Raw genomic sequence first — 57,671 nt, 5'->3', positions numbered from 1 at the left:
TTTTGGGGTACTTTATTTTACCGGAAGTGAGCTTTTGATGCAGTTTGGCAGTGTAGCTTCTATAAACGTAATGATTACCTGGTTAATGTGTTTATGTTTAATCCCGATTATTTTCAGCTACTTACCAGCGCCCAAACTTAAAGCACAAAACCACGTTGAAGAAGGCTTTTTGCATAAATTGTTAGTCAAAACCGATACGCTAGTGCAGCACAAAAGTGGACTGATTTACATCGGAACAATTATCATCTCCATCATTGCTTTTATTGGCGTGATGAAAATTAATGTGAATGGCTATGTGGTTGATGACCTGCCCAAAAACTCTGAAATTTTAACCGATTTAAAGTTTTTCGAGAAAAATTTCGAGGGTATTTTACCTTTGGAAGTAAGCGTAGATACCAAGAAAAAGAATGGGGTCTTCAACTTAACCAATCTGAAAAGAATGGAAAAACTGGAAAAAATGATTTCTTCCTATCCGGAGTTTTCGCGTTCCATTTCGGTTAATATGGGCTTAAAGTATGCTACTCAAGCCTTTTATAATAACGATTCTACGTTTTTTCGTTTACCAGATAATTTAGAAAAGAACTTTATCCTGGCCTACATCGCCAATGGCGGCAAGGGAAATGCAAGTTTGTTAACCAACTTTATCAGCAAGGGCAATCAAAGTACAAGGATCAGTTTTCAAATGGCTGATGTTGGCTCAAAACGTTTAGACGCCATTATGGCTGAATTAAAACCGCGGATCGACAGTATTTTGCCTCCGTCTAAATTTGATGTAGAACTTACGGGATCGAGCATTATTTTTTCTAAAGGGACGGATTATATGTTAAAACATTTGGTAGAAAGTATTGCACTCGCCATCGTATTGATCTCCCTTTTAAGGTTGGCACAGTTTAAGAGTTTGGGCATTATGTTTATTTCGCTGTTGCCCAACATTGTTCCTTTAATTATTACCGCAGGAATTATGGGTTATTTTGGAATTTCCTTAAAACCCTCAACCATATTAATTTTTACGATAGCCTTTGGTTTAGCTTCCGACCAGACCATTTATTTCTTAACCCGCTATCAACAGGAATTAAATCTGACCAATTTTAGTGTACCTAAAGTGATTACCGATACCATTACAGAAACAGGCGTGAGCATGACGCACATCGCTTTAATCTTATTCTTCGGCTTCGGAATTTTTACGGCATCTACTTTCGGAGGAACGGTAGTGCTTGGACTGCTCCTATCCATAACCTTATTAGTAGCTTTAATTTTCAATTTAACTTTATTACCAGCGCTGGTATTATGGTTAGATAAAAAGAAAGTAAGGAAACTGGTATCTGATGAAGAATCGGCGAAAAATATTGGTGAGTTTGACCATTAATCAGTTGGGAGTTTTCAGTTGGCCGTTTGGAGTTCTGAACACCTAAACCTGAAACAAAATAAATATCATTCTATAGCCTTGGGTTTAAACTCAAGGCTATTTTTATAAAATCACCAAGCCCACATTCCAACCTAACCAACCTGTATATCTCGAATTATTAAAAGAGAAATCTTTATGTTTTTCCTGCAACAATCCAAATTCACCAATTTTGGTGTTTTGTTCGGTATAATACACATTAACCGATGGACCGCCCTGTATGGCCAGCCATTTATTTATCCTGATATTTATTGGCAGCTCAAATTTGTTCAGCAGGTTGAGGTAATCCCAGCTCCCTTGATATACATATTGGCTACTTATTTCAGGATTTAGAGAAACGCTTTTAAACAATTTCATTTCCTTTCCAAAACCCAGTCCACCGGTATATATTTTTTCAGCTGATTTTTTGTTCGTGCCAAACATTAACATATTGTATAAACGTTTGCTGCCACCTTTATAAGCCACATTAAAATTAGTGCTTTCATTGATGCTGAAACTAAATTTATGATAACCTTTTAATGCAATATTGATCAGCCCGATTGAATAGCCATCATTTTCATTTGAAACATTTAATATCCCAATTTGGGCGCCTTTTAGGTTTTTGGCATAATTAATTGCGCCAATCTGCAATCCACTAGCCGTTTGTCCGGTAAAATTGGTAAGCACCGCCAGATTTATCCCACTGCTTTCTTTGTTGATATTGGCAATCCCTCCCACCTGTATTCCGCTTGTTCTACCAGCTACTATGTTACCACCAATTCCAATCTGAACACCCTTCGTCTCTTTATTAACCAGATTTAACGCACCTGTTTGCCAACCCTTTAAGGTTCCACCTATTGTATTAAGTCCTAATGAAAGTTGAATACCTTTCACATCTTGATTAACATGATTATAAATTCCACCTACTTGAAAACCCTCGAAACTCTTACCTACCCGGTTATAAGCCAAGGCAACCTGGGCCGCACGAACATCGCCGATTACATCATTAAAAAAACCAGCAATCTGCACTCCGCGAACATTTCCACCAACCAGATTGAAACCTCCGGCAAACTGAAAATACTGCACATTACTTTTGTTAATATTAAAAACAAAACCAATTTCTCCTCCATCTACCCCTGCACTATAAGCGCCAATAACATTAAGCGAAAATTTATTCACCACCTGACCGCTCAATGAGCCATGAGAATTTAAACCCGGAATAAGCGAAAATTGAAACGGAGCTTTTGAAATAAAACCACCAATATTAATCGATTGGATTTTTTGTTGTGCGGTAACCAAAGTATTACCAAGCCAGGTATTTTCTACATCGCCCAAATTGCCACTGATAAACCTTTCGTCTGGACTTTCCTTTCTGTTGGTAATATTTACCTCTGCAAGGAAATGGGTAACCGTAGATTTGTAATTTTCTTTGCTTACCGTTAACGATATAGGCTGCGTAATATTTTTTAACCGCATCGAAAAATAACCGTTCACATCCGATATTTCAGAAACCAACAAGTTTCGTTCGTAAATACTGGCATCCTGGATTGGTTTATTGGTCTGTTTATCTACCACCTGACCCGTAATAGTATATAGCTCAGGGGTACCGACCGATTCGTTAATCAACAAAATCAGTTCGAGCGGTGCATACCTGATAATCACAAAATTACCTGATTGGCGGTATTCGAACCTATGATTTAATATTTTATCCAGTGTTTCGGCAATATTCAGGTTGTTTTCGTGGATACTGATCAAACTGTCAACCGGCAATATATTGCTGTTGTAAGAAAACCTGAATCCACCCTTCTCTTCTATCATCGCCAATACTGAACTTAGTTTTTGCTGCTCGATATTGAGTGAGATATTTCTGGATAAATTCGATTGTGCTTTTATTGAGCGACTAAAAAAAAGAAAAAAAATAACAGTTATCGTGAGCGTACGCATTGGTTTTTATTTAAGTTTAATTATCCCCTGCCCATACTCCACTTTTATTTTAAAAGTTTCAGCAATCACATTCAAGGTTTCTTTAAGCGATTCGTTTTTAAAGGTTGTACTAATTGGAAGCGCCTTTAATGCAGGATTTACAATAACAATATTGGATTTAAACTTTTGATTAAGTACGGCAACTAATTCGTTAAGCGGTGTGCCATCACAAACCAATTCATTCGAATAATAATAATTATATAATTTGCCCTGATTTTCTCCTTTAGATAAATGCCGCTGATTTTGACTTACTTCTACTTTCTCTCCAGCAGTTAAACGCACACTATCATTTCGATTGTTCACCTTAACGATTCCACTTTCTACAATTACCACAACAGCTTTCCCATCGCTTTTCACATTAAATGCAGTGCCTACAACAGTTACCTGAACATCGTTAACACTAATGATAAATGGTTTCGACTTGTCGGCGCTGACTTTAAAAAAAGCTTCGCCCCTTAGTTTAACATCGCGGGTTTTATTAAAGAACCCGCCTATAAAAAATATAGAAGATTGTTTATTCAGTATAGCGGTAGATCCGTCAGGCAATACCTGCGTTAAAGTATTTTCGCCACTATTAACATTTATTTTATTGCCGATTAAATTATTGTAGAAAAATAAGCCGGCACTAAAAAATATAAATACCACAGCTACCCATCGTAAAATAAATGTATAGCTGATCGTTTTTTTTTCGGTTTCTAAACGGGCATTTAACCGATCTAAAGCCTGACGCTCGTCAATTTCGGGATCAATCTGCAGTTTGCTTTTCTCTAGTATCATCCTGAAATCTTCTAGCTGTTTCAAGTGATCGGGATTTGATGCTGCCCATGCTTCAACCCGCTCGCTTTCGGGCGCAGTAGCTTCCCCAAGCAAGTATTTTACTAGCAAATCATCGTTAATATGTGTATAGTTTTTATCCATAAGCTTATTTCAATAAGATAAAAATGAGGACCAAAAAATCTACTACCCTAAGGCGCAAAATCTTTAAGGCCTTCCCCATTTGGTTTTCTACGGTTTTGATAGAAATATTCAGGGTATCGGCAATTTCCTGATATTTCATCTGGTCGAACCTGCTCAACTGAAATATATTTCTGCATTTTTCGGGCAGTTCATTTATTGCCGAATGAATATTCCTTTGCAGTTCTGTTGCCATGATTTCTGTATTTAAGTTTCCAGTATCGTTTTTCACAGCATCGGCATAATGAACGTTAAAATTCGATCTCACTTTTTGATGTTTCAAATAATTTAGACTTTCGTTATGCACCGAACGATAAAGAAATGGTTTTAAAAACCCATCCGTTTTAAGTTGCTCTCTTTTCGTCCAGATGCGTACAAACACATTCTGAACAATTTCTTCGGCATCATCTTTTTCTTTAATTATCGCAAAAGCATAGGCATGCAGGCTTTTGAAATGTTTTAAAAACACTTCGTCGAAAGCCTGTTTATTACCGCTTTTAATTAATCCGATAAGATTGGTGTCGTTACTTTCCAAGCCCGTTAATGATGTTTCTATTTTTATATTAACCACAGATGGACACTGATAAACACGGATGCAGATTAGTCATTACATAACTCAGCGAAAGCGTCTTCGACTACGCTGAGACTGACCAACGCTTTGTTTAAGCCAACATTTTTTTTAGACAAAACGCTGTGTCTATCCTTTTTATCTGTAGTTATGATTAACTCTATGTTGTTAAAATTGATTTCAATTTACGCCTAATTATAATTTCTTTTAAAAAGCCTGGTATAATTTTATCTAACATCACCAAAAAACGGTTAGCTAAACCAGGTATAATTTCTTTTTTCCCTTTCAACATCCCATCCATTGCTGTTTTTGCAACATAATCGGCCTCTAAGATGGTGGCCTTGGCGAAACCTTTTAACTCATTATTCATTACCAATAATTCCGGTTTGGTATTAATACCGCCAGGACTAAGTAAACTAATATGCACATTTGTGCCGTTCAATTCGAGCTGCAAACAACGGGTAAAATAACCGATAAAAGATTTGGTTGCCCCATAAACCTGTTTTTTTGGAACGATAAAATGTCCGCCCAAACTGCCAACATTTAAAATATAGCTGGCCTTACTTTTATCGATATGGTTTAAAAATAACCGCGTAAGCAAAACCGTATTGGTAATGTTGAGCTCGATCTGTGTTCTGTAAAAATCGACATTTTTATCTTCAAACCAACTCCAGTTCCCTAAACCAGCATTATTGATCAAAACATTTACATCGATCTTATTCGCCATTAGTTTTTCGAAAATTTCGCTTGCGGATGTATTGTTGGTCAAATCTATTTCGATACAGAACACCGCACTGTTAAAGTTTACACGCAGGTAATTTGCTAAATGTTCCAGTCCACTATCAGGTAGCGAAACCAATACCAAACCTAAACCACGTTTGGCTGATTCGATAGCGAAAGATTTCCCCAAACCTTCACTTGCTCCTGTAATTAATACGCTTAGTTCTTTCATGTATTAGTTGTTTTTAGCCACAGATTTACACAGATGAACACGGATTTGGATGCAAAGCCTCAAAATCCTATCTGTGTGCATCCTCTTTATCTGTGGTTAATGCATTTAATTAGATTTAAAGTGACTAATGGTTTTACCTAAACCTATTGCAAAAGGCGTTATGCGATAATTTAGTTCGGCAATGGCTTTATTGCTCGAATATTGCTGATTACATTTCAACCTATCGGCAAACTCTGGCAGAAAAAATGGGGTGAGGTTAAAAAGTTTCGATTTTAAAGACTCCAGCAAACTGTAAGCTTTAATAATGCCGACCGGGATTTTATACAAACTTCTTTTTTCACCTGTGATCTGCCTTAAAGTGCCGAAAAATCCGTTAAAAGAAACATCAACACCGCCCAAAATATACCGTTCGCCATTCCTGCCATTCTGCATGGCTGCAATATGCCCATCTACCACATCATCTACAAAAGCATAGTTGGCAATTGCGTTTCCATCGCCAGGAATAAAATGCCATGTGCCCTTTATATAACCTGTAACCATTTTACTCACCGTATTACTATCCGTAATTGGCCCATCGCCATATACTCTTGATGGGTTTACTATTACCACTTCCAATCCCTTTTTTACAAATTCTTTCACCTCTAATTCAGCGAGGTATTTTGTGCGTTCATAGCTGATCGGGAAGCCGACTGCCCTTGGGTCGTTTTCTGAAACCGGCAGATTTAATGTTGGTCCCCACACCCCGCAAGTTGAGGTATGTACAACTTTTTCTACACCCAATTTTAATGCACAGCTGAGCACATTTCTTGTCCCGATTACATTCACATCGTAAAAATCCTGCTCATTCCGGCACCACATTTTGGCCATGGCTGCAGTATGGTAAACCTGATAACAATCTTTCATTGCGTTTTCTAAACTTTCAGGATCCAAAACATCGCCTTTTACAAACTGGATATTTCGGTGCTGAATAAGAAAGGGATGCTTAACATTTCTGCAAAGTGCCACTACATCGTAGCCCATTTCTGCAAGGGTAAAGCTTAACTTCCGGCCGATAAAACCTGATGCACCCGTAACCAAAACCCTCAGGTATTTATTTGCAACTGTTTCCATATTAAACCCTTTCCATTCTGATGGTGTACAAGGAGTGATTGACAACTACCAGTTTACATATTCCGTTTTCGAAATGGTAGTCGTTATAATTCCCATCGGGAAGATTGATCCGGTACTGATGTGCCCCGTTTTTCTGAACGGGAATAAAACACTGAAAGTTATCAGAGTAAATTTCGGGGATATTAACAGGCTCTTTGGTATACAAGAGCATCATATTATAACTGATGGGCTGATTTATTGTACTGATTTTATCGCCTGTTTTAAGCTGATAAACATTATTTACCCAACTTGTTTTCTTAGCCTCTTTTGCATTGCCATTTACAACCCGATTTACATTTGAGCTAAGGAGTTTGCCATTTTTAAAATGTGCTACATCTTCTGTTTCCACATCAATTTTGAAAACGAAACGGGTTTGTACTTTCGAAGTTATTTTGAGATAAACATTATCGCCATCGTCTTTCTGCTGGAAATACATCTGGCCGATTACTTCGCCATTACGCTTGATGTTAAATTTACTTTGCTGTGCAAAAGCCGATGAAAATGAACAGATAAAAAAGAGCAGCGAAGCAACACTTTTTGGATGGACTGGGTTTTTGGAAGAGAATGTTTTATAGGTTTTGGGAGCAAAATATTTCTTGCAGAGCCAAATAATTAATGCAGGAATCATAGTTATCTCTATTTGTTATTTAGAGCTAATACAATTCACAATAGATTTACCCCTACGTGGATTTTATTTTTTTTCATGGCCTTGGGTTTAAACCCAAAGGCTATGAGGGTAAGGTTTATTCGGATGCAGGCTTTTGATCCTCTTCATCTACCGGAACTTCGACCGTTGGATCGGTAATGATTTCGGCATTACCATCATTATCCTTTTTGGCAAATAAAATGGGATATAACAGCCACAGCGCACCAATAATAACCAGCACCCCTGCCAGCATCTGTAAATAGATACTTCCTTTTACCTCATTTGCATCCAAAATTTTATAAGCGATAAAAGAAAGTATGCCAGCTATGAGGATGAAAACGGCTTTTTGCAATTTTAAGAGCTTAATCATGGGTTCTTTCTTTTTAGTGTTACAATATGGATTAAAACAAAAATAAGCCCAATTAGTTCGAGCAAGCCGCAGAAATAAAAAGCATAAAGTACAAAATCCCGGTCTGAGGGGTTTATTACCGCAACAATTGGCAAGGCAATTACGGCAACAATCATCAGTGTAAGCCCGATATTAAATAATTTCACGTTAAAAGTATTTACATCAAAACTACCAAAATTCAGTCAATTCTGTTAACTTTGCAACCTTTAATTTTTTGAGGTACTTGATTGATGTATAGCGAATTTAAACAATTGGAACTTGCCAAAATAGGGCAAGAAATACTGGATTTTTGGAAAAAGGAAAATATCTTTGAAAAAAGTATTTCTTCCCGCCCGAAATCTAATCCGTTTACTTTTTACGAAGGCCCACCGTCTGCCAATGGCATGCCGGGAATCCATCACGTAATGGCCCGTGCAATTAAGGATATTTTTTGCCGCTATAAAACAATTAAGGGTTACCAGGTGAAAAGAAAAGCTGGCTGGGATACGCATGGCCTACCTGTTGAACTTGGAACTGAAAAGGAATTAGGAATTACTAAAGAGGATATTGGTAAAACTATTTCTATTGAAGACTATAACGAAGCTTGTAAAAAAACAGTAATGCGCTACACTGATGTGTGGAACGACTTGACTGAAAAAATGGGCTATTGGGTAGATATGGATGATCCATACATTACCTATAAGTCGAAATACATGGAATCGGTGTGGTGGCTTTTGAAGCAGATTTACGATAAAGGATTAATCTACAAAGGTTATACAATCCAACCTTATTCTCCAAAAGCCGGAACAGGATTGAGTTCGCATGAGGTAAATCAGCCTGGCGCTTACCGGGATGTTACAGACACAACGATTGTTGCTCAATTTAAAGCAATAGCGGATACGTTACCTTCGTTTTTACAAGCATTTGGAGATATTTACCTGATGGCGTGGACCACTACTCCATGGACTTTACCATCAAACACTGCTTTAACAGTTGGACCAAAAATCGACTATGTTTTAATCAAAACGTTTAACCAATATACCTTTTTGCCAACAAATGTAATTTTGGCAAAAAATCTGGTTGGCAAACAATTCAGTAAAATTTTCTTTGAAAGCAATGAAGCTGAAGATTTTACAAATTTTAAAGCTGGCGATAAAAAAATCCCCTATCAAATACTTGCCGAGTGCAAAGGAAGTGAGTTGGTTGGAATTAGATATGAACAACTATTAACTTATGCATTGCCATACCAAAATCCTGAAAATGCATTTAGAGTAATCTCTGGAGATTTCGTAACTACAGAAGATGGTACCGGTATTGTTCATACTGCCCCTACTTTTGGTGCGGATGATGCTAAAGTAGCTAAAGAAGCCATTCCGGAAGTACCACCTATGTTGGTATTAGACGAGAATGACACCCCCGTTCCATTAGTAGATTTACAGGGGAAATTTACCAAACATGTTGGCCCTTTTGCAGGCAAATATGTAAAGAACGAATATTACAATGCTGGCGAAGCACCTGAAAAATCGGTTGATGTAGAAATTGCTATTTTATTAAAAGAAGAGAACAAAGCTTTTAAAGTAGAAAAATATGTTCACAGTTACCCACACAGCTGGAGAACTGATGAGCCACTTTTATATTATCCTCTAGATTCATGGTTTATTAAAGTTACAGATGTTAAAGACAGAATGTTCGACCTTAATGAAACCATTAACTGGAAACCAAAATCGACTGGCGAGGGTCGTTTTGGAAACTGGCTAAAAAACGCTAACGACTGGAATTTGTCACGCTCGAGATATTGGGGAATTCCTTTGCCCATCTGGAGAACTGAAGATAAAAAAGAAGAAGTATTAATTGGCTCTGTTGAAGAACTTTACAATGCCATCGAAAAATCGATAGCGGCCGGGTTACAGAAAGAAAATCCTTTTAAGGGATTCGAAATCGGAAACATGTCTGAAGAGAACTATGATTTGATCGACTTACATAAAAATGTGGTCGACAAAATTATTTTGGTATCTCCATCAGGCAAACCAATGAGCCGCGAAAGTGATTTAATTGATGTTTGGTTCGACTCTGGTGCTATGCCTTATGCGCAGTGGCACTACCCTTTTGAAAACAAAGAAACAATTGATGGAAATGAAGATTTCCCTGCAGATTTTATTGCCGAAGGTGTAGACCAAACGCGTGGCTGGTTTTATACACTACATGCGATCTCTACGTTGGTTTTCGATAAAGTAGCGTACAAGAATGTGGTTTCCAATGGACTTGTACTAGACAAAAACGGACAAAAAATGTCTAAACGTTTGGGCAATGCCGCTGATCCATTCCAAACCATTAACGAGTATGGTGCTGACGCAACGCGTTGGTACATGATTTCTAATGCAAATCCTTGGGATAACCTAAAATTTGACATTGACGGAATTGCTGAAGTGCGCCGTAAATTCTTCGGAACGCTTTACAATACCTATGCTTTTTTTGCCCTGTATGCCAATATCGATAAATTCGAGATCGACAAAAACAACCTGAGCAAAGTTGAAGACAGAACGGAATTAGACCGTTGGATTTTATCGTTATTGCAAACCTTAATTAACGAAGTTGATGAAAGTTACAACACTTACGAACCAACGAAAGCTACCCGCGCTATTCAGGCTTTTGTTGATGAACATTTGAGTAACTGGTACATCAGGTTAAGTCGCCGCCGTTTCTGGAAAGGCGAAATGACCGATGATAAACGTGCGGCTTACGAAACATTATATACCTGTTTAGAAACCTTGGCACAGTTGATGAGTCCTGTTGCGCCTTTCTTTGCCGATTGGTTATACAGAAACTTAACTGTAACTGATGCCCATGCAGAGCAGTCGGTACATTTAACTTTATGGAAAGAAGCTGATCAAAGTTTGATTGATACCGATTTGAACGAGCGTATGGTTTATGCCCAGGATATTTCATCGATGGTTTTATCATTGCGTAAAAAATCGGGCATTAATGTGCGTCAACCACTTGAGAAAATCTTAATTCCATCTTTAAGTGGCGATTTCGAACAAAAAATATCAAAGGTTGCAGATTATATCCTTTCTGAAACGAATGTAAAACATATCGAATTCATTACCGATACACATGGTATCGTGAAGAAAAAGCTGAAACCGAACTTCAAATCGTTAGGTAAAAAAGTTGGAAAAGATATGAGCCTGGTTAAAGAGGCTTTAGAAAATTCGAATCAAGATGATATCCAACGTTTAGAAAACGATGGTTTCATTATCGTAGTTGGAAGCAACGGAGAAGAATTTACCATCAATTTAAATGATGATGTGGAAGTTTTTGCAGAAGATATTCCGGGATGGCAGGTAACCAACCTGGGCAGTTTAACTGTGGCTTTGGACGTTACCATCTCAGAAGAGCTGAAACAAGAAGGTATTTCGCGCGAGCTGGTTAACCGTATCCAGAATTTGCGAAAAGAATTAAACTTTGAAGTAACAGATAGGATTAAAGTTTCGTTACAAAATGATAACTTGGTAGCCAGCGCAGTTGCTAAAAACAAGGATTACATTTGCGCAGAAATATTGGCCGATGAATTTGAATTAACAGGTACTGTAAATAATGCAAACAAAATCGTTATCGACGATGTTGAGTTAAGCATTTCAGTAACTAAAATATAAATCCATATATTAGAAAATTAGAAAAAGAACATGGAAAACAGCAACAAAACACGCTACTCAGACAGTGAATTACAAGAATTTAAAGAATTAATTCAAGATAAATTACGCATGGCGAAAGAGGAACTTAACTCTTTAACCACTTCTTTGAGTAATCCAAACGCAAACGGAACAGAAGATACTTCAGGTGCATACAAAACATTAGAAGACGGTTCTGCAACAATGGAAAAAGAGCAGATCAATCAATTGGCTGCCCGTCAGAAAAAATTTATAGACAACCTGGAGAATGCATTAGTGCGTATCGAGAACAAAACTTATGGTATTTGCCGCGAAACCGGAAAATTAATCCAAAAAGAACGTTTACGCGCCGTTCCTCATGCAACTTTAAGCATGGAAGCTAAATTAAAGCAGAGTTAATGAAAGGCTATACAAAACCTTTAATTGTTATCTTTTTAGTTTTACTGGCCGATCAGCTGGTGAAAACGTGGGTTAAAACACACATGTACCTTGGCCAGGAATTCCATATTATTGGCAAATGGTTTATCATCCATTTTACCGAAAATAATGGGATGGCCTTTGGGATGGAGTTTGGCGGTGAATTTGGCAAATTAGCCTTATCACTTTTCCGTATTGCCGCTGTTGCTGGAATTGGTTATGGCTTACATTACCTAATTAAACATAAATATCACCGCGGTTTAATTCTAAATGTTGCGCTGATTTTTTCAGGTGCACTGGGAAATATTATTGATTCTGTATTTTACGGAAAGATTTATGGCTACGAAAGCTGGTTTCACGGTCGCGTGGTAGATATGTTCTACTTCCCGATTGCAGAAGGCCACTTCCCTAGCTGGGTACCAATTTGGGGAGGCGAAGAGTTTGTTTTCTTCAGACCTGTTTTTAACCTCGCAGATGCAGCCATTTCAGTTGGCGTGATACTGATCCTCATCTTCCAGAAAAACTACTTTAAAGAAGATGTAAAGGACGATGTGAGCATTAACAGTGAGATTGTAGAAGATTAAATAAAGTCATTGTCATTCTGAGCCTGTCGAAGAACGGCATCATACTTTTATAAAACAAAGCCCATTTCTTAACTGAGATGGGCTTGTGTTTTTTTATAAATTCGTCATTGCGAGGCACGAAGCAATCTTAATGCGTTAAGTTAGGTTGTGGCGATCGTTATAGGATTGCTTCGTAGCTCGCAATTGTATAGGTTTAGTAATTCGGTAACAGAATCACTGCCCAAGTTCGTTCCCGCTATCCTTTCTGCCAATGCAGCTTGTGCTTTGCTTCAGTTTCTTCATAAAAAATGAGGGCAGAATTATAACACATTGGCATTCATGCTATCGGGTTTAGTAACTTTGGGCACTTCAAGAAACAAAGGTTAAAACTTATAGCCCACAACAAATGATCAACTTCCTCAATATATCTTATCTCCAATCTGGCAATGAAAAACAAGTAAAAGCTTATCATACTTTAACAGATAATCGAGTCCTAGAAAAGCTAACCGCTTACCATCCAATACTTGTTGGTACCATCCCAATCAATATCGATATCGAAAACAGCGATTTGGATATTATCTGCGAAGTTGCTGATAAAAATGAATTTATCGACAAATTAAATGCACTGTTTGGATCTGAAAAAGACTTCACCATTCATGAAAACCCTACATTCGAAGCGATTAAAGCTAATTTTATCATCGATGGTTTCGAGATAGAAGTATTCGGACAAAACACGCCTACCATACAACAAAATGCATATCGGCATATGCTGATTGAGCACAGATTACTCTTAGCCAAGGGCGAAAAATTTAGGCAAGACATTATTGATCTCAAAAAACAAGGTTATAAAACTGAACCTGCCTTCGCAAAATTATTAAAACTTGAAGGAGATGCTTACCAAGAATTATTGAAATTGCAATCATAGAACAATGCGAAGGACATTAATAGAAAAGTCGTCATCTCGACTGAAGCACAGCGAAATGGAGAGATCTATAGTTCCCATTTAAGAAAGATCCTTCATTTCATTCAGGATGACAACCATCACTACAGTATTCCAATTTTTTAAAATATATTTGGTATACAAAAACCAAATATATCATGAAACTTTACTATGCCATTTTACTACTAGTTATTATTAGCAGTTCAACATTTGCGCAAAAAAGCCTCTTTAACGGAAAAAGTCTAAACGGTTGGCATGTAGATGTACCCGCCATGGACAAAAAGCCAGATACTGTTAATCCATTTATTGTACGCAACGGGATGCTGGTAAGTTTAGGTACGCCGGGCGGGCATTTAATAACCGATAAAATTTATAAAAATTACCAGTTAACAGTACAATACCGCTTTGCTGGTAAACCAGGCAATTGTGGCGTTTTAGTTCATGCATCAACACCAAGGGCACTGTATGGTATGTTTCCGAAGTCGCTGGAAGTGCAGATGCAACATAAAGATGCTGGCGATTTCTGGTGTATCGAAGAAGATATAACAGTGCCTGATATGGTTACCAGACGTGGGCCTCAAGAAAACTGGGGTGTAAATGGAAATAAACTCCGCCGGATTAAAAATTTAACAGACAGCAGTGAAAAACCGCTTGGCGAATGGAATACCATGGTTATTCAATGTTTGAATAACGAAGTTAAAGTTTGGGTAAACGGCACACTGGTAAATTATGGTACAAATTGCACAGCAAGTAGCGGGCAGATTGCTTTACAAGCAGAAGGGAGTGAAGTAGAATTTAAACAATTGGATTTAAAACCAATTAAAGCGCTTTCAAAATAAGAAAAGTGTTTAGCTCAATCCTTAAAGCACAAACAGATCAGATAACCTACAAAATAAGCGAGCAGATCGTAAACACTAAAAGAAGTGCCCAATACAGTACTCATTAATTTGTTGTTTTCCCAACCAAACCAGGTAACATAATTTGCCTTTTGGAGGAACTCGATTACGAAAGAAAAAATTAAGACACCTAATGCTAACTGCTTATTATTGGTTTTAAGGAAAATCCTAAAGAATGCGTAAATCAGGATAATAACCAATACATCTCCACCAAAAGGCCTGATAAAAGCATCATGAAGGTATTTGCCAATTAAGATTTCTACGATGAGAATCGCGAGAAAAATAAAGAGAAATTTTAAGCTGAACGTTAATTTCATTTTTCAGGCATAAAAAAGAAGTCAAGTTTTTATAGCACATTGCCATTAAAACTTGACCTCTTTATCTTGATTTTTTATAAATATTTAAGTCCCTTTAGGGGATTTAGGGCTTAGATACCTAATAATAATCTAGCCGGATCTTCTAACAATTGTTTCACACGAACCAAGAAACCAACCGACTCACGTCCATCAATAATTCTGTGATCGTAAGATAAAGCAACATACATCATCGGACGGATTACCACTTCACCTTTTTCTGCTACCGGACGCTCAACAATGTTGTGCATACCTAAAATAGCCGATTGTGGCGCATTGATAATTGGGGTCGACATCATTGAACCAAATACACCACCGTTAGTAATGGTGAATGTTCCACCAGTCATTTCTTCGATGGTTAATTTGCTATCACGTGCTTTTAAAGCCAATTCTAATACCGATTTTTCAATCTGAGCTAAAGTCATGCTCTCTGCATTACGGATTACCGGAACCACTAAACCTTTTGGTGCAGAAACGGCAATCGAAATATCAGCAAAATCATTGTAAACCAATTCTTCACCTTCAATACGGCCATTAACTGCAGGGAAATCTTTTAAAGCTTCGGTAACAGCTTTAGTAAAAAAGCTCATGAAACCTAAACCAACGCCAAATTTTTCTTTAAACTGATCTTTATATTTTCCGCGTAAATCCATAATTGGCTTCATATTAACCTCGTTAAAAGTGGTTAACATTGCGGTTTCATTTTTAACAGCAACTAAACGTTTTGCAACGGTTCTACGTAGTGGAGACATTTTCTCACGACGTTCGCCACGGCTACCTGCAGGAGCAGCAGCTACAACCGGAGCACTTGCTTTTGGTGCTTCTGCTTTTTTACCCGCCTCAGCTTTAACAGCATCGTCTTTAGTAATACGACCATCTACACCGGTACCTTTTACAGCAGCAGCATCGATTCCTTTTTCTGCAAGAATTTTACCGGCAGCAGGAGAAGGAGTTCCTGTAGCATAACTTTCGCCTGATTTTTCGGCAACTGGAGCCGCAGTTTTATCTTCAGCAACAACAGCCTTTTCTTCAGCTTTCGGTGCATCAGCTTTCGCTGGAGCTGCACCACCATCTTCAATTTTACAAACTACTGCACCAATGGCTAAAGTATCGCCTTCGGCCGCTATGGTTTTTAAAGTTCCAGCTTGTTCTGCAGTTAATTCGAATGTTGCTTTATCCGATTCTAATTCGGCAATAACTTCATCCATTTCAACAACATCGCCATCGTTTTTTATCCAACGTGATAAAACAACTTCGGTTATCGACTCACCAACAGGTGGAACTTTTATCTCTAAACTCATTTTTGTAATGTTATGTTTTCTATTGTTAAAGGTTCAATGTTGTAAAGCTGAAATGTTCAGGCTGCTTAACCTTATACCTCAAACCTTACGCCTTAAACCTCATTTAATCTATCTGAACTAATTTTTTTGTTGCTTTTTTAGCGATATTCTTTACATCATCCGTTACCGAAATCTCTAAAGCTTTTGCTAAAATATAAGCCTGTTGATTAGCATGTTGTTTTGCAAAACCTGTTGCGGTACTGCTGCTTTCTCTTCTCGAAATTACATCAATGCCTTTTAAAGCTGTTTTGTATAACCTGCGGAACAAATATGGCCATGCGCCCATGTTCTCTGGTTCTTCTTGTACCCAGAAAACTTCTTTAGCATTTTTATATTTCTTCTGGATGGCTTCCATCTGATCAACCGGAGTTGGATACAGTTGCTCTACACGAACCAAGGCTACATGTTTCAATTTATCAGCCTGTTGTTTCTCCAATAACTCGTAGTAAATTTTACCGCTACAGAAAACAATACGTGTTACATCTGCAACTTTAACATTTACATCGTCTATTACTTCTTTAAAACCACCTTCGGTAAATTCTTCTAATTTAGAAACACAAGCAGGGTGGCGCAATAAACTTTTAGGTGTAAATACAACTAAAGGTTTACGGAAATCGCGTTTAAACTGACGGCGTAAAACGTGGAAGAAGTTTGCCGGAGTAGTACAGTTGGTTACCTGCATGTTATAGTCGGCACAAAGCTCCATAAAACGCTCTATACGTGCTGATGAGTGCTCTGGTCCCTGACCTTCGTAACCATGGGGCAATAACATTACTAAACCATTTTCGCGTTGCCATTTGGTTTCGGCACTTGCAATATACTGATCGACAACAATTTGTGCACCGTTAAAGAAATCGCCAAATTGTGCTTCCCAAATGGTTAAAGCATTCGGATTTGCCATGGCATAACCATATTCGAAACCTAAAACGCCATATTCTGATAAGTGTGAATTGTAAATATCGAAAGCCGCTTGTTGGTCTGAAATATTCGCCAATGGTACATATTCTTCCTCACTATCTTCAAGCGTTAATACCGCATGACGGTGAGAGAACGTTCCTCTTTCTACATCCTGACCGCTTAAACGAACGCGTTTACCTTCTGACAACAAAGTACCATAAGCCAACTGCTCACCCATTGCCCAGTCGAAAACATTGGTTTCGTTAACCATTTTGCCACGTTCAGCAAATAGTTTTTCGATTTTTTTGAAGAACTTTTTATTAGATGGCAAAGCCGTAATGCGCTTACCAATTTCCAATAAAGTAGATTTTTTAACTGCAGTAACCGGAGAAGATTCGAAATCTTTAGGTGTAGCCATACGCAAATCTGCCCATGCACCACCAAATTTAACTTCGGCATTGCCTGCAACAAATTCTTTAGCTTCGTTTAAGCGTTCCTGCAAAATGCCACGGAAATCTTTTTCCATTTCTTTTGCCAAACCTGCTTCTAACTTACCCTCTTTGGTTAACTGATCAATATAAATTTCCCTTGGATTAGGGTGTTTTTCGATTGTTTTGTACAATAATGGCTGGGTGAATTTAGGCTCATCAGATTCATTGTGTCCAAAACGACGGTAGCAAAGAATATCAATAAAAACATCGTTTTTATATTTTTGACGATATTCCATTGCGAGGTTGATTGCATAAACCAAAGCCTCAGGATCATCACCATTTACATGAAAAACCGGAGATAAAGTTACTTTAGCAATATCGGTACAATAGGTACTGGTACGGGCATCTTTATAATTAGTGGTAAAACCAATCTGGTTATTAATTACCAGGTGAATGGTTCCGCCAGTTTTATAACCTTCAAGGCCTGCCATCTGAATTACTTCGTAAACAATCCCCTGGCCCGCAACTGATGCATCACCATGAATCAAAATTGGTGCTAAACGGCTGTTATCGCCACCATATTTGAAATCGATTTTCGAGCGGCTCATGCCTTCTACCACACCATCAACGGTTTCTAAGTGTGATGGGTTAGGACATAAACTTAAGTGAACACTTTTGCCCGAAACGGTAGCTACATCTGTAGAATAACCTAAGTGGTATTTTACGTCACCGCCAAATGGCGTATCTGGATTGTAGCTTTTACCTTCAAACTCAGCAAAAATATCTTTATATGTTTTTTGCATGATATTGGCCAACACGTTTAAACGACCGCGGTGGGCCATACCAATTACAAATTCTTCAATACCTAATTCAGCACCTTTTTCGATTACTGAATCTAAAGCGGGGATTAAAGCTTCTGCGCCTTCTAACGAGAAACGTTTTTGGCCCAAAAATTTTGTACCCAAGAAATTTTCGAAACTTACCGCTTCGTTTAATTTCCGGAGAATGCGTTTTTTCTCATCGATTGAGAAATTAGGGGTATTACGTGCACTTTCCATTTTTTGCTGAATCCAGTTCAACACTTCAGGTGTACGTAAAAACTTAAATTCGGCTCCGATAGAACCTGCGTATGTTTGTTTTAAAAAAGCTACAATGTCTTTCAATTTTGCCGCACCAATGCCAATCTCAACACCCGAGTTGAAAACGGTTTCTAAATCAGCATCCGATAATCCAAAATTTGCAAGATCTAATGTTGGTAAATGTTTACGCCTTTCGCGAACCGGATTGGTGTGCGTAAATAAGTGACCGCGGCTACGATAGCCATCAATCAGATTTAAAACATTAACCTCTTTTAAAAATTGTTCAGGAGTTTCTGCTGTTACTGCAGGCGCTTCCGATCCTCTTCCAAAATCGAAACCTTCAAAAAATTTCTGCCAACCAAATTCAACAGACTCAGGATCTTGTTGATAGGATTGATATAAAGACTCTATATATTCGGCGTTTGCGCCATTAAGATAAGATAATTTATCCATTATTAACTATTTACTATAAGCATTACAAAATTAGAATTTTACCTTATATAAATGGCAAAAATCTCGATTAAAATGAGAATTATTGAATGAGAAAATTATTGAATGAGCGAATGACAAAAATACCGCCTGTATTAATCGATAAAATTTCAATTCCATCATTCAATACCCAATCATTCAGTCGTTACAACTATGATGCCCAAGTTAAGGAGTAATTGCCTTTTGGGTCGAGGTTTTTGATATTTTTATCAAGATCGAAAACACTTTTTGATTTCTGATCGTTACCTACACCAGCTACATTGGCCCAGTTCCCCCAGTTGCTTGCAGGGTTATAATCAATCAGTTTTTCTTCAAAATAGGCTGCGCCAAAAATCCAGCTTACTTCTAAATTATTGATCAGATATAAGGCAGCGGTTTGTCTGGCGATATTCGAGATGAAACCGGTTTGATTTAACTCCGTCATCACCGCATCTACCACGGCAAAACCTGTTTGTGCATTCTTCCATTTACTAAAATTGTCTTGCTCATTCACAATATCAACCAACCCCTGACTGCCAAATCCATCCGGACTAAAAAAAGTATTGCCATATTTTTTGAACATGAAACGGAAATAATCTCTCCAAAGCAGGCCTAATAAAATATGGTTGAACATGGCTTTTGTATTGGGCACACCCTCCATCTTTTTAATTTCCCAGTATACTTTTCGTGGCGATAAACTACCCATGGCCAGCCATGCCGATAGTTTCGATGCCAGAATTAAATTCTTGGTTGTTGCAGCTTGCTGCATAGCCACAATCACTTTTTGAAGATGAGTTAAACCCTCAGCCTCGCCACCAACAAATTCAAAATCAGAACGTTGGTCTTTTTGCTGTGGCAACAGATTAAGCTCTTCTAATGAAGATAATGTTCCCCAGTCAATCACTTCGGCTACATTAATCCGATCGGGTGCCGAAAAACAGGGCTTGATAATCGAATCGCGTTCAATTTTCTTTTTAAACTGATTAAAAGCGTCGGGAATATCTTTAATGGGAAAAGGCAAATCTTCCTTATTATATAAGGTATGGCCGATAAAATGTTTGAGGTTGATGCGTAATTTCCAAAGTGCATTTTCCACCAAAGTTGAAACATGCGTTTCTTCGCGTGCCACTTCACGGTGGTGGTAAACTTCAGTAATCTCATATTCCTGAACGAGTTGAGGAATAATATCTTCAGGGTTGCCTTCGGCGATAAGCAAGTTACCGCCAATCTGTTTTAAAGAATTGCGTAATCCTAAAACACTTTCTAAAATAAATTGCGCTCTAATATTACCTGTTTTTAACGTACCGTATTTTGTTTCGCCAAAAGAACGGCGATCGAGAATGTAAACAGGCAAAATCGAATCAGACTTAGCAATCGCCTCGACCAGCATTTCATTGTCATGCAAGCGAAGATCATTTCTAAACCAGACTAAAATTTTTTTGGACATCTTTTATCGAAAAGGGTGTAAGAACGCGTTTACAAATTTATCTTATTTTTCCTCTTCATCAAACCCCTAAATAATTCTTTACAAATAGGTAACAAAAGAATTAAAACTGAATTAATATCGTTTTAAATGAAGCCATAAAAACCCTTTTGTATCTTTAGTGTTTTAAAAATATGGCAAAAAAGATTCTGATTACCGGAGCGACAGGACTTGTGGGTACTGAGCTGAAAAAACATTTGCTAAGTAAAGGTTACGGGGTGAATACACTTTCGCGAAAGAAAGACAATGATCCGAATAATTTTGTGTGGGATGTTTACAAAGGAACTATTGATGCTGATTGTTTGAATGGTGTAGATGCCATTATTCATTTAGCGGGAGAACCCGTGGCCGATAAAAAATGGACCGATGAACGCAAAAAACAGATCATCGATAGCCGCGTAAAATCAACAGAATTACTTTTTAAAACGATTAAATCGAAACCCGACAACCAGCTAAAATCGTTTATTTCTGCATCGGCAGTTGGTTTTTATGGCGATTGTGGTGATGAAATTTTAACAGAAGAAAGCCCAAACGGTTATGGATTTTTAGCTGAATGCTGTAAACTTTGGGAAGATGCCGTAGACCAAGGCAAAAAGCTAAGCCTTAGGATTGTAAAACTCCGTACCGGAATCGTTTTAAGTAACCATGGCGGCGCCTTACCACAACTCGATAAACCAGTTAAGTTGTTTGCCGGAGCAGCATTAGGAACAGGTAAACAATGGACTCCCTGGCTGCATATTGATGATATGGTAGAAATGTACATCGAAGCCATCGAAAATCTTAAAATGGAGAATTGTTATAATGCCTGTGCTCCTTTTCCAGTCACGAATAAAGCGCTAACCAAAGCCATTGCTAAACAGCTGCATCGTCCTGTTTGGCCGATCAAGGTTCCGAAAAAGGCATTAGAATTGTTATTGGGCGAGCGTGTTGAAGCTGTTTTAATGAGCAATAATACCTCGGCACAAAAAATTTTAGATGCAGGATTCAAATTTAAATTCACCCATTTGGAGGATGCTTTGAAGGATCTGTACAAATAGGTTTAACCGATTAACTGGCCCGTCACCCTGAACCGAGCCTTAGCGAGCTCACCGAAGGTAATTTATTTCAGGGTCTTTCCAGGATAGATGCTGAAACAAGTTCAGCATGACGTAATTAATTAATTTCTAATTCCCATCAATGACTTCAATATCAATCATTTGGTTTCGCCGCGATTTACGTTTAACAGATAATGCTGCTTTATACCACGCTTTAAAAAGCGATTACCCTGTGTTGCCACTTTTTATTTTCGACAAAAATATACTGGATAAACTACCAAAAGATGATGCCCGCGTAACTTTTATTTATCAATCCATTGAAGATTTAAAGAAAGAACTTCAGCAATATGGATCAGATTTACTGGTAAAATATGGTAGTCCCGAAAAAATATGGCCTGAAATTTTAAAGGAATATGATGTTAAGAGCGTATATACCAATCATGACTATGAACCTTATGCCCGCGAACGTGATGATAACATGGCCGAATTTTTAACCAGCGAAAAAATAGCCTTCAAAACATATAAGGATCAGGTTATTTTTGAAAAAAACGAAATCCTAAAAGCGGATAAAACACCTTACACAGTTTTTACCCCTTTTTACAAACAATGGCATGCAAAGCTGAACGATTTTTATGTAAAAGCTTATCCCACTAAAAAATACTTCAAAAACTTATTGCAAAGCAAACATCTGCCCTGTCCAGGTTTAAATGATATGGGCTTTGAAAAGAGTAAGCTGGATTTTCCGAAAATCAGTTATAAAAGCAAACTCGACGATTATGCAAAAGAACGCGATTTCCCTGCGCTTGATGGCACCACACATATCGGTCTGCATTTACGTTTCGGAACCTTAAGCATTCGGAAAGCAGTTAAAGATGCTTTGGAAGCAAAATCGGACGTCTGGCTTTCAGAATTGGCCTGGCGAGAATTTTATATGACTATCCTTTGGCATTTCCCCTACTCGGCCTCCGATTCGTTTAAAAAACAATACGATAAAATTAAATGGCGCAACAACGAAGATGAATTTAAAGCCTGGTGCGAAGGCAATACCGGCTATCCTATTGTAGATGCCGGTATGAGACAGCTTAACCAAACTGGCTGGATGCACAACCGCGTGCGCATGGTTGTAGCAAGTTTTTTAACCAAACATTTACTCATCGACTGGCGCTGGGGAGAAACATATTTTGCCGAAAAATTATTGGATTATGAAATGGCAAGCAATGTGGGCGGCTGGCAATGGGCCGCCGGATCAGGAAATGATGCGGCGCCTTACTTCAGGGTATTTAATCCAGAACTACAGACTAAAAAATTCGACCCTAAACTTGAATACATTAAAAAGTGGGTACCAGAATTTGGGACAAAAAAATATGCCCAACCTATAGTTGAGCATACATTTGCAAGAGAAAGGGTTTTAAAAGTTTTTAAAGAGGCTTTATCTAATTCGTAACCTTTACAATTTCAATATCAAAATCTAAAGGAGATACCCCATTAGCTAAATCAGCAGGAATAATCAAACGAAGCTTTCCGCCAGCTGTTACTTTTCCCGGTAATATTAATTGCCAGCCTTTATATAAATTACTTAAAACATCAGAAAAAGTTCCATCGGTACTCGTTTGCAAAACTGTTCCATCTAAATAGCGAACCGTGTAGTTAGCAACTATTGTAGAGTTCACATTAATTACATCAGTTCCTGTTCCAGGGGTAGTAATACTATAGCGTGCTCTAGAAGGATCTTTAATCAGTGTTAAATTATTGTTGGCAATAAATTTATTGATCTCAAATTCGTCTATTTCATGTCTTTTCGCTCCGGCATATATCCCTAAATCAACAAGGATATTTTCATTTGATCCAATATTTAAAAAACTTACGCCGTTCCTTCCAAAAGCCATGCTAGAAGGCATAATTAATGTTGCTTTGCCTCCTCTTTTTAATTTGGTTAACACTTCTCTAATTGGCGTAAATACATATGATACACTATTGATCGTAAATCGGTCTGTATAACCCAAAAAGGTACCTGGAATCATTAAGTCAGATGTTTGATTTAGCACCTGCCCAGATAAGGTTTTAAAGATATATGAATAATAAACCGAATCTTGGTTTGCAACACTTGCACCAGAACCTACGTCGGTGAGATTGTAATAATAGCCTTTTGTATCTTTAGTGAATGTAAGATTATTCTTTTTAAGATAAGCCTGGATAGCGGCATCATCTACACTTTCAATAGACTCATATTCCTTTTTACATGAGCTGAAGATTGTAGTAGCCAGTAAAAGTGCGAATAGGCTAAGTTTAGTAAATTTGTTCATTTATTATTGTACGTCTGTAAGTGTTATAGTAAAATCGAGTATTGAATTTGCCGGAACCAAAGCTGAAGGTGATTGTGTCCCATAAGCGTAATAAGAAGGTATTATCAATCTGATCTTACCACCTTTTTGTATTTTTTGAATCCCAAATTGCCATCCTACAATAACGTTTCCAAGTAGAAACGAAATTGGGGTTCCTTTGGTACTGTCGAAAATAGTTCCGTTTAGTAACTTTCCTTCATAATCAGAAGTGATTTTTGTAGATGCCGTATACACTACACTTCCTGTTCCAGGTGCTAAGATCTGATAAAATATTCCACTGGCATCTTTCGTAGCCGAGATATTATTAGTCTTAACAAAAGCGCTTATTGCAGCAGTATCGGCCTTAAACTGTGGTGTAGGATCGTAATCATCAACCGGCACATTTTTCTTACAAGCTGCCAGGCACCCTGCAAGGCAGATCATGAGTATAAAATATCTAAACTTAACCATCATCCGCAAAAATAAGCTTTTAATACGGATGCTACAATTTTTAACCTATTTTAACAATTTTAAGGCACTTAAAGATAAAAGCAGAAAGGCTAAAGAAGCATAATCGAAAATTGTAATAACAATCTGCTTTAAATTTATTCCCTCGACTTTAGTCTTTGCTCTTTCAGCTTTAGTTGTTACAGTTATTGTGTATTAGACAGCTGTATGGTAAAATCTAATACAGAATTACCAGGGATAGGACCTACCGAACTGCTTCCATAGCCCAAACCCGGGGGAACGATCAACCTGATTTCTCCACCTTTTTGTATTTTGGGGATGCCGATTCTCCAACCTGAAATTAGTTCGGCAAGATTGAAGATCTGCTCTTTGCCATCGCCATTATCAAATACAGTTCCGTCTAACAACCTGCCTTCGTATTTAATGGTTATTTTGGTGTTATTTGGATAAGTGAACGAACCCGAGCCAGGTTTAATGATCTGATAGTATAAACCAGAATCGTCTCTAACTGCATTAATATTATTTTGTTTGATGAAATCGGTCATCTGTTTTTCAGGGTCTTCATCCTTTTTACAAGATGAAACTGCAGCCATACATAAAAAGAGTATGGCAAGGAATCTTAATTTAATCATGCGCGAAAATAGGATTTTAATAGCATAAAGCTAATGGGTTATGATTTTTTCAACTTCTGTCATGCTGAGGTACGAAGTATCTGCAGCCGATGAAAGAGATGCTTCGTGCCTCAGCATGACAGCATATTATGAACTCCTCCTAGAAAAGAATACGTTTTAATTAAGCCTAAAAATTATCAGATTCAATAAAACAAAAAAAGGGTTTAAGGTTAGGTTATGCACCCAATCCTTAAACCCTCCGCCTTTCATCCTTCTACCTTAAAAAATATATTTATTTGCTTCAATAAGCTGTTGCGCAACTCTTTGACGGGCATCTTTAACATTAAACGGTTCCACTTTTGTAAAACGGCGTAAACCAACCAACATCATACGTTGCTCATCACCTTCAGCAAAAGCCCAAAGTGCTTCTTTACCTGCCTTGGCAATACCATCCACTGCTTCTACCAAATAAATGCGTAGTAAATCCAATTGGCCTGCTGATGCTTCTTCACCACGGGTATTAACCAATTTTTCTGTACGCAATAAAGCCGATTCAAGCACATAAACATAACTGGCCATGTCGGCAATGTTCATTAAAATTTCCTGTTCTTTGCTTAAGGTCATCATCAATTTTTGAACCGCAGCACCAGCCACCATTAATGTTGCTTTTTTCAAATTCGACAAGACCTTTTTCTCTGCAGCAAATAAAGTGGTATCCTCTTCGCCAAAATCAGGGATGCTCATCAATTCAGCGGCAACTGCTGTAGCTGGCGTCATTAAATCCAATTCGCCTTTCATGGCGCGTTTTAGCATCATATCAACAGTCAACAAGCGGTTAATTTCGTTTGTACCTTCAAAAATCCGGTTGATACGTGCATCACGGTAAGCCCTATCCATTGGCGCATCGGCACTAAAGCCCATTCCACCATAAATCTGTACACCTTCATCTACGGTATAATCTAGTGCCTCTGAGCCCCATACTTTTAAAATGGCACACTCTACCGCAAATTGCTCAACAGATTTCAGTCTGGCTTTGCCAGATTCCATTCCACCTGCAACCAGTTGATCGTAAGTATCATCAATATTCTGTCCGGCACGATAATTTGCTGAATCAACAGCATAAAGTTTGGCAGCAATTTCTGCAATTTTAAAACGGATTGCACCATATTTAGAAATCGGGCGACCAAACTGGATCCGTTCGTTCGAATAATTAATCGCTGTATTTAAAGTTGCTTTTGAAGCTCCGATAGCTGCAGCCGATAATTTGATACGGCCAATATTTAAAATGTTAACCGCGATTTTGAAACCGTTTTCTCTATCGCTCAACATATTCTCAACCGGTACCGGGCAATCGTTAAAGAAAACCTGACGGGTTGAAGAACCTTTAATACCCATTTTATGCTCTTCGGGATTCATAGTGATGCCACCGAATTCCTTCTCCACAATAAATGCAGTTAAGTTTTTATCATCGTCAATTTTAGCGAAAACAATAAAAATATCGGCAAAACCACCATTGGTAATCCACATTTTTTGCCCAGTAATGATATAATGTTTACCATCGGCACTCAGTGTAGCCTTAGTTTTACCAGAGTTTGCATCCGAACCTGAGTTTGGCTCAGTTAAACAATAAGCAGCTTTCCATTCGCCCGAGCCAAGCTTAGGAATATACTTTGCCTTTTGCGCATCGTTACCATAATATAAAATCGGTAATGTACCAATTCCGGTATGTGCAGAAAGTGCAACAGCGAAAGAGTGCCCTGCACCTACCACATCTGCAACCAGCATAGAAGTGTTAAAGTTTTTACCAAAACCTCCGTATTCTTCCGGTACCGAAACGCCAAGAATCCCCAGTTCGCCTGCCTTGGTTAAAAGTGTTGGCATCAACTCAGGGTCTTCCTGTTTATCAATTTTATCTAAATTGGGATAAACCTCAGCCGCCAGAAAATCGCGACAGGTCTGTGCAATCATCTGCTGCTCTTCATCAAATTCTTCAGGGATAAATATTTCCTGATAAGTGGTATCCTTAATTAAGAATTCACCGCCTTTAATTGTCTTTTTTTCAGTTGTTTCCATTTTAATAGTATCTAGTAATGAGTATCTAGTATCAAGACAAAGCTTAACACTAGATATCACTAAATTTTAATATTGGGCAGCTATTATCAGGTATCAAAACTGTGCTTAGAAACTTGATATCGCTTATTATTTTTTTCTATTATTTCTTTTATTCAATCTGGACACTTTATACTCAAACCTTAATGCTTACACTTTGATACTTCTATCCAAAGCATAAACCATTTTTTGAATCTCAGTAATTTTCTCAATCAAATCTGTTGATAATTCATTATCTAGTAATTCAAGTCGGTTTGAAATAATCAATTGTGTTTCTAGCTCAAAAGCTGAACCTTGGCTTATGTTCAAAAAATATTTGAATTGAGCACCACTTCCTCTACCAGAACCCTCAGCTATATTTGAAGGAATTGATACCGAACATCTTTTCATTTGTGAAATCAAGCCAAATCTTTCTTCATTCGGCAAGAGTGATGTCGATTTATAAATTTTAACTGCGAGTTCTATAGATTTCTGCCAAACCTTTAATTCTTTAAAATTATGCATATGTTTTAGTATTAAATTATGAATACAAATATGTTTGGGATGATTTTATAAACTGGTATACACCTATTATTCAATCTCGATACTTGATACTCATATCTTGATACTATATTCCTACAACATCTCAAATATCCCTGCTGCACCTTGTCCGGTTCCTACGCACATGGTTACCATTCCATATTTCTTGTTTTGTCTTTTTAGTTCATTCATAATCTGTACGGTAAGTTTTGCTCCGGTACAGCCCAGCGGATGCCCTAATGCAATTGCACCACCATTTACGTTAATTACGTCGGGATTTAAATCCAATGTTCTGGTTACGGCTAATGATTGTGAGGCAAAAGCTTCGTTCAGTTCGATTAAATCGATATCCTCCTTTTTCAAACCTGCCTGTTTCAACGCTTTTGGAATAGCTTCAATTGGACCAATCCCCATAATGCGCGGCGGAACTCCCGCGATACCGTAGCTTACCAATCTGGCAATCGGTTCCGCATTTAATTCTTTCATTTTCTTTTCAGAAACCACCAAAACAAAAGCTGCTCCATCAGATGTTTGCGATGAATTACCCGCGGTTACACTTCCAACAGCGTCGAATACGGGTTTCAGTTTCGCCAGCTTATCTAAGGTAGTATCTGCACGTGGCCCCTCATCGGTATCAACCACGTAAGAACGGGTTTTCTTTTTAAGGTTGGCATCGAGGTAATTTTCGTTTACTGTGATTGGCAGAATACCGTCTTTTAAATGGCCGTTTTTTATAGCGTGAATGGCTTTTTCATGAGATTTTAAGGAAAAAGCATCCTGATCTTCACGGCTTACATTGTATTCTTTAGCTACTGCTTCGGCTGTTAAGCCCATACCCCAATACCAGTCTGGATTGTTTTTTGCAACTTCTGCATTGGGTACAAGCTTCCACCCTCCAAAAGGCATTCCGCTCATCACCTCTACACCACCTGCAATAATACAATCGGCCATGCCGGCTTTAATTTTAGCAACTGCTGTGGCAATGGTATCTAAACCCGATGCACAATAGCGGTTTACCGTAACTCCCGGAACTTTATCGGTATCCAGGCCCATCAGCGAAATCATACGACCAATATTTAAGCCTTGCTCTGCCTCTGGTGTAGCATTACCTACTATTACATCATCAATCTGTTCGTTATCTAAATTCGGAACCGATGCCACTAAAGCCCTGATTACTTCTGCGGCTAAATCATCAGCTCTTGTAAAACGGAATACGCCACGGGGTGCTTTGCCCACTGCTGTACGATATCCGGCTATAATATATGCTTCCATTTTTTAGTATCTAGTAGCCAGAATCAAGTATCAAGACTTAATCCTCGCATTATTTTATTTATTAATTAATGTAAGTAAAACTGTATTCGTCATTCGTATCTTGATACTTGATACTTGATACTCATAACTAAATATTTAACTCACTAATTCCTCAACGGTTTCCCCTTAGTAATAATACTCTGAATCCGCTCTAGCGATTTCCTTTCGCCTGCAAGTGATAAAAATGCTTCTCTTTCCAGATCCAATAAATATTGCTCGGTTACTTCTGTTGGAGCCGATAAATCACCACCGCACATTACATAACCTAATTTTTCAGATATTTTTTTATCGTGCTCGGAAATGAAATGACCTGCATACATGCTATTGGCACCAGCATAAACAATTCCTAAACCTTGTTTGCCTAAAACTTTGATATCGTTCCGTTGCACGGGTTTAGTATATCCAGCATCAGCCAATTCTATTGCTTTAGCTTTTGCATCGGCCAATAAGCGGTTTCGGTTCATCGAGATCGAGAATTTATCTTTTTGCAGATAACCCAATTCGTAAGCCTCGTAACCCGAAGTAGAAACTTTTGCCATTCCGATAGTTAAGAAACGGTCTTTCAAGGCATTCTGCACAATCTGATCATCTTTATACTCATCAGAAGCACGCAAAGCAAATTCTTTTGTTCCGCCACCCCCAGGGATTACGCCAACACCAAACTCAACCAAACCCATATAAGTTTCGGCTGAAAGCTGAACATGATCGGCATGTAAACTAAACTCACAACCACCACCAAGAGTTAGATTATGCGGGGCAACCACAACCGGAATAGAAGAATAACGGATGCGCATCGAAGTATTCTGGAACATTCTGATCGCCATGTTCAATTCATCCCACTCCTGCTCTACCGCCATCATAAAAATCATACCCACATTTGCACCAGCGGAGAAATTTGCACCATCATTGCCGATTACCAAACCACGGTAATCTTTTTCGGCCATATCAATCGCTTTGTTAATACCTGAAATCACATCACCGCCAATGGTATTCATTTTGGTGTGGAATTCTACATTCAGAATGCCATCGCCCAGATCAATAATCGAAACACCTGAGTTTTTCCAAAGGGTTTTATTTTCGCGAAGGTTATCCAAGATGATGAACTCATCGGTTCCCGGTAAGGCTTTATAACTTTTAGAAGGAATATCATAATATTTTTTAACGCCGTTTTCTACTTTATAGAATGAAGTATTTCCGGCATCGAGCATTTCATGCACCCAAGCCGCAGCTTTATTGCCATATTGCTCCATCCCTTCGATGGCTTCTTTTACGCCAACAGCATCCCAAAGTTCGAAGGGACCAAGTTCCCAACCGAAACCTGCACGCATGGCATCATCGATACGGTAGAGTTCGTCAGAAATTTCTGGAATCCGATCTGATACATATTCAAATAAACCAAATGAAGAATGGCGGAACAACTCGCCTGCCTTATCTTTTCCTTTGGCAAAAATCTTCATGCGCTCACGAAGATTTTCAACCGGCTTGGTCATTTCTAAGGTAGCCGATTTTACTTTTTGCTGCGGTTTATATTCTAGGTTTTTTAAATCCAATGCAAGGATTTCGGTTTTACCCTCAGCATTTTTTGTCTTTTTATAAAAACCCTGTTGGGTTTTATCGCCAAGCCATTTGTTCTCTTCCATTTTTTGCACATATGCTGGGAGTTTAAACAAATCATGCGCTTTATCATCCGGACAATTATCGTAAAGTCCTTTTGCTACTTTGATCATGGTATCTAAACCAACCACATCCGATGTACGGAAAGTAGCCGATTTTGGTCTACCCAATGCTGGTCCGGTAAATTTGTCAACCTCTTCTACAGTCAGATCAAGTTTTTCAACTAAATGCAAAAGTGCCATGATGGAATAAACACCTACACGATTGGCAATAAAAGCTGGCGTATCTTTACATAAAACGGTTGTTTTTCCTAAAAATTTATCGCCATAATGCATCAGGAAATCAACAATTTCAGGTTGCGTGTGTGGCGTAGGAATAACCTCCAACAATTTTAAATAGCGGGGCGGATTAAAGAAGTGTGTGCCGCAGAAATGTGATTTAAAATCATCGCTTCTTCCCTCAGCCATTAAATGGATCGGAATACCTGAAGTATTCGAGGTAATCAATGTACCTGGCTTGCGGAACTGCTCTACCTGTTCGAAAACTTTTTTCTTGATATCAAGATTTTCGACTACAACTTCAATTACCCAATCGTAACCGGCAATTTTCGACATATCATCGTCGAAATTCCCAGTTTTGATCTTATTTAATGCTTTTTTGCTATAAACTGGAGATGGGTTTGTTTTTACGGCCGTTTGCAAAGCTGTATTAACAATCCGGTTTTTTACAACTGGGTTATCCGGTGTTAACCCTTTTGCCTGTTCTTCTGGACTTAGCTCTTTAGGGGCAATATCTAACAGCAAAACCTCTACACCAATGTTGGCGAAGTGGCATGCAATACGCGATCCCATAATACCCGAACCCAAAACTGCAACTTTATTAATGCTTCGTTTCATTATCTATTTGCTTTTCATTAGTCTGATAGGCGCTATTTATGTACAACCTACCAAACAGATTTGATTGTTATATTTGTTAATCAACAGTATAGGCCACTGTGATATCATTTAGTTTTATCAATAGATTAATAAAAGTCTCCTTCTCCTTTTTAGAGAAATGCTCATCGAGATATTCATTAAATTTGCGAACAACACCTTTGGCCAATTGTTTTTTCTCTTTACCGAAATCAGTTAGAAAAACCTTTACTGATCGTTTATCGCCTGCAGATGTTTCACGGTAAATGAGGCTGGCCTCTTCCATATTATTTAACATACGGGATAAACTGGTTGCTTTAACCCCAAGTAAGCCAGCTAAATTTGAAACCGCAGTTCCCTCGGCATCATCTATATTAATAAGCATGTAACCAATGGCCTGGGTAATCCCAAAACTAGATGCCATTTGATTGTACTTATTAAACATATTTTGCCAGGCAAACTTAACATGGTAATCTATGGTTTGTTGTTGTTTCATTTTTGCTAATTTATTATGCTTGCATAACAAAGCTAATGAATGTATTTTGTTAATGCAATAGAGATTTGGTTTTTTTTTGCGTTTTTATTTGTAGATTAGATTAACACTAATGCACACAAAATGATGACCAGAATAAAAATTGCACTGATAATTTCGGCAATAGCATGTACTATAAATATCACAAAAGCGCAGGTATCTTGTTTCGCACAATCTTACTTGAATGATAATGATTTTCGAAAATTCAAAGGCACTACAACCCTCTTTACTTTAAGATATGACGATTATCAAAATATTGAGAAATATCGCGAGGCGATCGAAAAATCATGGACCATAACTCCATTCTTGATTATAAAACCAAACGAATTAGCTCAATATCAAAACAACTCTGCATATTCTTTTTTTTATTTTGACAGTTACACCGATCAACCAGATTCTCTTAACTCTGTAAATGTAGTGTATGCCCTTAAGCTCGGCGCTGAAAAAAGGACTAGAAAAAATATGTCAATTATAGCAACTGTAAATCTATACCCGGATTTATTTACGCTTAAATATTTAGAAGATATAGGCTATAGCTTTACGTCTGCGTCCGATAAACGTAAGCTTTTTATTAATAATCTTTATAAGCATGCTATATTTTATAACTGGTCGCCGGGTATGTTAACCACCTATTTAAAGTTATTGAATAGTGCATTACTATCAAGAAATGAATTTGATATTGAATTTGAAACCGCTGATAAATTAAATCTCAGCAAACTAAAAAATGAGCCACTTTATATTCCTGATTATGTTAAAGATAGTTTCAACCAGGAGTTCAATCAGAATTCAATCTTAAATGAAGTAGGCGAAAGCAACAACGAGAAATACCAGTATCTAGTTAAGTTTGTTCCTACAAAGCAGCTTGATGAGTTAATACTAAAAAAAGATTCAGATATAAAATATCTTGTTTACACGCAAAATTCCTTTGATAAAATCATTACCATTTATGATAGCAAGAACAATAAGGTTATTTATCAAAAATACACTCCAAAATCTTATGGTTTCAGAAACAGTGATTTAAGCAGTATACAAAAAAATATAAACTAAAAAGTCCCGATTTTCATCGGGACTTTTTAAATGTTATTAAAAACAGACTAGTAAAGGGTAAACTCTACACGACGGTTTTGTTGACGACCTGCCGCTGTTTTGTTTGTAGCAATTGGCTGACCCATGCCATAACCTGTAGCTTCAATACGTGATGCATTTGCACCTTGAGAAACTAAATAAGCTTTTACAGATTCTGCTCTGTCTTTCGATAAACGCAAGTTTAATTCTTTTGAACCTGTATTATCTGTGTGACCAGCTAATTTTAAGCTAAAGTTTTTCTGAATCAACAATGCAGCAACTCTGTTTAAAGAAGTATAAGATTTAGAACGGATAGTTGCTTTACCTAAATCGAACTCTAAGTTTTTAATCGCTTCGTTAACAACTTTACGATCTTCTTCTGTTACGATTACTTTTTCTACAACTTTTTCAGGAGTTTTTAATGGACAACCAGAACCATCAACAACAGTACCTGCTGGTGTATCTGGGCATTTATCTAATTTATCTGCAACACCATCACCATCTGTATCTTTCAAGATGTCGTTCATTTCTGAACGTAGTTTTGCATTTTCAGCTTTTTGAGCATTTAAATCAGATTTCAAACCTTCTGCAGTTTGTTTTGCTTTTAAAGCTTCATCGTACGTTAAAGCTACCGGATTGTGGAAAGCCAATTGTTTTCCAGTACCTAAAGCAAACTCTAAACCAGCATAAGCATAGTTATATTTATCATTTCCGTTTTTGTAGTAACCATCTAAGTTATCGCCATCAACAAAGTTGATAGTCCAACCTAAATCTAAATTAACCGCATCAGAAATTTTAAATTTCGCACCTAATCCTACAGGAATAATTAACTCATTGATGTTATCGCCACCACCGAATTCTGAAGTTCCTGCTGCAGTAGTAATAGTAGGTTTGTAAGCTGCAATACCAGCACCGGCAGAAGCATAAAGCTGTAAGGTATTCTCTTTTTTAAACATATCGATATTGAACATGTTTACCACAGCATTTAAACTTCCCGAATAAGATAACTCGGTATCGAATGCTCTTACCGGAGAGTTATTTACCAAACCGCTTTCATAAGGTTCGGTATTATCGCCCTTTAATTTACCACGAACTCCATCTAAACGAAGAGAGAAATAAGGTGTAAATTGTTTTTTAATATAAAGGCCATAACCTAAACTTGATTTGTTGTTACTGAAATCGTTTTTCCCACCTAATGGTGATAATGGAGTAAGCACACCAGCGTTTACACCGATAGACCATGTTCTGAATGTTGTTGTTGAAGTTGCAGGACTTTCCTGGGCTGAAGCAGCCGAGCCGATAAGTAAACCAGCGAGTGCTACCGGGAGTGTTTTAAATAGTTGTAGTTTCATAAATTTTCTATTAACGTTGAATAAGCGTTGTCCTAGCAATACAATAGCCATACCAAAAATACAAGCATGTAAAAATACTTATCAACTTTTCAACACTAATAAACGGTTACGTACTCTGGATAAAACTAAAAAATACGTTATAAATAGTAAGCGCAGCGTTTAAACGCTATAGTTCTTCCAAAATCCAAATCTTTAGATTCAGGACTCAATAGCCCTATTTCCTATGAATATTTTACGAATGGCAGGGATCGGCAGCACCCGTCTTGTTAAATTAAATCAATGCCAATTTATCAGGTTAGATAAGTCGCTCTTGCGAATCATGGATAAATATTTTATCAATCTCTTTGTCTGATCATCTGTTACTTTATGTTATCTACACCTTCGTCAAAATTGTACTATTTAATATCGCCGGCAAATTTCCATTGGGTACTGAAATTTTCGGGTAATTGCTGGCTGGTTAACAAGGCCCTTACCATTTCTACAGGCATGTTATTTTCGTGCAATACACGACTGTGAAATTGAATATTGGTCATTTTACCACTTTGTACCAGCTCTTTGTGTAATGCCCTGAACTGTAATCCGCCTAACATGTACCCAATCTGATATAAGGGCCCATAACCTCCGGTAAACGACCTACGTACCTCTGCTGCTGCGTTAGCACGCTCAAAGCCAACACGATCTACCAAAAAGTCTATACACTGCTGAGGTGTCCATTTACCTAAATGATAATTCATCGAAAAAATAATACGCGCACAACGGTGCATGCGCCAAAAAAGCATTCCAATTTTATCTTCCGGAGATTTTGCAAAATTCTGGTCCCACAACAGCATCTCCCAGTACAACGACCAGCCTTCTGTCCAGAAAGGTGTACCAAATACCTTGCGGTAAGGTTTGTAGCGGCTTTGCATAAAATACTGAAGGTTATGCCCGGGAATAAGCTCATGAAAAACTACAGCTCTGGAAAAATGCCTGTTGTTGCCACGCAAGGTCATCATTTTGGCATCCTCGGTCATATCTTCTGTTGGATAAGCAATTAATACGGATTCGCCACCCAGAAAAAACGGTGCAAACAATTGTTCCTTCGGACTTAACATACGCATGCGCCAGCCTTCTTTGGCCAGGGCTGGAATAGCGATGAGTTTATTTTTCTCTACAAAGTTTATGGCTTCATTGGCCAGTTCATAAACCAGTTCGGGCTGTTTTCCCAATTCAGGATAATCTGTTTTTACTTTTTCCAGCGCTTTTTTCCAATCGTTACCAAAGCCCATTTGTTGCGACGCTTTGAGCATTTCGGCATCACACCAGGCAAATTCTCTCATGGCAATAGCCTCAATCTGCTCAGGGGTATAGGCAATCATCTCATCTTTTAAACTGCTTAATAAAGCTGTTCTTCCTATCGGATTGCCAATAATGCCACTTCCATCGTCTTTGGCATTTGACGGTTTAGCTTTTTTACCCAATGCAGCAGCATAATCTTTCACCGCATCTACCACTTCGGGATAAACAGCTTTGGTGGCTTTGGTAAATTGCGGATCGTACCCATCATAAAATTTATAGGCTTCGGTAAATACAGCCAGGTATTGATTAACGGTTTCCTGTGCCCACGATGCCTGTACCGGCGTAACAGCCAGGTCTTTGTTTTCTACTGCCTTTGTGGTTTTCTGAATATCCGTTTTCAGTTGTTCGAATTGATCTTTGGTAATTTTACCATCTTGTTGCTGACCAATCCTTCGCTTTGCTTCAAAATCCAATAATATTTTAGCAAAAGGCAAAGTAAAAATACTGCTTCTGAATTCGGCGTAGTTCTGCTGTAAACTTGCCGAATCTGATCGGATATCGCGTTTAAGCAAAATATAATCTACCCTTTCATTTACAGTTAGCTTGTTAAAAGGCAATGCCTTTAATTGTTTTTGCCATTCAGTATAAAAGCGTTCCATCCGCTTAAAGTATTCTTCCGATCGCTTGAGCGTATATTTACGGTTAAGCATGGTCTCGTCTGATTGGTATTGATTAATCAGCGGACTCACCAGGCTGGCCTCATTGGTTTGAGCGTGTAATTGTAGGGTAACTGTTAGAAATAAAAACAGCGAAAATAGTTTACGCATAGCGATTGGGGCATGTTTGATTAGCTGACGCAATATAGCTAAACCGCTAAGTATTTGCAGCAGGGTGCCCGTGTAACTTATTGAAGATATTAGACTAAAGGTAGCTCAATTAAATGTTTAAAAAATAGTTAAGCGTAGTGCCTTTAACCCACTTAACCCCTGTAAATCTTCCAAATCAAGATCTTCGGTTTCGGGTTTCAATACACCGGTTTCCTGCAGGTATTTTACAAATGGCAGGTAATCGTCAATATCTCTTTTATTGAAATAGATCAATGCCAGTTTATCGGGCTGCGTAAGGCGCTCCTGCGAATTGCGAATGAGTATTTTATCGATCCTTTTTTTGATCATTTGATACCTGATATTGTAAGCGCCTTCTACATCGAACTTCCGCTCGTCGATCCTAAAACTAATGTCTATTGGATGGTTATGGATAAAGATAAGTTGTGTGGTGGCCAACTTAACGGCCAATTTTGGCTGAAGCTGCTGAACCATTTTGGCAATCTCAGCCATTGATGATAGCTGCCATAACCGTAGATTTTTGAGATGAAAGTGATTAAAAACCCGATCAGGTGCAATAGACTGTCCGATATAGATGTCGTATTCAACACCATCTGTCCTGAATTTTTCGAAGTAACAGGGGTAAGAATCTTGCAGTTTTTCGCGTTCACTTTCAAAATAATTGTTAATGGCTGTATTGATCAGCTGCATAGATGTTTCCAAAGCCTGACGGCGTTTATACACTTCGCCATGAGGTACCGAAATGCGGTCGAGGTATTTACTGATTACTTTTTGGGTATTAGGATGCGATTGGGAAATGAGCTTTAGGTAATCGCTGGTTTCTTCTTTAAGAAAAATATTGAGGCTGTTTTCATCGGTTGTATTCAGCTCATCGCCCTGCAAAATATCACTCCATTTATTGCAATTAAAGATAATTTCTACCAGCAAAGCATCACTATAAGTTTTGCTCAGTTCTTCCAGCGTTTCACGAAACAGGCTCAGGTGCAGGCTCAGATCGGCCTTGCTGGCCACATTACGTTCAGTGGTAGAATTTCTAATATCAATAGCGCCATAAAAAGGGTAAACGTCTGCAAAACTAATATCCTCATTGCGCTGCGGTAAATTCTTTTTCTTATTGTAAAGGTGATGCCAGGCAGCTTCATTAAACTTCCACTGTACAGCAGGTTGGATAGAGGTGTATTTTTCTTTTATAATGTTTTCGATCTCGAGGTTAAACTCGTCTATATAGACCTGTAAGAGTTGAGCAATAGGCGCTAAAACTGGTTCCAATAAAGTAATTTTCTTTTCGTCGAAAGTTTCGCCAAGCCAGGTATGCATACCCAGTACACCTACCAAAATCTGGTTATGAAATACAGGTATGAGCGCCATCGATTTTACATTTAATTCCCTAAACCTGTCTAACCAGGGAAACATCTCTTTGCTTTCAGCCCAGATATCGGGTGAGTAAAAAGAATTCGGATTTGCAGCATAACCTTCAGCAATCTGCCGGAAAGCTTCAGGGCTTAAAGTTTCTTCACCCCACACTGAAAATAACAGTCCACTTCCTCCTTTTACATACCCATAAACCATTTTGTTGTTTACCCTTACGAAAGGGAAAAGATCGAATTGGATATTGGCATTTTGCACCAGCACTTTTAGCGATTGTATCACTTCTCCATAAGCGACCCCCTCGCTGCCTGGCACACGGCTTAATCTTACACTTTTAATATTTTCTACGGCATGTTTAGCGGTAACATCGGTAATGGTAAGCACCGAAATACCTCTAAGCTCAAAAAGTGTTAGTGGCAACACCTGCTGTAGTTTATTCAATCCAGATTCTTCGCTCAAATATTGCTGTAATTCACGGTAACTAAGCTCGGGCAATGGCTGCTTAGCCTTAACTTCGATGAAGCTGGCGTTTACACCTATGTGGAAATAACCAGGCAAACCAGTATCGGCATTGATGCCTGAATGGTATTTCTCTTTTAAGGGGGAGTGGAATGCGTATAATTCGTTAAGGATGAAAGCGTAGATAAAATGCAGGTGATCATGCTGATGTTGTTCAAGCGTTTTTGAACCGACAAAATTATTTTGATCTTTTTCTTCATGCTCGAGCAACTCGTACATCAGCTCGGTTCCATAAAAAGTAATGGGCTGCATTGGTGCACAAAGCCCCCAAGCCTGGTGGTCTTCTGTTAAAAGTGCAGGCGAAAGACAGGCATACATATGTTCCAGCAGTAGTTCGTGCTGATAAATATCTTCGATAGCGATAACCTGTTCATCAATTCCCTGTTTTTTAAATTCTTTTAAGGCATTGCTATAAAGAATAGATTTTACGGTCCGTTCTTCTTTAATTTTTCGTTGCAGGTATTTGATAAAAGGACCAAAAGAGATAGCTGAATCTACCTGAGGTAAATCTGGGTAATTTCGGGCATGATTAAATAAACGCTTCTTCATCTCTTTAAACTTTAAACCATACAATTAATTGAATTGCAAAAGATTGGCCAGTACTAAGATAAAAAATAGATGTGAGAAATTGCTACCAGCCAATGGCCTTATCGTCTCCCCTGGGGTCGGCACCGCCCTGATAATTTCCCCATTTAGTTTTTAAGATGGCATCAACCCTGCCGATTGCCCCTCTGGGTACAATTTTATAGCCTTTTGCTTTTAATTTTTCTGTTGATAAGCTATCGATGGCATCTTTTTCTACATACACCTCATCTGGTAACCATTGGTGATGAAACTTTTTAGCAGCTACTGCCGACTGCATAGACATATCAAAATCGATTACATTTATAATGGTTTGAAATACGGATGTTATGATGGTTGACCCGCCAGGTGTACCCACCACCATAAATAATTTTCCATCTTTCTCTACAATACTTGGTGTCATCGAGCTTAACATTCGTTTATTGGGTGCAATTGCATTGGCTTCGCCACCAACTAAACCGTACATATTAGGTGCGCCAGGTTTAACGGAAAAGTCGTCCATTTCGTTATTTAAGAGAAATCCGGCTCCTTTTACGGCAACTAACGATCCGTAAGAACCATTTAAGGTAGTGGTAATCGAAACGGCATTTCCATCGCGGTCTACAATAGAGAAATGTGTGGTCTCTTCATGTTCTGCTCCTTTTATTTCGCCGGCCAAAACAGCGCTGCTTGGGGTTGCTGCTGCCCAGTTAAAGTTTGACATGCGTTTTTTATTGTAACCGGCGCTCAACATTTGTTGTTGTGGAACAGCATAAAAATCAGGGTCGCCTAAATGTGTTGCCCGATCGGCATACACTCTTCTTTCGGCTTCTACAATTACCTGAACTGTAGAATCTGCATTATGCCCCCACTTTTTTAAGGGGAAATTTTCTACACTTTGTAGCAATTGGATCAAGGCAATACCTCCACTCGAAGTAGGTGGCATGGTAATCACCTTATAGCCTCTATAGTTGCCCGTTATGGGTTTACGCCAGGTAGCGTGATAATTTTTTAAATCTTCTTTTGTAATAAGTCCTTTGCCCCGTTGCATTTCGGCCACAAGCGAATCGGCCACAGCGCCTTCATAAAAACCGGCCCTGCCTTTTTTCTGGATCAGTTTTAATGTATTTCCAAGTTCTTTTTGAACCAAAAGGTCATTTTCCTGCCAGGTACTTTCCAAATTTACGAAGGCCGTTCCATCAGGATTAAAATCCATAAACTTTCTATGCAGACCATTCAATTCGCTTGCCTGCCGCTTGGTGATTTTGAAACCATCTTGCGCCAAATTTATTGCCGGCTGTAACACCTGTGCCCAGGAAAGTTTTCCATATTTTTTGTGTGCCTCTACCATACCATCTACTGATCCTGGTACGCCAGCGGCTAAATGGCCATATAAACTTTTATCTACAATTGGATTACCGGCCGAATCGAGATACATATCTCTGCTGGCTGCCGCAGCTGCTTTTTCTCTAAAATCTAACGCATTTATCTCGCCGTTTGCACCGCGATACACCATAAAACCGCCCCCACCAATATTCCCCGCGTTTGGATAAACCACAGCAAGTGCAAACTGAACCGCAACAGCTGCATCAACCGCATTCCCACCTTTTTTTAAAATATCTATACCTACTTGCGATGCTTCTGGATGGGCAGAAACCACCATCCCATTTTTATATTCACCGCTGTTGTTTTTACCCAGTTGTCCGGTTACACAACCAGCCAATACCAACACCACACTTAGGTATATTAATGATTTTTTAATGTTATTGAGGGATGTTATCGTTTTCTGCATGTTTATATTTTTTTTCAATTACCTCATTGTTTTTCCCGGTAATTACTTTTCTTTTTAAGCTTAGTTTTCAGATAGAAAATATTTGTTTCTAAGGGTTATAAATATTTACTAATCTGCGCATATAATTTTTCTTTATCACTTGGCCTTAAAGCATCAGCAACAACTAATTTACCATTTTTAATAATTAAATAACGCGGTATTCCAAAACTCCCGCTTTTCCCCAGTTTATCACTCAAATCTTTTCTCAAGGCTTGATTAGTCCGAACATGATTGCCAGAAAGTTTATAATATTTTATCATCTCTTTCCATTGCTGTGCTGCATCATCTTTATCTATAGAGATAAAAAGCATGTCAACCTGTTTGGCTTTGAGAAATTTCTCCAGGTCTTTACTATATTCAAATTCTTGTTTACATGGCCCACACCAGGTTGCCCAAATATCAACAAATACAGTTTTGTCTTTAAATTGGCCAATTAAACTATCCAGGCTATTAAATTTATCGTAGTTGGCCAATATTTTTTGTTCAGGTTCAAAATCGTTTTTCACCTTATTATGGTAGGTTATAATTTCATTGACCATTGGTTGCAAATATGGCGTAAAATTACTTTTAGGATAGCTTGTTTTAAATGAATTAAACAAATCGACCAATACTTTCTGATACCTGGTCTGTAACATTTCTTCATATAGAAAAGTAGCCTGCAAAAATTCTTTCATTTTGCCTGTATAATTATCTTCGAAGGTTTTATATATACTTTTAAGCCAAATGTCCTCATCTCTTTTAGGTAATTGAGTTCCGTTTTTTAGCGGGATGTAATAATTGAGGTAAGTACTTACGTAATATTTGGCATGGTAGTAAAAATCCGGGTAAAAAGCATCCTGAAGATTGTTCATTGAATACTTTTTATAGGCATCTGCCCACATTTTATCCAAATCTTTATTTATTTTTTGCTTTGTACTTAAAACTATCATTGGGATAGCAGCTTGCAAAATTATCTGTTCGGTTGAAAAATACCTTTTTATTTCGTTATAAAAGTTTACCGAAATCTCTTGTTTCGAAAATAGCTCGGCATAAGGTTTTAGGGCTTCATTCTTATCATTTTCGAGCAATTGATACAAACCAGCTGCAGTACTATCTTTTTTATAATAATCTCTGGCCCTGTATTGATAAAACTCTGAATTTCTTTTGTTAAAAAGCAACATTCCTTCTTTATTTTTATCGCTCTGCACCAAAAGACCATTATCGAAAACTAAATGCGTAGTGCCGGGTTCTATTAATATGGTATTATTGTTAATTCTTAACCACGCAAGTTTATTAATCTTTAAAGAATAGTTTACCGTACTATCATCGCCAAATTTAATTTCTTTTTTGGCTGGATAAAACCATGTATCATCTACAGGAATTTGGATAATTACTGTATTATTTTTAGCATGTAAACTTTTGATATTAAGTTTTGCTTCTTGTGCAAAAGAATTTATTGCCGATGTAAACAATAAAATGAAGAGGATTATTTTATTCATAGTGTTTTAAGCTGAAACACAAATATTGAAGATATTTTAGGAACTGTTTAAAAATGAATTATTTTTTTACTAATTGAAAAAGGCGGGTGAAGACACCCGCCTCTGATTAATATTAGTTAGTATGCCACCAACAAAGATGTAGCGCATTTAAAATCAGATAATTTAATCCGCTTCTTATTGCTTATAACCCTCTGCATCTTTATATATTTTTTCGATTACCTCATTGTTTTTTTCGGTAATTACTTTTCTTTTCAAACTTAATTTTGGGGTAAGCTCACCACCATCTATGCTCCACTCTTTAGGTAACAGTGCAAATCTTTTGACCTGCTCCCATTTACCAAAACCTACATTTGCCGCTTCGATAACCTCATTATATTTAGTGAGTACCTGTTCGTTTTTAATAATCTCTTCGTTCGAAGTAAAAGTAATGCCTTTTCTTCCCACCCATGTTTTTAAGGTTTCGAAATTGGGAACAATCAGCGCAGAAGGGAATTTTCTATTTTCACCCAAAACCATAATCTGTTCGATAAAAATCGATTCTTTATATTTATTCTCCAGCATTTGTGGGGCAACATACTTACCGCCTGCTGTTTTAAACATTTCTTTTTTACGGTCGGTAATTTTTAAAAAGCGACCATCAACCAGTTCTCCAATATCTCCGGTATGGAACCATCCTTCTTTATCCACCGCCTCATCGGTTAAATCAGGTCGGTTGTAATACCCTTTCATTACCTGGTGCCCTCTGGTTAAAACTTCGCCATCCTGCGCTATTTTAACTTCCACACCTTTAATTACTTCACCAACAGTGCCGAACATGGTTCCGCCGAAATGATTAACCGTAATTACAGGTGAAGTTTCGGTTAATCCATATCCTTCAAAAACAGGCATACCAGCGGCCCAGAAAATTCTGGCCAAACGCGGATTTAGTGCCGCTCCGCCCGATACAATTACTACAATTTCACCGCCCAGTGCTTCCTGCCACTTTTTAAAAACCAGTTTACGGGCTATCCCCAATTTGAAATTATACCAGGCACCTGCATTAATTGTATATTTTTCGGCTAAAGCTACCGACCAGAAGAAAATCCCTTTTTTAACCCCGGTTAATGCTTTCCCTTTCTCCATAATCTTATCGTACACTTTTTCAAGAAGCCTTGGAACGGTAGAGAACACATTGGGTTTTACATGCTGAATATCGGCCACAATGGTTTCCATGCTTTCGGCATAATAAACTCCTGTATAATTAAACAGATATAAATAAATGATCATCCGCTCGAAAATGTGTGAAAGTGGCAAAAAGCTTAGCCCTTTTTTAACGCCTTCGGGTATCACCACAGCCGAGTTAACAAAATTTGCAACCAAGTTATGATGCGTTAGCATTACACCTTTTGGCGTACCCGTAGTGCCAGATGTATAAATTAGGGTCAATACATCTTCGGGGGCAACATTAGCGCGATATTCCTCCAAATCAATATCTGTACTTGCTTTGCCCAATTCAATTAATGTACTCCAGTTTTCGGCTTCAGTAATTTCATTAAAACTATAAATCTTAATGGCTGGGTTTATGGCATCGGCACAGGGTTTAATTTTTTTATACAAATCTTCGTCGGCTACAAAAATAATGGCAATTTCTGCATCTTTTAGGATAAACTGGATATCGTGCTCGGCCAAGGTTGGATATAAGGGAATCTGGTAGGCGCCAATCTGGTTGGCTGCAAAATCGGCGATATTCCACTCAGGTCGGTTATGCGACATCACAGCAACCCTGCCTCCTTTGCTTATACCTTGTTTAATTAATCCGCGGCTTAGGTTATCTACGGCAGTACAAAAATCGGCTGTACTATAATTTATCCATTTTCCGTTAATTTTTCCGCTGATGAATTCTTGCTTAGGATTTTCGAGGCTATATTTCAAAAGATCAAAAACCCGTTTAATTTCTGCCGCCATATGAATTGTATATTATTTGGTTAAGTTAAAAAATCAAACATAAAGATTAACATCTATATGCCTTTTTAATGAAAATAATACCTCGTAGCTAATAAAACGCTGTATTTACTTTTCGTAAAAAAATTTAAATAAACTTAGTGATTACAAAATTACTATGCAAGCATTGTTTTTTATCCCTGTGGATTTTTACCGAAAAAACAGAAACGGCATTAAAGTTGTTAGGCTGATAATTATTTACAAAACATTTAAATTATGAAAAAGTTATTTACAATTTTAGGATGCATTGCATTGTTTGCCCTTACTACAACAAACGTTAAAGCCCAAAACTATAAAACCGGACTTGGTTTAGGCATCGACTTTGGAGATGGCGCTACTTTGGTGGGTCCTTCAGTTAGGCATCACTTTAGCCCTAAAGCTGCACTTCAAGGTGAAGTTTTATTCGGTGGAAACTCTACTATTATCCAAGGTTTCCTTCAATACAATTCATCTATCCCTGGTGCAAAAGGTTTAGACTGGTATTTAGGTGGTGGTCCGTCTATTCAATTGTATGACGGTGGTTCTAGTTTTTACTTAGTTCCGATGGTTGGTTTAGATTATAAATTCTCTGGAGCGCCATTGGCATTAGCTTTAGACTGGAGACCAAGACTTTACATTGGTGATAACGATAGCGATTTTAACGCTGGCAGATTCGGTTTAGGCTTTAGATATACTTTCTAGGCAAGCGCATGGCGCTGGGCGCTAAGCGTAAATTAAATTCCATAAAAAAATCCCGTAAGAAATTAATCTTACGGGATTTTTTTTTATAAACAGGCTATAATTATAATTTAATATTTTAATTCGTATAACAAAAGGTAATCCGTGTTCGATAGCTCATTACGACTTTTTTATGGTTACACTTTGCGGGTTTCCAATTCGGACAGGCCTGTAATAATTTTATCATGTTACGATCCAATTGTGTATAATCTTTAGGTAGCTTCTGGTAAATGCCTATGCTTTTGACGTGGCCAGAGGTATCAATTACAAAAGTTGGAAAAACATCTGATTGCAAGGGCTCTTTATCTGTTCCTTTTAGTGGTACGTTAGAGATAAACTTATAAAATTTAGCAATTCCCCCAGGAAATTCGGGCATTTCATCAACTTCTGTATATACGTATAGGTGCAGTTCTTTATCGTAATAACCCTTACAAGAAGTTTGCTGTACAAAACCTTGCTTATCGTTTAAAAAAGAAAAGCTTAAAAGACAAAATATAAATCCTAAATGTTTTATCATATGCTGGTTTGTATTGAACAAATATCTGAAATAAAAAAATCCCGCAAGAAATTAATCTTACGGGATTTTTTTATGGAATTTAAAATTAACTATAAATTGAAAACTTTCAACTGCAAACTGCCTATACGCCTGTCCATTTTTTTAACACTGCTTTTTGTGCTGGTGTTGCATTTTCGTTAACGGTTGCTTTTAAACGTACGTTCGGGTTTTCTTTTAAGGTTAAAGAAATTTCTTTTTCCAGACCATCGCGTTTAACTTTTAATTTCAATACATCGCCGATATTCTTTTTGGCTACCAAAGGAATTACATCCAGAGAAATCATCGGGCTTTTTAACCTCACAGTTGATAATGCATCGCTCAATGATGTATCGTCCAAACTCAAGATGATATCGTTCACATTTAACCCATTGATCCAGGCTGCAGAATTTCTTGTTGTCGAAGTAATCGCTAAACCATCATTGGTTAACTGTCCGGAAGCACCTGTAACCGGTTTACCTGGCGTAGCATTTTCTGTAGCAACATCAACCCCGGCATAACCGAAGTATTTTACATATTCAACATCATCAACGCCATTAACATATTTTGCCCAGAAACCGGTAAAACTGATGCCCGATATTTTTTCAACCATTGCTTTAAACTCCGCATCGGTATAGCCACGTTTTAATGTTTTGCATTGCAAATACATGGCTTTCATTACATCATCCAAACTTTTAGCACCTTTTGTGGCGTTGATGATTTCGAGATCCATTAAAATGCCAATTACTTCTCCTTTATTATAATAAGAAATGGAATTGTTTTTTGAATTCTCATTCGGGCGGTAGCCGATAATCCATGCATCGTAACTTGATGAAGCAGCCGACTGGTATTTAGCACCAGGGGTATTTAACACCGTAGCCACACCGCCAGCCAGATCTTTCAAAAATTCATTTGCATCAGTAAAGCCCGCTCTATGCAAATATTTATTTTCGTAATACGAAGTAAATCCTTCAGCTACCCAAAGGTTGGTGGTGTAGTTTTCATTGTCGTAATCGAAAGGGCCCAATGCTACCGGGCGTAAACGTTTAACATTCCAAAGGTGGTGATACTCGTGAGCAACCAGACCTAAAAAGCCTTTATAACCTTCTGCAGTATTGTAAGCATTTCTTGTAGCGCCTAACGTTGTAGAGTTTAAATGCTCTAAACCACCGCCACCTTTTAAGAAATTATGAACAATAAAAAGGTAATATTTATTAGGATTTTCGCCATAAACTGCAGTTTCTTTTTCTACAATTTTAGCCATATCTACTTTAAGTTTCTCTTTATCGTAATTACCACCACCGTACATGGCTACTTCGTGACGAACACCAGCAGCTGTAAATTCGAAAATATCCTGGTTACCCACTTCAATGGGGCTATCGTAAAGAATATCAAAATCGGCAGCTTTATAGGTAAATTGCGCTCCAGCAATAGGCGTTAAACCGGTAGAAACTTTGCTCCAGGTATTAAAAGGAATAATTTTTACAGTACTTGGCAATTTGATCATGCCATCAGGATGCATAAAAATCCCCGTTGGAGACAAAAAAGCATGTGATTCGTCGATAAATGGTGTACGCACCGAGATCTCGAATGCATAAACGCGGTAATTGATCTGGATATTGGCAGCCTTGGCTGAAAAAATTCTCCAGGTGTTTTTTCTTACTTTTTCAACTTTTACGGCTTTACCCGCTGCAGTAGCCTTAAATTCTTCTACACTTTTTTCAAACTCACGAACCAAATAAGAACCTGGTGTCCAAACAGGCATTTTTACATCTACATAATCTTTTGCTAAGCCAGAAATATTCATCTGAACTTCAGCATAGTGTGCCTGGGGTTCTTTAAAAGAAACCTCAAAGCCTATTTTCACCTGCGCCTTCGCTGCCATAATACACGTTAGTAGTAAAACTAAACTTAAAATCGATTTTTTGTTAAACATATTGATATTGACTGTGTTTTGTTGCAAATTTAGATTTATTGACGAGGTTTTGAAAGAAAAAGCCTGCAGCGATGTAAAATAGTTGTTTCCCTCAGATCGGTTGATGGTTAATGGTTTATTGTTTTTTAGCCAATCTAACCCTAGAAATCAATTGGCTTTCTCATCTCTAACTTAGTTACGGGGATATAAAGGCTAATTATATTGTATTCTCAGCCAGATTTACTCCAAACTGAAAACGGCCAATTCCAAACTTAAAAGCTGTAACATCCTTAATACAACAAATTTAGGACTAAACTATTTGAATATTTTTACACTCTAATTCTAGAATATTAATCTTATTTTAATGTTCGGAATACGCACGACACAAAAAGAAACATGAAGAAAAGGTATATTATCTATGCTGTTTTAGCTATAGGCTTGGCTTATTTGGTCTATTACAGAATTAACGCGAATAAAAAACTAGAAGGAAAAGGCGGAGCATCTGCAGGGGCAGGAAAAGGTAAACCTGGTGGCAAAGGAGGCGCTTCTGCACCATTGGTAGTTGATGGAATTGTAGTAAAACCGGTATCGTTTGATAATGACCTGGAGGTAACTGGGGCTATTGATGCAAATGAATCTGTTGTATTAAAAAGTGAAGTATCAGGATTGGTTACTGGTATCTATTTTCAAGAAGGTACAACAGTATCGAAAGGAAGTGTACTGGTTAAAGTAAACGACAGAGATATACAGGCTCAATTACAGGATGCACTAACCAAGCAAAAACTTTCCGGAACAAACGAAAACCGGGCAAAACAGCTTTTGGCCAAAGGAGCTATTAGCCAGGAAGAATATGATACAGCGCTGGCCGACTTAAAATCTTTACAAGCGCAAGCGCAATTAATCAGGGCACAACTCGCAAAAACCACTATCCGCGCACCTTTTACAGGCAGAGTTGGCTTGCGCAGTATCTCTATAGGAACCTATTTAACACCAGCAACGGTAATTGCCAATTTGGTAAGCACTAATCCGGTTAAAGTTACTTTTTCAGTTCCGGAGAAATATGCAGGGCAGATTAAAATGAATTCAGAAATCACATTTACTACCGATGGCTCTTCGAGAGAAAATAAAGGAAAAGTTTATGCGATAGAGCCTGGGATTAATGCCGCTACCAGAACGTTACAGATTAGAGCTTTGGCACCAAATGCAGACAATGCATTGTTACCCGGTTCTTTCGCCAAAATTAAACTAGCCTTAAATACAGTACAAAATGCCATATTAATTCCTAATGAAGCCGTAATACCTGTGTTAAAAGGTAAGATTGTTTACATCCAAAAAGACGGAAAAGCACAAGAGGTCAAAGTAGAAGCTGGTACACGTACTGATGAAAATATTGTGATTACATCAGGATTAAAAGCTGGCGATACCGTATTAACTACCGGGTCGATGGCGCTAAAAAAAGATGCCCCGGTAAAAGTTCATTTGGTTAAACAATAATTATGAGTATCTCCACCACGAGTATAAAACGGCCGGTTCTGGCTATTGTGATGAACTTACTGATTGTCTTATTCGGGATAATCGGTTATACCTTTTTGGGTGTTCGCGAGTATCCATCTATTGATCCAACCGTAGTTTCAGTAAGAACTTCTTATCCGGGGGCCAACTCTGATATTATCGAATCGCAGATTACCGAACCTTTAGAAAAATCGATCAACTCCATTGATGGGATCAGAAATATTTCTTCATCAAGTAATCAGGGAACAAGTAACATCACCATAGAGTTTAACCTCGATAAAAATATAGAAGAAGCCGCAAATGATGTGCGCGACAAAGTATCGCAGGCTGCCCGTACCTTACCAAAAGATATTGACGGGTTACCGGTAGTAAGTAAGGCCGATGCAAACTCTGACCCGATTTTATCGATGACCATCCAGAGCGATAAACGCAATACACTGGAGTTAAGTGATTTCGCTGAAAACGTAATTGCCGACCGTATCCAAACCATTCCGGGGGTAAGCAGCGTACAAATCCAGGGGCAACGGAAATATGCCATGCGTATCTGGATGGATCCGAACAAACTAAGTGCTTACGGCTTAACTTCACAAGATATTGTTACCGCTTTAGATAATGAAAATGTAGAGCTTCCATCAGGAAAAATTACCGGAGCTACTACCGAGCTAACGGTTAAAACCTTAGGAAAACTGACCAACGAAAGCGAGTTTAACAACTTGATCCTGAAAACAGATAGCAACCAGGTAATCAAATTAAAAGATGTAGGTTATGCAGTTTTAGGACCAGAAAATGAAGAAACCATTTTACGCGAATCGGGCAGACCGATGGTGGCCATCGCCATCATCCCTCAGCCGGGAGCCAATTACCTCGATATCAGTAAAGAGTTTTACAAGCGTTTTGATAAGCTAAAAGCCGATATCCCTCAAGATATTAAACTAAAAGTTGCATTAGATAATACATTATTTATCAAACGATCGGTAACGGAAGTTGCCGAGACCATTGGTTTATCATTGGTGCTGGTAATTTTGATCATTTACCTTTTCTTTAGAGATTGGGCTATTGCCTTCAGACCATTAATCGATATTCCGGTATCGTTGGTTTTCACTTTCTTTATCATGTACGCCTTTGGGTTCTCAATTAATGTTTTGAGTCTGTTGGCCATCGTACTGGCAACAGGTCTGGTGGTAGATGATGGTATTGTGGTTACCGAAAATATCTTTAAAAAGGTAGAAGAAGGGATGTCGCCTTTCGAAGCAGCCATAAAAGGATCAAATGAAATCTTTTTTGCCGTAATTTCGATTTCCATTACCCTTGCAGCCGTATTCTTACCCGTAATTTTCTTACAGGGATTTGTTGGCCGCTTGTTTAGAGAGTTCGGCGTGGTAATCGGTGCAGCAGTACTAGTCTCGGCCTTTGTTTCGCTTACTTTAACACCAATGTTAAATGCATACCTGATGAAAAAAGGTGGACATAAACCATCCAGGTTTTACAATTGGACCGAACCCTATTTCGTAAAGTTAAATGATGCCTACGAATCGAACCTGAATAAATTTTTGGATAAAAGATGGCTATCCGTTCCGATCATTCTGGTTTGTATGGGTTTAATTTTCTTATTCTGGAAGATTTTACCAAAAGAAACCGCTCCTTATGATGATAGAAGTGCGATAAACATTAACGCCACTACGCCAGAAGGTGCATCATTTGCCTATACAGATCAGTTTATTATGAAACTGAACCAATTGGTCCTCGATTCTGTTCCCGAAAAAAATGTGAACATTACCATTACCTCACCAGGTTTTGGTGGCTCAGGTTCGGTAAACTCTGGTTTTGTAAGGATGGGTTTAACTGATCCTGAAGATCGTAAGCGTTCGCAAAAAGACATTGCCGATATGCTTACCCGCATCACAAAGAAATATACCGAGGGTAAAACCATTGTAAATCAACAACCAACCATCTCTGTTGGCCGCCGTGGCGGATTACCGATCAGTTATATTATCCAGGCACAAAATTTCGAAAAGCTAAGAGAGAAGATTCCATTATTTATGGATGCAGTATCGAAAGATCCAACATTTACCGTTTCGGATGTGAACCTAAAATTTAACAAGCCTGAAATTAACTTAACCATCGACAGGGATAAAGCCAAAAACTTAGGCGTTTCCATATCTGCTATTGCCCAAACCTTAAATCTAGGTTTAAGTGGTCAAAGGTTCTCGTATTTCTTCATGAATGGTAAACAATACCAGGTAATTGGTCAGTTCGATCGTGGAGATCGGAAAGACCCATTGGATTTGAGCTCGGTTTACGTACGTAATGATAAGGGCGAATTGGTTCAGCTCGACAATGTGGTTACTGCTAAAGAAGAAAGTAGTCCGCCACAGCTGTACAGGAACAACCGTTTTATCGCCGCAACTGTTTCGGCGGGCTTAGCTCCAGGAAAAAGTATTGGCGAAGGTATTGATGCCATGGATGCCATTGCTAAAAAAGTGTTAGACGAGACTTTCTCTACCGATTTAAGTGGAGAATCCCGTGATTTTAAAGAAAGTTCTTCAAATACCTTTTTCGCATTCGGTTTGGCCCTACTACTCGTTTATTTAATTCTTTCGGCGCAGTTTGAGAGCTTTAAAGATCCGATCATCATCATTTTAACCGTACCGATGGCCGTTGCCGGCGCATTTTTATCACTATGGTTATGTGGGCAAAGCTGGAATATCTTTAGCCAGATCGGTACTATTATGCTTATTGGTCTGGTAACTAAAAACGGTATTTTAATTGTTGAGTTTGCTAACCAGTTAAAAGAAAAAGGCATTCCAATTCCCGAAGCCATACGCGAGGCTGCTGTTTCGCGTTTGCGTCCGATTTTAATGACCAGTTTGGCCATTGCCATTGGTGCACTGCCTATTGCACTGGCTTTAGGAGCTGCAGCAAAAAGTAGAATGAGTATGGGAACCGTAATTGTAGGTGGTACCCTATTCTCTTTGGTTTTAACCTTATTTGTAATCCCAGCCATTTACTCTTACTGGGCTAAACCATACAAACCGAATAAAGAATTGAAAGAGGCCCATCGTTTTGAACAGGAAGCTTTACATATAGAAGAATAAGATGAGCAAGAAATTAAAAATATTTATCCTACTGCTAAGCTTATGCCTTTCGGGCTTTGCACAGGAAACGTTGAGCTTGCAGGAAGCCATTACCATTGCTTTACAGAATAATTACGACATTAAAATCAGTAAAAACCAGATCGATATAGCAAAAAACAATGCCAATATCGGCAATGCTGGTATGTTACCTAACTTAACCGGAAGTTATACCAATGGTGGAAGTATCCAGAACACCAGGCAAACCCCTGCAACTGGTCCTGACCGGGTTATTACAGGAGCAAAAAGTACCAATAACAGTTACGGCGCCGATTTAAACTGGACCATTTTTGATGGTTTTAGCATGTTTGCCAATTACGACCGCTTAAAAGAACTGCAAAAGCAGGGTGAATTAAATGCACGCCTAACCATTTTAACCACTGTAGCCGATGTAATTACAGCCTATTATGATATTGTAAGACAGCAGCAATTGGTTATAGCAGCCGATAGTGCGATGGATGTTTCGGTATTACGCACCAGTATTGCCAAAACAAAATTACAGCTTGGACGTGGTTCTAAACTGGATGTATTAACCGCGCAGGTTGATTACAATACCGATACTTCAAATTACTTACAGACCAAGAATGCCTTACAGGTAGCTAAAGTTCGGTTAAACCAATTGATGGTGCGAGATATTGGCACCTCCTTTTCAGTTGCAAATAACATTGATGTAGATAAAGGTATCCTGTTTAGTAAAATGGCCGAAATGGCCGAGCAACAGAATCCGAGTGTGCAGAATGCATTTATTAATCAACGTATTGCTGCGTTAAATTTAAAATCTATCCGTGGGGCGCGCTATCCATCCGTTAGCCTAAACTCTGGTTATAGCAGAGCAAACAGCACCAGCCCTACTGGTTTTAACCAAAAATTTGCAGCAAATGGATTTACCTATGGGGTTACGGCGAGTATAAATTTATTTAATGGTTTTCTACAGCGTCAACAGGAACGTAATGCAAAAATAGAGATCGATAATTCGGCTTTAACCTTAAACAAAACCAAACTCGATGTAAATTCGCAATTGCTTACCGCATACCAAAACTATAGCACTTATCTCGATCTGATTAAGTTAGAACAACGGAATGTCGATATCGCAAAAGAAAACTTAGACATTACTTTAGCAAAATACCGTTTGGGCAGCATTGCCCCATTAGAGTTAAGAGAAGCCCAACGTAATGCTATTGATGCAAAAAACCGTTTCATAGAAATGCAATATCAAGCTAAAATAGCGGAAACTACCCTGAAAGAAATCAGTGGAAATATAAATTTATCTAATTAATTTTTATATTTAGTCCCATGATACTTGTTGCAGATAGTGGCTCATCAAAAACCGATTGGATGGGCCATCACAATGGCGAAACCATTAAATTTAGCACTCCTGGAATAAACCCTTATTTCTTAAGTGAGCAAGAAATTACCAAGCTGATTTCTAAAAATGAACCCTTATTACAATATGCTGATGAGGTAAAAGAAATCTACTTTTTTGGAGCGGGTTGTTCTTCGCCAGACAAACATGAAGTAGTCTCAAATGGCCTTTCGGCCGTTTTTGGCAATGCTTTTATTTCAGTTGATCACGATCTTCTGGGCTCAGTATATGCTACCTGCGGAAATGCCGAAGGCTTAAACTGTATTTTAGGCACCGGATCGAATATCTGTTACTTCGATGGAAAGAAAATCCATGATGGGCACCATGGCTTAGGCTATGTACTTGGCGATGAAGGTTCTGGTACTTTCTTTGGAAAAAAAGTGCTTTTAAGTTATATGTACAATAAAATGCCAGCCAATTTAGCGGCAGAATTTAAAAAATCTTTCCCAGCAGAAAAGGAACAAATTATTACCAACGTATATCAAAAACCTTTCCCTAATATCTATTTAGCAGGTTTTAGCCGCTTCATGGCCAGTCATAAAGACCATCCGTTTATCCAGGATATTTTGAGAACTGGCTTTCAGGAATTTGTAGATACGAATGTTAAAGACTATCCTAAACACAAAAACGTTCCATGCCATTTTGTAGGCTCTATAGCTTATTATTATCAGGAAACATTAATTTCGGTGTTATTAGAAAACGGTATTGAGCCTGGGAAAATATTACAGAAACCCATCGAAGAGTTATTTAATTTTATCTTAAATAAAGAAGGCATCGTACAACAAGCGAGTTAAAATTGAGGTCTAATTTTTAGCTATTATAAATTTATTGTTAAAATATCCTTAAGATTGTAAACATAACAACATAAACTTTTGTTATATTTTCAACGGCATATAAATGCTAACACATATGAAGAGAATACTGGTAGTAGACGATGATATTGAGGTTTTAGAAACCATACAATTAATACTTGAAATCGGAGGATTTAAAGTTTCGGCACTAAATGATGGTGAAGAAATTTTCAACAGAATCGAAAAATTTAGTCCTGATTTAATCTTACTGGATATTTCTCTTGGGCATATCGATGGGCGCGTACTCTGCGAACAGCTAAAATCAATTGAAAGCACCTCTAAAATTCCCATTTTACTGATTTCTGGTTTATACGATCCGAAAGACTTTACCACCTTAAACTATGGTCAGGACGATTTTTTATCTAAACCTTTCCAAATGGATGTATTGCTTAAAAAGATTTCAAAAATTCTTTCACTGGAGGAAGATAAACCAAGTTTTCTTTTAAATTAAGTTAATCCAACAATAAAATATTTAGCCAAGAGGATTTTAAAATTTTCTTGGCTTTTTTTTTAAATAAAATTTACCTACCTATCGAACAAATTTAATTGCCATGATACCAAGCAATGAATGGTTAAAAACCTGGAACGAGAAACGTAATTTATTAGCCTGCCCCAATAACTTGAATGATTATTTTGAGGAAACCTCAGTAGCTGGTAAAAAAAAAGATCACCTAGAACTGGGAAGTGTTTCTATTCCAACAGGAGAAATTCTGGTCAGAGACCCACTTGTATATGTCCAAAAAGATGCTGAACCGTATTTAATTAAAGTGCCTAGAGGCGAATTTCCGGTAACTGCAGCCGTAGTGGTTGCCGACGGTGAAGATTGTGCCAGATATGCCGCCGTTAAAGTGCAATTTACAGCTTATGATGCAATACGCTTTGAAGAGGCGCTAATAGGCACAGAAGACCTCGTTAATTTTAACGAAGGAGAATTTTTTGGTTTTAATGTAGATGCAGGCTTAGCTTGTGTGCTGGATAAAGAAACGTTAAAACATTTCTGTGCATTTCAAGACAGGTTTAATAAAGAGAATCCAGGTAAAAATCTGTACGATGATTATTTCGCGGCACTTTTTGCAGGTAATTATGCCGAAAACCCTATTCATCAGCGTGAAGGTGGGGATTGGATCAACTGGAAAATCCCGGGGACTGATTACCATATTCCATTTTTTCAAAGTGGTTTTGGCGATGGCACCTACCCCGTTTACTATGGTTTTGATATTGAAGGTAATATTTGCGCGCTGATTATTCAGTTTATTGATATTGAACTGGCTTACGGTGAGGGGGAGTAATTTTTCAATTTGTAATAGTGAGGCTTTGCTTTGCAAATCATGATTACACTGTAATAATAAAAGCAACTAGTGGTCTGTGAGACACAGACCGTGGCATTGGCTACTTAAAAGGTCTTCGACTCCGCTCAGACTGACAACTACTGCGTTTAACTTACAACATAGTGGAAACACAGATCATGGGATAGGCGGCATGAGCGGAAACCTTACCTACTGGCACAGCACTACCGGATCTAAACCCGATGGCACGAATGCCCCCGATTTAAGCAATATCTTTGTTGTTTATGGCGTGCTTGCTTGTTTCACAGGTTTCATCGGGGCAGAAGGTACAGCGGGACGAACATTGACTGAAATACTGGCTTTGCTTTCCGAATTATTATCTAAACTGTGTAATAATAAAACAGCTAGTGGTCTGTGGGACACATACCACGGAACCAGATACAGATCACGGAATCGGCAATGACGGGTTTATGGATGCTGTCATTTTGGCAAATAAATTCTTTTGGAACAAGCCTTGTTATGCAGGATGTAGATTAAACAATTTATTTACATATGAGCATACAGGAAAAAGGAAATATCTCGATACATACCGAGAATATCTTCCCGATAATTAAGAAGTTTTTATACTCTGATAACGAAATTTTTCTTCGTGAGTTGGTTTCTAACGCAGTAGATGCGGTTCAGAAAATTAAAAGACTAGGTTCATTAGGTCAGTTTAATGGCGAAGTTGGTCAGCCATTGGTGCAAGTTGCAGTTGATAAGGATGCAAAAACCATTACCATTAGTGATAACGGTTTGGGGATGACTGCCGAAGAGATTAAAAAATACATTAACCAGGTTGCCTTTTCTGGCGCAAGTGAATTTGTAGAGAAGTTTAAAGATGCTAAAGATGCCAATGAAATCATCGGTAAATTCGGTTTAGGTTTCTACTCGGCCTTTATGGTTGCAGATTTAGTTGAGATTCAAACTTTATCATACCAGGATGGTGCTGAACCTGCACGTTGGGTTTGTGATGGCAGTACAGAATTTGAAATTACTGAAGGCACTAAAACCACTCGCGGTACCGATATTATCCTTCATGTAAACAAAGATTCGGAAGAGTTTTTAGCAGAAAGTAAACTGCAGGAAATTCTTGATAAATACGCTAAATTTTTACCAGTTCCAATTAAGTTTGGTACTAAAACAGAATCGGTTGAAGATGGCGTAGATGAAGAAGGTAAAGCGAAGTATAACGACGTTGAAGTTGATAACATTATCAACACCACCAACCCGATCTGGACAAAAGCTCCTGCAGATTTGTCAGACGAGGATTATTTAAACTTTTACCGCGAATTATATCCATTTAGTGAAGAACCATTATTCTGGATCCACTTAAATGTTGATTATCCGTTTAATTTAACAGGCGTATTGTATTTCCCTAAATTGAAAAACGATTTCGAAATGCAGCGCAACAAAATTAAATTATACTCTCGCCAAGTATTCATTACCGATGAGGTTAAAGATATTGTTCCCGAGTTTTTGATGTTATTGCACGGTGTAATCGATTCTCCGGATATTCCGCTAAATGTATCGCGTAGTTTCTTACAGGCCGACAGCAACGTTAAAAAGATCAACAACTACATTACTAAAAAGGTTGCTGATAAATTAGGTGAGTTATTTGCTAAAGACCGTAAAGCTTACGAAGATAAATGGAAAGATATTGGTCTTTTTGTAAAATACGGAATGATCAGTGAAGAGAAGTTTTATGATAAAGCCAAAGATTTTGCTTTAGTTGGAAACACTAAAAATGAGCTTTTCACACTTCCTGAGTATAAGGAGAAGGTAACCGCATTACAAACCGATAAGAATGGCACAGTGGTTTACTTATACACCAATGATGCTGCTAAACAAGATGCATTTATCCAATCGGCCAATAAAAAAGATTACGATGTTTTAGTATTGGATTCGCCAATCGACAATCACTTTATTAATCAATTGGAGCAAAAACTAGAGAAAACATCAATCAAACGTGTTGACTCGAGTGTTGCAGATAAATTAATTGAGAAAGATGAGCAGAACGAGCATGTTTTAACAGAAGATCAGGTAAAAGAAGTAACTGCTA

Annotated in this window: 45 protein-coding genes (2 of these 45 cut by a window edge); 17 read left to right on the top strand and 28 right to left on the bottom strand. The window is 38.0% G+C overall.

Annotation, left to right across the window (positions count from 1 at the left end; translation table 11 throughout):
- A protein-coding gene (locus AC1RJ8_RS11975; protein WP_492954149.1) for an efflux RND transporter permease subunit crosses the window boundary here: on the top strand, positions 1–1,366 show its 3' portion. 986 nt of this gene lie to the left of the window's left edge; the window shows 1,366 of its 2,352 coding nt (coding positions 987–2,352); its start codon lies off the left edge, out of view; it ends in the stop codon at positions 1,364–1,366.
- Positions 1,367–1,468: 102 nt separating this feature from the next.
- Here AC1RJ8_RS11975 and AC1RJ8_RS11970 read toward each other — a convergent pair whose 3' ends face one another.
- The 8 genes from AC1RJ8_RS11970 to AC1RJ8_RS11935 all read right to left on the bottom strand — a co-directional run bounded on the left by AC1RJ8_RS11970 (position 1,469) and on the right by AC1RJ8_RS11935 (position 8,188).
- A complete protein-coding gene (locus AC1RJ8_RS11970; RefSeq protein ID WP_492954150.1) occupies positions 1,469–3,325 on the bottom strand; it encodes an STN and carboxypeptidase regulatory-like domain-containing protein in 1,857 nt (618 codons plus the stop codon).
- Between the two features lie 6 nt (positions 3,326–3,331).
- On the bottom strand, positions 3,332–4,282 hold the full coding sequence (locus AC1RJ8_RS11965; RefSeq protein ID WP_492954151.1) for a FecR domain-containing protein: 951 nt from the start codon (positions 4,280–4,282) through the stop codon (positions 3,332–3,334).
- A 4-nt stretch (positions 4,283–4,286) separates the two neighbouring features.
- Complete coding sequence (locus AC1RJ8_RS11960; protein WP_493008047.1) at positions 4,287–4,889, bottom strand: RNA polymerase sigma-70 factor; 603 nt, start codon at positions 4,887–4,889, stop codon at positions 4,287–4,289.
- 157 nt (positions 4,890–5,046) lie between these two features.
- Positions 5,047–5,838, bottom strand: coding sequence for an SDR family NAD(P)-dependent oxidoreductase (locus AC1RJ8_RS11955; protein WP_492954153.1), 792 nt, complete (start codon positions 5,836–5,838; stop codon positions 5,047–5,049).
- A 105-nt stretch (positions 5,839–5,943) separates the two neighbouring features.
- Entirely contained in the window at positions 5,944–6,948 is a 1,005-nt protein-coding gene (locus AC1RJ8_RS11950) for an SDR family NAD(P)-dependent oxidoreductase (RefSeq protein WP_492954154.1), read from the bottom strand.
- A 1-nt stretch (position 6,949) separates the two neighbouring features.
- Positions 6,950–7,615: a DUF6134 family protein gene (locus AC1RJ8_RS11945; RefSeq protein ID WP_492954155.1), complete on the bottom strand. Its 666-nt coding sequence runs from the start codon at positions 7,613–7,615 to the stop codon at positions 6,950–6,952.
- Positions 7,616–7,730: 115 nt separating this feature from the next.
- Positions 7,731–8,003, bottom strand: a complete 273-nt coding sequence (locus AC1RJ8_RS11940) for an isoleucyl-tRNA synthetase (protein ID WP_492954156.1) — start codon at positions 8,001–8,003, stop codon at positions 7,731–7,733.
- Positions 8,000–8,188 (bottom strand): hypothetical protein, encoded by a 189-nt coding sequence (locus AC1RJ8_RS11935; protein ID WP_131031924.1) that lies wholly within the window; start codon positions 8,186–8,188, stop codon positions 8,000–8,002. Before AC1RJ8_RS11935 ends, AC1RJ8_RS11940 begins: the two co-directional genes overlap by 4 nt.
- A gap of 84 nt (positions 8,189–8,272) precedes the next feature.
- Between AC1RJ8_RS11935 and ileS the strand changes: the two genes are divergently transcribed.
- From ileS to AC1RJ8_RS11910, 5 genes are all read left to right on the top strand, one after another.
- Positions 8,273–11,674 carry an isoleucine--tRNA ligase gene (gene ileS, locus AC1RJ8_RS11930; RefSeq protein ID WP_492954157.1) on the top strand — a complete coding sequence of 1,134 codons (3,402 nt, stop codon included), beginning with the start codon at positions 8,273–8,275 and terminating at the stop codon, positions 11,672–11,674.
- A 30-nt stretch (positions 11,675–11,704) separates the two neighbouring features.
- Positions 11,705–12,088 carry a TraR/DksA family transcriptional regulator gene (locus AC1RJ8_RS11925; RefSeq protein ID WP_025144123.1) on the top strand — a complete coding sequence of 128 codons (384 nt, stop codon included), beginning with the start codon at positions 11,705–11,707 and terminating at the stop codon, positions 12,086–12,088.
- A complete protein-coding gene (locus AC1RJ8_RS11920; RefSeq protein ID WP_426326253.1) occupies positions 12,088–12,690 on the top strand; it encodes a lipoprotein signal peptidase in 603 nt (200 codons plus the stop codon). The genes AC1RJ8_RS11925 and AC1RJ8_RS11920 overlap by 1 nt, the downstream gene beginning before the upstream one ends.
- A gap of 385 nt (positions 12,691–13,075) precedes the next feature.
- On the top strand, positions 13,076–13,594 hold the full coding sequence (locus tag AC1RJ8_RS11915; RefSeq protein ID WP_492954158.1) for a DUF4269 domain-containing protein: 519 nt from the start codon (positions 13,076–13,078) through the stop codon (positions 13,592–13,594).
- Positions 13,595–13,767: 173 nt separating this feature from the next.
- Positions 13,768–14,448 carry a 3-keto-disaccharide hydrolase gene (locus AC1RJ8_RS11910; RefSeq protein ID WP_492954159.1) on the top strand — a complete coding sequence of 227 codons (681 nt, stop codon included), beginning with the start codon at positions 13,768–13,770 and terminating at the stop codon, positions 14,446–14,448.
- 14 nt (positions 14,449–14,462) lie between these two features.
- Here the strand turns inward: AC1RJ8_RS11910 and AC1RJ8_RS11905 are convergent, their stop codons facing one another.
- From AC1RJ8_RS11905 to AC1RJ8_RS11890, 4 genes are all read right to left on the bottom strand, one after another.
- Positions 14,463–14,822, bottom strand: coding sequence for a ribosomal maturation YjgA family protein (locus AC1RJ8_RS11905; RefSeq protein WP_492954160.1), 360 nt, complete (start codon positions 14,820–14,822; stop codon positions 14,463–14,465).
- A gap of 110 nt (positions 14,823–14,932) precedes the next feature.
- Entirely contained in the window at positions 14,933–16,159 is a 1,227-nt protein-coding gene (odhB, locus tag AC1RJ8_RS11900) for a 2-oxoglutarate dehydrogenase complex dihydrolipoyllysine-residue succinyltransferase (protein ID WP_492954161.1), read from the bottom strand.
- 103 nt (positions 16,160–16,262) lie between these two features.
- The gene (locus AC1RJ8_RS11895) at positions 16,263–19,058 is read right to left on the bottom strand and encodes a 2-oxoglutarate dehydrogenase E1 component (protein WP_492954162.1); all 2,796 of its coding nucleotides are present in this window, start codon (positions 19,056–19,058) and stop codon (positions 16,263–16,265) included.
- Between the two features lie 187 nt (positions 19,059–19,245).
- Complete coding sequence (locus AC1RJ8_RS11890) at positions 19,246–20,520, bottom strand: DASH family cryptochrome (RefSeq protein ID WP_492954163.1); 1,275 nt, start codon at positions 20,518–20,520, stop codon at positions 19,246–19,248.
- Positions 20,521–20,690: 170 nt separating this feature from the next.
- Here AC1RJ8_RS11890 and AC1RJ8_RS11885 point away from each other — a divergent pair, with 170 nt between their 5' ends.
- Both AC1RJ8_RS11885 and AC1RJ8_RS11880 read left to right on the top strand, forming a co-directional pair.
- Positions 20,691–21,593: a TIGR01777 family oxidoreductase gene (locus AC1RJ8_RS11885; RefSeq protein WP_492954164.1), complete on the top strand. Its 903-nt coding sequence runs from the start codon at positions 20,691–20,693 to the stop codon at positions 21,591–21,593.
- Between the two features lie 139 nt (positions 21,594–21,732).
- The gene (locus AC1RJ8_RS11880) at positions 21,733–23,034 is read left to right on the top strand and encodes a cryptochrome/photolyase family protein (protein ID WP_492954165.1); all 1,302 of its coding nucleotides are present in this window, start codon (positions 21,733–21,735) and stop codon (positions 23,032–23,034) included.
- Here AC1RJ8_RS11880 and AC1RJ8_RS11875 read toward each other — a convergent pair.
- The 8 genes from AC1RJ8_RS11875 to AC1RJ8_RS11840 all read right to left on the bottom strand — a co-directional run bounded on the left by AC1RJ8_RS11875 (position 23,024) and on the right by AC1RJ8_RS11840 (position 31,950).
- Entirely contained in the window at positions 23,024–23,893 is an 870-nt protein-coding gene (locus AC1RJ8_RS11875; protein ID WP_492954166.1) for an FKBP-type peptidyl-prolyl cis-trans isomerase, read from the bottom strand. The two genes, AC1RJ8_RS11880 and AC1RJ8_RS11875, sit on opposite strands and share 11 nt — an antisense overlap.
- A 3-nt stretch (positions 23,894–23,896) precedes the next feature.
- Positions 23,897–24,385: an FKBP-type peptidyl-prolyl cis-trans isomerase gene (locus tag AC1RJ8_RS11870; protein WP_492954167.1), complete on the bottom strand. Its 489-nt coding sequence runs from the start codon at positions 24,383–24,385 to the stop codon at positions 23,897–23,899.
- 179 nt (positions 24,386–24,564) lie between these two features.
- Complete coding sequence (locus AC1RJ8_RS11865; RefSeq protein ID WP_492954168.1) at positions 24,565–25,011, bottom strand: FKBP-type peptidyl-prolyl cis-trans isomerase; 447 nt, start codon at positions 25,009–25,011, stop codon at positions 24,565–24,567.
- A 258-nt stretch (positions 25,012–25,269) separates the two neighbouring features.
- A complete protein-coding gene (locus AC1RJ8_RS11860; RefSeq protein ID WP_492954169.1) occupies positions 25,270–27,063 on the bottom strand; it encodes an acyl-CoA dehydrogenase FadE in 1,794 nt (597 codons plus the stop codon).
- A gap of 186 nt (positions 27,064–27,249) precedes the next feature.
- Positions 27,250–27,603 (bottom strand): four helix bundle protein, encoded by a 354-nt coding sequence (locus tag AC1RJ8_RS11855; protein ID WP_492954170.1) that lies wholly within the window; start codon positions 27,601–27,603, stop codon positions 27,250–27,252.
- 111 nt (positions 27,604–27,714) lie between these two features.
- Positions 27,715–28,890, bottom strand: a complete 1,176-nt coding sequence (locus AC1RJ8_RS11850; protein ID WP_492954171.1) for an acetyl-CoA C-acyltransferase — start codon at positions 28,888–28,890, stop codon at positions 27,715–27,717.
- Between the two features lie 143 nt (positions 28,891–29,033).
- Entirely contained in the window at positions 29,034–31,439 is a 2,406-nt protein-coding gene (locus AC1RJ8_RS11845; protein WP_492954172.1) for a 3-hydroxyacyl-CoA dehydrogenase/enoyl-CoA hydratase family protein, read from the bottom strand.
- A gap of 76 nt (positions 31,440–31,515) precedes the next feature.
- Positions 31,516–31,950, bottom strand: coding sequence for a MarR family winged helix-turn-helix transcriptional regulator (locus AC1RJ8_RS11840; protein ID WP_492954173.1), 435 nt, complete (start codon positions 31,948–31,950; stop codon positions 31,516–31,518).
- Positions 31,951–32,070: 120 nt separating this feature from the next.
- Between AC1RJ8_RS11840 and AC1RJ8_RS11835 the strand changes: the two genes are divergently transcribed.
- Complete coding sequence (locus AC1RJ8_RS11835; RefSeq protein ID WP_492954174.1) at positions 32,071–33,033, top strand: hypothetical protein; 963 nt, start codon at positions 32,071–32,073, stop codon at positions 33,031–33,033.
- A 47-nt stretch (positions 33,034–33,080) separates the two neighbouring features.
- On the opposite strand, the gene AC1RJ8_RS11830 is transcribed toward AC1RJ8_RS11835, so the two are convergent.
- The 6 genes from AC1RJ8_RS11830 to AC1RJ8_RS11805 all read right to left on the bottom strand — a co-directional run bounded on the left by AC1RJ8_RS11830 (position 33,081) and on the right by AC1RJ8_RS11805 (position 44,227).
- On the bottom strand, positions 33,081–34,403 hold the full coding sequence (locus AC1RJ8_RS11830; RefSeq protein WP_492954175.1) for a DUF6089 family protein: 1,323 nt from the start codon (positions 34,401–34,403) through the stop codon (positions 33,081–33,083).
- Positions 34,404–34,798: 395 nt separating this feature from the next.
- On the bottom strand, positions 34,799–36,508 hold the full coding sequence (locus AC1RJ8_RS11825) for a DUF885 family protein (RefSeq protein WP_492954176.1): 1,710 nt from the start codon (positions 36,506–36,508) through the stop codon (positions 34,799–34,801).
- A 117-nt stretch (positions 36,509–36,625) separates the two neighbouring features.
- Positions 36,626–38,962, bottom strand: a complete 2,337-nt coding sequence (locus AC1RJ8_RS11820; RefSeq protein WP_492954177.1) for a GAF domain-containing protein — start codon at positions 38,960–38,962, stop codon at positions 36,626–36,628.
- A gap of 82 nt (positions 38,963–39,044) precedes the next feature.
- Complete coding sequence (gene ggt, locus AC1RJ8_RS11815; RefSeq protein WP_492954178.1) at positions 39,045–40,766, bottom strand: gamma-glutamyltransferase; 1,722 nt, start codon at positions 40,764–40,766, stop codon at positions 39,045–39,047.
- 95 nt (positions 40,767–40,861) lie between these two features.
- The gene (locus AC1RJ8_RS11810; protein WP_492954179.1) at positions 40,862–42,283 is read right to left on the bottom strand and encodes a TlpA family protein disulfide reductase; all 1,422 of its coding nucleotides are present in this window, start codon (positions 42,281–42,283) and stop codon (positions 40,862–40,864) included.
- Positions 42,284–42,457: 174 nt separating this feature from the next.
- Positions 42,458–44,227 (bottom strand): AMP-dependent synthetase/ligase, encoded by a 1,770-nt coding sequence (locus AC1RJ8_RS11805; protein WP_492954180.1) that lies wholly within the window; start codon positions 44,225–44,227, stop codon positions 42,458–42,460.
- A gap of 252 nt (positions 44,228–44,479) precedes the next feature.
- Between AC1RJ8_RS11805 and AC1RJ8_RS11800 the strand changes: the two genes are divergently transcribed.
- Entirely contained in the window at positions 44,480–44,944 is a 465-nt protein-coding gene (locus AC1RJ8_RS11800; RefSeq protein ID WP_057933119.1) for a hypothetical protein, read from the top strand.
- Positions 44,945–45,059: 115 nt separating this feature from the next.
- On the opposite strand, the gene AC1RJ8_RS11795 is transcribed toward AC1RJ8_RS11800, so the two are convergent.
- Together AC1RJ8_RS11795 and AC1RJ8_RS11790 are read right to left on the bottom strand one after the other, a co-directional pair.
- The gene (locus AC1RJ8_RS11795; protein ID WP_492954181.1) at positions 45,060–45,497 is read right to left on the bottom strand and encodes an energy transducer TonB; all 438 of its coding nucleotides are present in this window, start codon (positions 45,495–45,497) and stop codon (positions 45,060–45,062) included.
- Positions 45,498–45,618: 121 nt separating this feature from the next.
- The gene (locus tag AC1RJ8_RS11790; protein ID WP_492954182.1) at positions 45,619–47,397 is read right to left on the bottom strand and encodes a M61 family metallopeptidase; all 1,779 of its coding nucleotides are present in this window, start codon (positions 47,395–47,397) and stop codon (positions 45,619–45,621) included.
- Between the two features lie 426 nt (positions 47,398–47,823).
- On the opposite strand from AC1RJ8_RS11790, the gene AC1RJ8_RS11785 reads away from it, so the two are divergent.
- The 7 genes from AC1RJ8_RS11785 to htpG form a co-directional block, all read left to right on the top strand.
- Entirely contained in the window at positions 47,824–48,921 is a 1,098-nt protein-coding gene (locus tag AC1RJ8_RS11785) for an efflux RND transporter periplasmic adaptor subunit (RefSeq protein WP_492954183.1), read from the top strand.
- A gap of 2 nt (positions 48,922–48,923) precedes the next feature.
- Entirely contained in the window at positions 48,924–52,034 is a 3,111-nt protein-coding gene (locus AC1RJ8_RS11780; protein WP_492954184.1) for an efflux RND transporter permease subunit, read from the top strand.
- A gap of 1 nt (position 52,035) precedes the next feature.
- The gene (locus AC1RJ8_RS11775) at positions 52,036–53,346 is read left to right on the top strand and encodes a TolC family protein (protein ID WP_492954185.1); all 1,311 of its coding nucleotides are present in this window, start codon (positions 52,036–52,038) and stop codon (positions 53,344–53,346) included.
- A gap of 17 nt (positions 53,347–53,363) precedes the next feature.
- Positions 53,364–54,227 (top strand): N-acetylglucosamine kinase, encoded by an 864-nt coding sequence (locus tag AC1RJ8_RS11770; RefSeq protein WP_492954186.1) that lies wholly within the window; start codon positions 53,364–53,366, stop codon positions 54,225–54,227.
- 115 nt (positions 54,228–54,342) lie between these two features.
- Positions 54,343–54,735: a response regulator gene (locus AC1RJ8_RS11765; RefSeq protein WP_230144492.1), complete on the top strand. Its 393-nt coding sequence runs from the start codon at positions 54,343–54,345 to the stop codon at positions 54,733–54,735.
- A gap of 100 nt (positions 54,736–54,835) precedes the next feature.
- Positions 54,836–55,573: a DUF4241 domain-containing protein gene (locus AC1RJ8_RS11760; RefSeq protein ID WP_492954187.1), complete on the top strand. Its 738-nt coding sequence runs from the start codon at positions 54,836–54,838 to the stop codon at positions 55,571–55,573.
- 549 nt (positions 55,574–56,122) lie between these two features.
- Positions 56,123–57,671 carry the 5' portion of a molecular chaperone HtpG gene (gene htpG, locus AC1RJ8_RS11755; protein WP_492954188.1) on the top strand. The gene runs 338 nt beyond the window's last position, so only the first 1,549 of its 1,887 coding nucleotides appear in the window; the start codon lies at positions 56,123–56,125; its stop codon lies off the right edge, out of view.

It is taken from the genome of Pedobacter sp. GW822-FHT03F06 (assembly GCF_058801365.1).
The sequence above is the reverse complement of the archived record's forward strand: the minus strand, read 5'-3'. Positions and strand labels throughout refer to the sequence as shown.

What these genes read in the sequence shown, in the direction of transcription:
- AC1RJ8_RS11970 (WP_492954150.1), bottom strand. Translation starts at nt 3,325, where the DNA reads ATGCGTACGCTCACGATAACTGTTATTTTTTTTCTTTTTTTTAGTCGC.
- AC1RJ8_RS11965 (WP_492954151.1), bottom strand. Translation starts at nt 4,282, where the DNA reads ATGGATAAAAACTATACACATATTAACGATGATTTGCTAGTAAAATAC.
- AC1RJ8_RS11955 (WP_492954153.1), bottom strand. Translation starts at nt 5,838, where the DNA reads ATGAAAGAACTAAGCGTATTAATTACAGGAGCAAGTGAAGGTTTGGGG.
- AC1RJ8_RS11950 (WP_492954154.1), bottom strand. Translation starts at nt 6,948, where the DNA reads ATGGAAACAGTTGCAAATAAATACCTGAGGGTTTTGGTTACGGGTGCA.
- AC1RJ8_RS11945 (WP_492954155.1), bottom strand. Translation starts at nt 7,615, where the DNA reads ATGATTCCTGCATTAATTATTTGGCTCTGCAAGAAATATTTTGCTCCC.
- AC1RJ8_RS11940 (WP_492954156.1), bottom strand. Translation starts at nt 8,003, where the DNA reads ATGATTAAGCTCTTAAAATTGCAAAAAGCCGTTTTCATCCTCATAGCT.
- ileS (WP_492954157.1), top strand. Translation starts at nt 8,273, where the DNA reads ATGTATAGCGAATTTAAACAATTGGAACTTGCCAAAATAGGGCAAGAA.
- AC1RJ8_RS11925 (WP_025144123.1), top strand. Translation starts at nt 11,705, where the DNA reads ATGGAAAACAGCAACAAAACACGCTACTCAGACAGTGAATTACAAGAA.
- AC1RJ8_RS11920 (WP_426326253.1), top strand. Translation starts at nt 12,088, where the DNA reads ATGAAAGGCTATACAAAACCTTTAATTGTTATCTTTTTAGTTTTACTG.
- AC1RJ8_RS11915 (WP_492954158.1), top strand. Translation starts at nt 13,076, where the DNA reads ATGATCAACTTCCTCAATATATCTTATCTCCAATCTGGCAATGAAAAA.
- AC1RJ8_RS11910 (WP_492954159.1), top strand. Translation starts at nt 13,768, where the DNA reads ATGAAACTTTACTATGCCATTTTACTACTAGTTATTATTAGCAGTTCA.
- AC1RJ8_RS11905 (WP_492954160.1), bottom strand. Translation starts at nt 14,822, where the DNA reads ATGAAATTAACGTTCAGCTTAAAATTTCTCTTTATTTTTCTCGCGATT.
- odhB (WP_492954161.1), bottom strand. Translation starts at nt 16,159, where the DNA reads ATGAGTTTAGAGATAAAAGTTCCACCTGTTGGTGAGTCGATAACCGAA.
- AC1RJ8_RS11895 (WP_492954162.1), bottom strand. Translation starts at nt 19,058, where the DNA reads ATGGATAAATTATCTTATCTTAATGGCGCAAACGCCGAATATATAGAG.
- AC1RJ8_RS11890 (WP_492954163.1), bottom strand. Translation starts at nt 20,520, where the DNA reads ATGTCCAAAAAAATTTTAGTCTGGTTTAGAAATGATCTTCGCTTGCAT.
- AC1RJ8_RS11885 (WP_492954164.1), top strand. Translation starts at nt 20,691, where the DNA reads ATGGCAAAAAAGATTCTGATTACCGGAGCGACAGGACTTGTGGGTACT.
- AC1RJ8_RS11880 (WP_492954165.1), top strand. Translation starts at nt 21,733, where the DNA reads ATGACTTCAATATCAATCATTTGGTTTCGCCGCGATTTACGTTTAACA.
- AC1RJ8_RS11875 (WP_492954166.1), bottom strand. Translation starts at nt 23,893, where the DNA reads ATGAACAAATTTACTAAACTTAGCCTATTCGCACTTTTACTGGCTACT.
- AC1RJ8_RS11870 (WP_492954167.1), bottom strand. Translation starts at nt 24,385, where the DNA reads ATGATGGTTAAGTTTAGATATTTTATACTCATGATCTGCCTTGCAGGG.
- AC1RJ8_RS11865 (WP_492954168.1), bottom strand. Translation starts at nt 25,011, where the DNA reads ATGATTAAATTAAGATTCCTTGCCATACTCTTTTTATGTATGGCTGCA.
- AC1RJ8_RS11860 (WP_492954169.1), bottom strand. Translation starts at nt 27,063, where the DNA reads ATGGAAACAACTGAAAAAAAGACAATTAAAGGCGGTGAATTCTTAATT.
- AC1RJ8_RS11855 (WP_492954170.1), bottom strand. Translation starts at nt 27,603, where the DNA reads ATGCATAATTTTAAAGAATTAAAGGTTTGGCAGAAATCTATAGAACTC.
- AC1RJ8_RS11850 (WP_492954171.1), bottom strand. Translation starts at nt 28,890, where the DNA reads ATGGAAGCATATATTATAGCCGGATATCGTACAGCAGTGGGCAAAGCA.
- AC1RJ8_RS11845 (WP_492954172.1), bottom strand. Translation starts at nt 31,439, where the DNA reads ATGAAACGAAGCATTAATAAAGTTGCAGTTTTGGGTTCGGGTATTATG.
- AC1RJ8_RS11840 (WP_492954173.1), bottom strand. Translation starts at nt 31,950, where the DNA reads ATGAAACAACAACAAACCATAGATTACCATGTTAAGTTTGCCTGGCAA.
- AC1RJ8_RS11835 (WP_492954174.1), top strand. Translation starts at nt 32,071, where the DNA reads ATGATGACCAGAATAAAAATTGCACTGATAATTTCGGCAATAGCATGT.
- AC1RJ8_RS11830 (WP_492954175.1), bottom strand. Translation starts at nt 34,403, where the DNA reads ATGAAACTACAACTATTTAAAACACTCCCGGTAGCACTCGCTGGTTTA.
- AC1RJ8_RS11825 (WP_492954176.1), bottom strand. Translation starts at nt 36,508, where the DNA reads ATGCGTAAACTATTTTCGCTGTTTTTATTTCTAACAGTTACCCTACAA.
- AC1RJ8_RS11820 (WP_492954177.1), bottom strand. Translation starts at nt 38,962, where the DNA reads ATGAAGAAGCGTTTATTTAATCATGCCCGAAATTACCCAGATTTACCT.
- ggt (WP_492954178.1), bottom strand. Translation starts at nt 40,766, where the DNA reads ATGCAGAAAACGATAACATCCCTCAATAACATTAAAAAATCATTAATA.
- AC1RJ8_RS11810 (WP_492954179.1), bottom strand. Translation starts at nt 42,283, where the DNA reads ATGAATAAAATAATCCTCTTCATTTTATTGTTTACATCGGCAATAAAT.
- AC1RJ8_RS11805 (WP_492954180.1), bottom strand. Translation starts at nt 44,227, where the DNA reads ATGGCGGCAGAAATTAAACGGGTTTTTGATCTTTTGAAATATAGCCTC.
- AC1RJ8_RS11800 (WP_057933119.1), top strand. Translation starts at nt 44,480, where the DNA reads ATGAAAAAGTTATTTACAATTTTAGGATGCATTGCATTGTTTGCCCTT.
- AC1RJ8_RS11795 (WP_492954181.1), bottom strand. Translation starts at nt 45,497, where the DNA reads ATGATAAAACATTTAGGATTTATATTTTGTCTTTTAAGCTTTTCTTTT.
- AC1RJ8_RS11790 (WP_492954182.1), bottom strand. Translation starts at nt 47,397, where the DNA reads ATGGCAGCGAAGGCGCAGGTGAAAATAGGCTTTGAGGTTTCTTTTAAA.
- AC1RJ8_RS11785 (WP_492954183.1), top strand. Translation starts at nt 47,824, where the DNA reads ATGAAGAAAAGGTATATTATCTATGCTGTTTTAGCTATAGGCTTGGCT.
- AC1RJ8_RS11780 (WP_492954184.1), top strand. Translation starts at nt 48,924, where the DNA reads ATGAGTATCTCCACCACGAGTATAAAACGGCCGGTTCTGGCTATTGTG.
- AC1RJ8_RS11775 (WP_492954185.1), top strand. Translation starts at nt 52,036, where the DNA reads ATGAGCAAGAAATTAAAAATATTTATCCTACTGCTAAGCTTATGCCTT.
- AC1RJ8_RS11770 (WP_492954186.1), top strand. Translation starts at nt 53,364, where the DNA reads ATGATACTTGTTGCAGATAGTGGCTCATCAAAAACCGATTGGATGGGC.
- AC1RJ8_RS11765 (WP_230144492.1), top strand. Translation starts at nt 54,343, where the DNA reads ATGAAGAGAATACTGGTAGTAGACGATGATATTGAGGTTTTAGAAACC.
- AC1RJ8_RS11760 (WP_492954187.1), top strand. Translation starts at nt 54,836, where the DNA reads ATGATACCAAGCAATGAATGGTTAAAAACCTGGAACGAGAAACGTAAT.